Raw genomic sequence first — 56077 nt, forward strand, 5'->3', positions numbered from 1 at the left:
CTCGGCGCGGCCCGTCCCGCCGCCGCGGCCGCCCGCCCCGCCGCCAGCACGGTCCAGGAAGACACCGAGCAGCTCGCCATGAGCACCCTGTCCTTCCAGGAATACGTGCGTGAACGCATGCTGCGCCGCCGCCACGAAGCCCTGAACGGCCAGGCCCAGGGGCTGGCGGGCGACGAAGCCCTGCCCGCCGCGCCGCTGGCCATGCCGATCGCCGAACGCGTGGAACGCATGGAGCGCTCGGTCGCCCCCGCCCTCTCCGGCAACCCGCGGCCCGCCGCTGCCGCAGCACCCGCCGCCGCACCCCGGGTGCAGCACGCCTTCCCGGCCGTCGCCGCGGCAGCCGCTGCCGCCGCGCCGCAGCGCCGCGCCGCCCCCGCTCCTGCCGCCGGCAAGGGCGTGGTCGACGAACTGCAATCGATGCGAGAGCTGATCGAGGACCGCTTCAACACCCTGGCCTGGCTGGGCCAGGCCAAGCAGGACCCGATCCAGTCCAACCTGATGCTGAAGCTGATCCGCGGCGGCTACTCCCCCGCCCTGGCCCGCGCCGTGCTGGAACGCCTGCCGCAGGAAGCCAATGCCGGCGAAGCCGTGCGCTGGCTGATCGATGTGCTGCAGCGCAACCTGCGCACTGCCCCCGGCAACCTGCCGCTGGCCGAAGAAGGCGGCGTGTTCGCCCTGGTCGGCTCCACCGGCGTCGGCAAGACCACCACCGCCGCCAAGCTGGCCGCCCAGTGCGCCCGCCAGTACGGCCCGCAGAGCGTCGGCCTGATCACCCTGGACACCTACCGCGTCGCCGCCCACGAGCAGCTGCGCGCCTACGGCCGCATGCTCGGCGTCGTGGCCCATCTGGCGCACGACCGTGCCGCGCTGCAGGACCTGCTGGGCCTCCTGGCCAACAAGAAGATGGTGCTGATCGACACCACCGGCGTCGCCCCGCGCGATCCGCGCAAGCGCGACATGCTCGACGTGCTCGACCTGCCCGGCGTGCAGCGCCTCTTGGTGCTCAACGCCGGCAACCACGGCGACACCATGGACGAGGTCGTCACCTCCTTCAAGAGCACCGGCGCGCAGCAGGCCATCCTCTCCAAGACCGACGAAGCCGTGAAGATGGGCCCCGCCGTCGACGCCCTGATCCGCCACCAGCTCGTGCTGCGCGGCGTGACCAACGGCCAGCGTGTGCCCGAGGACTGGGAAGAAGCCGACGCCGGCCGCCTGGTGCGCGCCTCGATGCGCTCGCCCGCCAAATCCGCCTTCGACCCCAAGGCCGCCGACCTGAGCTTCTTCTTCTCGTCGGACGTCTCCGGCGCGCAGGCCGCCTTCGGCCAGGGCAAGGGGAGCCTGCTCGATGCTTGAGTCCTGCCATGACCAGGGCGCCGGCCTGCGCCTGCAGATGCCCCAGACCTGCCCCCGCCTGGCCGCCCTGATCGGCCACGGCGATACCGACACCGAATTGCCGCTGCTCTGGCAGCTGTGCGACGCCCTGCAGTCGCTGGGCTACCGCGTGGCGGTGCTCGACGCCTCGCGCGCCGAGAGCTTCGACACACCCGGCCTGCAGGGCCTGCTCGACGGCAGCCTGTCGGCCGACGACGAGCTGGACCCGAGCGGCTCTTTCGCGGCTGTCGAGCTGTCGATCTTTCCCGCGCACCGCGGCCTGGCCAGCCTGGTCGGCCTCGACGGCGTACCGGATTTCGGTGCCAGCGCACGCCTCGGCCGCGCCCTGCACAGCTACGACATCGCGGTGCTCTATGGATCCGCCGCGCAACTGGCCGAATGGGCCGGCCACTGCGCCATCGCCCCGGTGCTGCCGGCCGCGCCGCGCAAGTCCAGCCTGCTGGCGGTCGGCAAGGCGGTGAAGACCCTGGCGGACGCGGGTGTTTTGCCCACGCTGGCCTCGGTCGTCACCCGCCCCGGCATCGCCACCGCAGGCGTGGCGCAGGCCGCGCGCGAGAACCTCGCCCGCTGCGCCGCCTACTGGCTGGGTCGTGAAATCGATGTCCTGCGGGTGCGCTCCGCGCCCGAGGGCGAGCCCGCATCCACCGAAGTCCATCGTCTTGCCTTGCGGCTGATCGAAGGCGCGGCTACCCTTGCCACGGTGGCGACACCGCTGGCGCCCGCGCCCGATGCCGCCGCATTCGTCCGCCACGGACGCACCGCACGGAGCCACTGATGTACACCGCCAAAGGCCAGCTCGACCGCGAAGCGATGCTGAAGCAGTACGTACCCCTGGTACGGCGGCTGGCGCACCACATGATCGCCAAGCTGCCGCCCAATGTGGAGATCGACGACCTGATCCAGGTCGGCATGATGGGCCTGGCCGAGGCCTTGTCGCGCTACCAGGTCACCCAGGGCGTGCAGTTCGAGACCTTCGCCACCCAGCGCATCCGCGGGGCGATGATCGACGAACTGCGCGAGGGCGACTGGATGAGCCGGGGCTCGCGCAAGAGCCAGAAGGACATCGAGCATGCGCTGCACCGGCTGGAGCAGAAGCTGGGGCGGGCGCCGCTCGAATCGGAGATCGCTTCCGAGATGGGCATGGAGCTCGATGAGTACCAGAGCATGCTGGCCAAGGTTCGCGGCACGCAGCTTGTCTATATCGAGGACATGTCTTCCAGCGAGGACGATGACGGGTTCCTGGATCGGTTTCCGGATGATCCGGATGTGGATCCCATGCAGCAGCTTCGGGATCAGCGGCTGCGGCAGGCTCTTGTGGAAGCCATCAAGGTTTTGCCTGAGCGGGAGCAGTACATCATGAGTATGTATTACGAGAATGACATGAATCTCAAGGAGATTGCTGCTGTTTTGGGGATTACTGAGTCTCGGGTTTGTCAGCTGCATAGCCAATCTATTGCGCGGCTGCGGTCTAAGATGCGGCATCACTGATTTTTTGTTTATCTGCCATTAGGCCGGTGACTTGACGGGGTTAATCGTCGGTCGCTGGCTTTTTTTATTTTCTTCTACTCCTACGGAGGGTGGAGGTGGGGCTCGCGTCGCCCCACACCCCGGTAACTTTCTTTCCATTGAAAGAAAGTCACCAAAGAAAAATTAGAAAGCGGGATCGGGGACGGGCTTTCGCCCGGGTCGGGCCATTGTTTCGCTGCGCTTCACTCGGCTCTCGGCATGGCGAAGTGGGCTCAGCAACTGGAACGGATGCTCGAGGATCGGGCCGCTCGTTCGCCAAAAGCTTCACGCACTGACGCGGTTGGTGGGCGCTTGTTTTGGCGCACTGGCGGTTTCCAGGGGATCTGGACGCGGCGCTTGATCGAACTTGTCGGTTGGCTGAGCGTGAAGCTTTTGGCGAACGAGCGTCCCGATCCTCGAGCACTGGCAATCGTTGCTGAGATCAAATCGCCATGCGGAGAGCCGAGTGAAGCGAAGCGGAACAAAGGCCCGACCCGGGCGAAAGCCCGTCCCCGATCCCGCATTGAATTTTTCTTTGGTGACTTTCTTTCAATGGAAAGAAAGTTACCGCCGGTCTGGGCGGCGCAAGCCCCAGTCCCTCCCTACGCGCAGTAGAAGAAGTAAATCAAGAAGCGCAAAGAGCGAGTCAAAAAAACCGCGACCCAAACCGCGAAGCAGCCCCAGCCCGAGAAGCAGCCTTGCTATAAGTAGCCTGATCCCCGGCGGCAGAGGGAATAAGAGAAGCCACAGCCCGATCGACCCCCGCCGACCGCCGCGCCAAATTCTCCCGACAAGCCGCAAACCGCTTCCCCGCGGCCAGCAAACGACGCTGCAACACAGGCCCCCCGGCCCGCACAGCAGCCACAGGCACCGGCAACAACCCGGAAACCTCGGCAGACGCATCCCGCAAAAGAGAAGAGGCCAGCAACAGCGCATCGCCGTCGCCATGAATCAAGGCCTCGGTCACGGCATCGAGCCGAGATTCAAGTCGCCCCAGGCGGGTGTCGATATCAGACCAGGTAGCGGTTCCGGCTTGCATGGCGGCACTCACTCGGAAAAGGCAGCAGACAGGGAAATCAGCCGACCTGTCCCTTGCGCAGCACCTGCTGCGCGTTCGACAAAAGCTTGTCGGCGATCGCTTCCGCATCGACCGTGAACGTGCCGTTCGCGATCGCCTCCTTCATCTTCGACACCTTCTCGGCATCGAAGGAGCCGCTGGCGCTGGAGGTTTCCAGCGAACGCGTCAGGGAGGACACGGTCACCGACACGCCGGACTGCTTGACGGCAGCCGGGTCGGGTGTGGTGGTCGCCGCGGTCTTGGCTGCAGTGGCTGCAGCCGAAGACGCGACAGCGGCCGTCTTCGCCACGGGGGTGGCGATTTCGGGAATGTCGGGGGTTTGGCCAATCTTCATCACGCTCTCCAGGGCCTCGGTAGCAAGGCCTCGTAGGAAGGTCTTCGGCGTTTTCTCGGCAGACTTTAATCTGTTTCATTTTTTTATCTTCGATCCGGGAAAAAACCAGGCCTTGTGTTGCGGCTAAAGCGCCACAAAGCGTGAATGCAGAAGCGGTCGCCACGCGAGTAAGCACTCAGATCGCCACACGCACGGTGCGCGAATCGACCACGGTGCCGGTCATGAAGCGGCCGCCCTCCATGCGCACCCGCACCGGCTGGCCGACGATGCCGGCGCCCACGGCCTGGCCGTCGGATGTCACGGCGAAACCCGGGCCCTCGGCCACCACACGGACGTTGGTGCCCGCTTCGAAAACCTGCGGCGGCCGCACCATGGACTGGCGCAGGGCCTGGCCGGCGTTGAGGTTGCGGGTGACCGTGCTGCCCAGCCACTGCGCCTGGTCGCCCAGCACGGCGGCGGGCTCCTCGGCCCAGTCGACCTCGGCCTGCATCGCATCGGAGGCGGCCAGCGTGGCGCCGGCCATCACCGGACCGCGCACCACCCAGGCCGGGCCGAAGGCCTTCACCTGCACCGGCATGAAGACGTTCCAGCGCACCGGGCCGTCCACGCAGCGCAGGCCGACCCGGCTCTTGCCCCACAGCCGCATGTTGGCGGGCATATAGGGCTCGACCTTGTTGCAGGCCGCCAGGCGCAGGCGGCTGTCGAGCGGGCCCACGCTCACTTCCATGCGCAGCGGCATGTTCATGCTCTGCGCGCCCCGGGCCACTTCGCCGTCGAGGAACTCGCGGCTGGAAGATTCCAGGGCGGAGGTCGAGGCCTCGGCCATGCCCTGCGGAACGTTCTGGGCCAGCGCGGGCAGCGCCGCGGCGGCCAGGGCCAGGGCGATCAGGCGGTGGGGGACATCGTGGAAGGACATGGTGCGGGCTCCGTTGCGGCAGGACAGGCGGGCACATCAGGCATGGCCCCGAGAACGCACTGTAGGCACAGCCCTCCCCCGGCAAGACAGGAAGAGAGGCGGCTTTCCCCGCTTCATCGCGCTTTAGTCCGGCACCCCGAATTTCACAATCGCTTCCGACGGCAAACCTCCAAGCGCCACCTCCACACACCAACCGAACCGGGTCACCCGCCATGCTCGAAACGCTCACCAACCAGCTGGACTTCCAATCGAAGGCCCTGGTGCTGCGCGCCGAACGCCAGCGTGTATTGGCCAGCAACATCGCCAACGCCGACACGCCGGGCTACGCGGCCCGCGACATGGACTTCGCCAGCAACCTGCGCGCCGCCACCGGTGAGTTCACCGGCGGCAGCGGCCAGCGCCTGCCGATGACCGCGTCGAGCGGCAGCGCCATCGGCAGCGTCGGCGGCATGCCCACCATCGGCCTGGCCACCGGCGACCTCGGCCGCGGCGGCTTCATGCCGGTCTCCACCGTCGGCCGCCTGCCGGGCGGCAGCGGCGCCGGCGAACTCGGCTATGCGGTGCAGACCCAGCCTTCGATGGACGGCAACAGCGTGGACCTCGACCGCGAACGCGCCACCTTCGCCGACAACGCGGTGCACTACGAAGCCACGCTGCGATTCATCAATGGCCAGGCCAAGACGCTGCTCACAGCGATCCAGGGCCAGTGAGCAACACCACCCGAAGGGCCTGAACCATGTCCATGTTCTCCATCTTCAACGTCTCCGGCAGCGCGGTCAGCGCGCAGTCGCAGCGGCTCAACGCGGTGGCCTCCAACCTGGCCAACGTGGAAGCCGTGGCCGGCCCGGACGGCAAGGCCTACAAGGCCCGCCAGGTGGTGTTCCAGACCGTGCCCATGGGCGACGAGGGCACGGCCGGCGTGAAGGTGGTCCAGGTCACCGAAAGCCAGGCCGAAGGCCGCAAGGTGATGGACCCCAGCAACCCCTCGGCCGACGCCGAAGGCTATGTGACGCATTCCAACGTGAACGCGGTCGAGGAGATGGTCAACATGATCTCCGCCTCCCGCGCCTACCAAAACAACATCGAGGTGATGAACACCGCCAAGACCCTGATGTTGAAGACGCTGCAGATGGGCCAGTAAGCGCCCCATCCCCTCTTTTCCCACCGAACCGGAAAAAACCGCCATGGCCTCCACCACCGACGCACTGTCCTCGACCACCGCCTACCAGCCCACGTCGTCGCTGACCAGCACCACCAGCACCTCGTCCTCGGGCAGCACCACCGGCACCACCAGTGCCAAGGACCAGGAGGACCGTTTCCTGAAGCTGCTGGTCGCCCAGCTGAACAACCAGGATCCGATGAACCCGATGGACAACGCCCAGATGACGACGCAGATCGCCCAGATCAACACCGTCTCCGGCATCGAGAAGTTGAACACCACCGTGACCGACCTGGCCACCCAGATGGCCGCCATGCAGGGCATCCAGGCCAGCGCGCTGATCGGCCACGACGTGCTGGCCTCCGGCAACACCGTGTCGGTGGACAGCAGCACCAACAAGGGCAGCGGCACCTTCACCCTCGACGGCTCGGCCAGCGACGTGAGCGTCAAGGTCAGCACCGCCGGCGGCGTCACCGTCGGCACGCTCAACCTCGGCTCCATGGCCGCCGGCCAGCACGACTTCGACTTCAACTCCACCGGCTACAGCAGCGCCGACGGCCTGAAGTTCACCGTCACCGCGGCCAACGGCTCGGCCTCGGTCGGCTCCACCACCATGGTCAAGGGCAACGTCGCCTCCATCGGTTCGGACACCACCGGCGCGCTGACCCTGAAGTTCAAGGACGGCAATACCGCCGCCTACACCTCCGTCAAGTCGATCCTCTGATCGGCTCCAACCGCCCCTCACCCCCGCTTTCCGCCCCCGCGCTAAGGAGCAAGCAACATGGCATTCCAACAAGGTCTCTCGGGTCTCAACGCTGCCAGCAAGAGCCTCGACGTCATCGGCAACAACATCGCCAACGTCAACACCACCGGCATGAAGGCTTCGCGCGCGGAGTTCTCGGACCTGTACGCCTCCAACCTGGGCAGCGGCGGTGCGGCCTCCATTCCCGGCATCGGCGTGATGACCGCGGCCATCTCGCAGCAGTTCAGCCAGGGCAACCTGACCACCACCGGCAACGACCTGGACCTGGCCATCAACGGCGCCGGCTTCTACCAGGTGCAGCTGCCCAGCGGCGAGATCGCCTACACCCGCAACGGCACCTTCAAGCTCGACAACAGCGGCAACATCGTCACCAACGCCGGCGCCAAGCTGCAGGGCAACATCTTCGACCCGCTGACCGGCGCGGTCACCAAGGGCAACCTCACCCTGCCCACCGGCAAGGGCGTGGCCGGCCACCAGACCTCGGCCATCACCGCCACCGCCAACCTCGACACCACCGCCGTCGCCTACAACTCGGTCACGCCCAACATCCCGCTGAGCACCTACGGCACCTCGATCACCGCCTACGACTCGCAGGGCGCGGCGGTGCCGATCGGCATGTATTTCCAGAAGACCGCGTCCAACACCTGGAACGTGTATGCCGACTATCCGCAGGGCGGCGCCACCGGCACCACCACCGGCACGCCGGTCGGCACCGTGACCTTCGACGCCAACGGCGTGATCTCCTCCGGCACCCCGCTGACCCTGACCGGCGTGCAGGTCTCCGGCGCCGCAACGCCTGCCTTCAACGTGACCGTCAACCTCGACGGCCTGACGCAGAACGCCTCCAGCTTCTATGTCTCCAGCCTCAAGCAGGACGGCTACGCCCCGGGCGAGCTGACCGGCATGTCCTTCGCCGAGGACGGCACGCTGACCGCGCGCTACTCCAACGGCCAGACCCAGTCCACCGGCCAGATCGTGCTGGCCAACTTCCGCAACGTGCAGGGCCTGGAGCCCACCAGCGGCGACTACTGGAAGGAGACCATCTCCTCCGGCGCGCCGATCAAGAACGTGCCGGGCTCGGGCAACTTCGGCAAGATCAATTCGGGCACGCTGGAAGACTCCAACGTCGACCTGACCGCCGAGCTGGTCAACATGATGACCGCGCAGCGCGCCTACCAGGCCAACGCGCAGACCATCAAGACGCAGGACCAGATCATGTCCACCCTGGTCAACCTCCGCTGATCGCGGGCCCCAAGAACAGGACTGAGTGATGGATCGGCTCGTCTACACCTCGATGACCGGCGCGGCCGCCGCGGCGGACCGCCAGTCGGTGCTGGCCAACAACCTGGCCAACGTCTCCACCAATGGCTTTCGCCAGGAGCTGCACGCCTTCCGCGCGGTGCCGATCAAGGGCGACGGCGCCAGCACCCGTGTGTTCGCGGCCGAAACCGCCAGCACCCACGACGACACGCCGGGCACCATCACCTTCACCGACCGCAACCTCGATGCCATGCCGCAGGGCAACGCCTATTTCGCGGTGCAGGGCCTGGACGGCACCGAGGCCTATTCGCGCAACGGCGGCTTCCAGGTGAATTCCAACGGCACCCTGGTCAACAGCGTCGGCCTGCAGGTGCTGTCGGCCGACGGCGCACCCATCGACATCCCGCAGAACGCCCAGGTCGCCCTCGGCGCCGACGGCACCATCACCGCCAAGATCGACGGCCAGGCGATCAACACCGTGGGCCGGCTCAAGCTGGTCACCCCCACCCAGGACCAGCCGCTCAAGCGCAGCGCCGACGGCCTGTTCCGCAGCGCGGCCGGCGACCAGATGGCCACCGATCCCAACGCCCGGGTACAGACCGGCGCGCTCGAAGGCTCCAACGTCAACGCGGTCAGCACCATGGTCGCCATGATCGAAGCGGCCCGGCAGTTCGAGCAGAACACCAAGCTCATGCAGTCCGCGGAGCAGAACGACAAGACCGCCAGCCAGCTGCTGTCGATGAACTAAGGAAACGACCATGATCAATTCGCTCTGGATCTCCAAGACCGGCATGGAAGCCCAGCAGACCCAGCTGGACGTCATCTCCCACAACCTGGCCAACGTCTCCACCAACGGCTTCAAGCGCGCCAACGCCGTCTTCGAAGACCTGATGTACCAGAACCTGCGCCAGGTCGGCTCCAACACCAGCGAGCAGAACCAGCTGCCCACCGGCCTGCAGCTCGGCCTGGGCGTGCGCACAGTGGCCACCTCGCGCTCCTTCGCGCAGGGCAGCCTGCAGCAGACCAGCAACACGCTGGACGTGGCCATCAAGGGCAACGGCTTCTTCCAGGTCACCCAGCCCGACGGCACCCTGGCCTATACCCGCGACGGCTCATTCCAGGTCAACTCCTCGGGCCAGCTGGTCACCAACAACGGCCTGCCGATCGCCAACGGCGTGACCATCCCGGCCAATGCGCAGAGCGTCAGCATCGCCGCCGACGGCACGGTGAGCGTGGTGCTGCCCACCACCGCCACGCCGCAGCAGGTCGGCACCATCGCCCTGGTCAACTTCATCAACCCGGCAGGCCTGGAGCCGCGCGGCCAGAACCTGTTCACCGAAACCGCCGCCTCCGGCACGCCGCAGACCGGCACCGCCGGCACCAACGGCCTGGGCACCGTCATGCAGGGTTTCGTGGAAACCTCCAACGTCAACGTGGTGCAGGAGCTGATCGGCATGATCCAGACCCAGCGCGCCTACGAGATGAACAGCAAGGCCGTGCAGACATCCGACCAGATGCTGCAGAAGCTCGCCCAGCTGTGATGGAAAGGAGCCCCCAGATGAAACCGGTTGCCCGCTCTTTCCTGTTCGCCCTGATGCCGCTGGCCACCCTGCTCACCGGCTGCGAGACCATGCAGCCCAAGGTGGAGATGCCCGTCACCGCCGCGCCGCAGCTGGTCTACCCGATCCGCGAGCCGGTCTCGGCCACCGGCGGCCTGTTCAGCACCGCCACCTACCGCCAGGCCTTCGAGGACCGGCGTGCCCGCCTGGTGGGCGACAACGTCACGATCAACATCGTGGAGAACGTCAGCGCCAGCCAGACCTCGACTTCCACCGTGGACCGCAACGGCACCGTCAAGGGCGGCATCACCGCCCTGCCCTTCTTCGGCGCCTCCTCGCTGGCCGCCAAGACCACCGTGGCCGCGGCCGATGCCAACACCTTCTCCGGCAAGGGCGGCACGCAGAGCGCCAACACTTTCTCCGGCGCCATCACCGCGACGGTGGTGCAGGTATTGCCCAACGGCCACCTGGTCGTGACAGGCGAAAAGCAGATCGGCGTCAACGAGAACGTGGACACCCTGCGCTTCTCCGGCACCATCGATCCGCGGGCCATCCAGGCCGGCAGCACCATCGCCTCCACCCAGGTGGCGAACGTGCGCATCGAGTCGCGCGGCAAGGGCCAGGCCGGCGAAGCCCAGCAAATGGGGTGGCTTTCCCGGGTCTTTTTGAACGTTCTACCTTTCTGAGGCGCGGGAGAATTCCTCCCATGCCCTCCCTCCTCCGCCCCCGTCTTCTCGCCCGCTTCGCCGTCCTCCTGGGCGCCGCCTGCGGCCTGCTGCTCGGCCAGGCGCCCGCCCAGGCGATGCGGATCAAGGAAATCGCGGCGGTGCAGGGAGTGCGCACCAACCAGCTGACCGGCTACGGCCTGGTCATCGGCCTGGACGGCACGGGTGACCAGACCACCCAGATGCCGCTCACCACCCAGAGCCTGACCAACTACATGCAGCAGCTCGGCATCACCCTGCCGGCCGCCACCGCCTCCCAGCTGCAGCTCAAGAACGTCGCCGCGGTGATCGTCACCGCCCAGCTCCCCGCCTTCGCCCAGCCGGGCCAGATGATCGACGTGACCGTGTCCTCGGTCGGCAACGCCAAGTCGATCAAGGGCGGCACCCTCATCACCACCCCGCTGCGCGGCGTGGACGGCGAGATCTACGCCCTGGCCCAGGGCAACGTCGCCGTGGCCGGCGCCGGCGCCGCGGCCAACGGCAGCAAGGTGCAGATCAACGCGCTCAGCTCGGGCCGGGTGCCCCAGGGCGGCCAGGTCGAACGCGCCATTCCCACGCCGCTGCAGGAAGGCGATTCGATCAAGCTCGATTTGAACTCCTTCGACTTCCAGACCGCCCGCCGCGTGGCCGAAGCCATCAACCGCCGCCTGGGCAGCGGCCTGGCCCGCGCCCTGGACGGCCGCACGGTGCAGGTCACCGCGCCCACCGATGCGAATGCCCGGGTCAGCTTCCTCGCCGACCTGGAAGAGATTCCGCTGGAGATGACCGCGCCGGCCGCCAAGGTCGTCATCAACGCCCGCACCGGCTCCATCGTGCTCAACCAGTCGGTCACGCTCGGCCCCTGCGCCATCGCCCACGGCAATCTGTCGATCACCATCAGCACCACGCCGGTGGTCAGCCAGCCGGGTGCCTTCAGCGGCGGCCAGACCGCCGTCACGCAGAAGAGCGACATCTCGATCAAGCAGGAACCCGGCATCCTGATGCAGGTGCCCGCATCGCCCCAGCTGGCCGACGTGGTGCGTGCGCTCAATGCGCTGGGCGCCACGCCGCAGGACCTGCTGGCGATCCTCCAGGCGATCAAGGCCGCCGGCGCGCTCAACGCCGAGCTCGAAGTGATCTGACGACAGGGGCAGCAAGACCATGGCGCTTTCCTCCACCTCCTCCATCTCGTACAGCGGCAGCTCCTCGCCCAGCGAGGCGCTGGCCGCCGACGGCAAGTCGCTCAACGCCCTGAAGCTGGCCGCCGGCAACAAGAGCGATCCCAAGGCGATCAAGGAATCCGCCAAGCAGTTCGAATCGATGTTCATGCGCGAGCTGGTGAAAAGCATGCGCGAGGCGACGATGAAGTCCGGCATGAGCGACAGCGAGGGCGAGAAGCTCGGCACCGACCTGCTCGACCAGCAGTTCGCGGTGCAGATGTCCGGCCAGCCCGGCGGCCTCTCGGCCATGATCGAGAAGCAGCTCTCGGCCCAGCAGGGCATCAAGAGCGAGACGCTGCCCGCCTCCACCATTTCGCTCGGCGCCCTCAACAGCGGCAAGAGCGTGCAGTCCAGCGCCCCGATCAAGACCGGCAGCACGCAGGGCGACTTCGTGGCCAAGCTGGGCGACGCCGCCGCCACCGTCAGCCAGGAAAGCGGCATCCCCGCCAGCTTCATGCTCGGCCAGGCCGGCCACGAGACCGGCTGGGGCCGGCACATGATCAAGAACAAGGACGGCAGCAGCGCCAACAACCTGTTCGGCGTGAAGGCCGGCGGCGACTGGACCGGCAAGGTCGCCGAAGTCACCACCACCGAATACATCAACGGCCAGCCGCGCAAGGTCACGGCCAAGTTCCGCTCCTACGATTCGCCGGAAGACTCGCTGCGCGACTACGCCAAGCTGATCAACGAGAACCCGCGCTACGCCAACGCCCGGCAGAAGACCGACTCGGCCCATGCCTACGCCACCGAACTCAAGCGCGCCGGCTATGCCACCGACCCGGCCTACGCCAGCAAGCTGAGCCGCGCCATCGCCAGCGCCGCCCACTGGCAGCAGCGCGCAGTGGTGGCGGAGGCTAAAACCTCATGAGCCTGCTCAACGTCTCCGCCCGGGCGCTGTCGGCCAACTCGACGGCGCTGCAGACCATCGGGCACAACATCTCCAACGTCAACACGCCTGGTTATTCCAAGCAGACGGTGCAGCTGGAGTCGGCCGGCGGCCAGTACACCGGCGCGGGCTATATCGGCCGCGGCGTGTCGGTCGCCACCATCACCCGCGCGCACGACCAGTTCCTGACCAAGCAGGCCACGCTGGCCTCGTCCGTGGCGGCATCGGACTCGGTGCGTTCGGCCAGCCTGCTGCAGCTCGAAGACGTCTTCCCCGGCGGCAAGACCGGCCTGGGCGCGTCGGTCACCGACATGCTCAACGCCTTCACCGACGTGTCGGCCGCGCCCACCGACCTGACCGCCCGCTCGGTGGTGCTGACCCGCGCCAACGAAATGGCCGGCCGCTTCAACACCGCCGCCTCGCAGCTCGACGACCTGCAGACCACCACGCAGCAGAAGCTCAGCGACGACGTCACCGCCGTCAACGGCCTGGTCACCCGCATCGCCGCGGTCAACAACCAGATCGCCGCGGCCTTCGGCAGCTCGCAGCAGCCCAACGACCTGCTCGACCAGCGCGACACCCTGATCAAGGACCTGAACAAATACGTGCAGACCAACCAGATCGACAACGGCGACGGCTCCACCAACGTCTTCCTGGGCAGCCAGGCCCTGGTGCTGGGCACCAGCACCGCCAAGGTCGCCCTGGTGCCGGACCCGAACGGCGACCCCTCGGTGATGAAGCTCTCGGTGGGCCGTGCCGGCGTCACCGCCACCACACTGGAAGAGAGCCAGCTCGGCGGCGGCGAGATGGCCGGCCTGCTGCGCTTCAACAACACCGACCTGGCCGAAGGCCGCAACCTGCTGGGCCGCATCGCGCTGACCACCACCACCACCGTCAACGACCAGCACAAGCTGGGCCTGGACCTCAACGGCAATGCCGGCGGCGACCTGCTCAGCCCGATCACCATTCCGCCCGGCTTCTCCGCCTCCTACAACACCGGCACCGCCACCGTGCAGGCTTCGGTGGCCGACGTGAGCAAGCTGGCGGTGTCGGACTACCGCGTGATCATGAATTCGGGCAGCACCGGCTCGATCACCCGCATCTCCGACGGCCAGATCACCAACTTCGACCTGTCCTCGGGCGCACCGACGGTGGACGGCCTGTCCTTCGCCATCGGTGCCGGCGCCAACAGCGGCGACACCTTCACCGTCAAGCCCTTCGCCAGCGCCGCCGCGCAGATGGCCACCGTGTTCTCCTCGCCCAGCCAGCTGGCCGTGACCAGCCCGGTGGTGGCCACCGCCGCGGCCGACAACGAAGGCTCGGTCACCATCCAGGGCCTGCTGGCCACCTCGCAGAACGCCGCCCTGAAGAGCGACGCCATCATCACCTTCGACTCGCCCACCAGCTACACCGTGACCGTGCCGCCCGGCACCGCCAGCGCCAGCCAGGCCTTCACCAGCGGCCAGACCATCAGCCTCAACGGCTGGGAACTGACCCTGAAGGGCGTGCCCAAGGCCGGCGACGTGGTGATGGTGCAGGGCAACGACGCCAGCATCGGCACCCCGATGCGCGCCGCCGGCACCTGGCCGACCACCTACACCGCCACGCCCGTCAGCACCGTCGGCGGGCCGGTCACCACCACCGCCGGCAATGCCGATGCGATGGCCGCCCTGCGCGACAAGACGGTGTATGACGGCTCGCCGCTGTCGGACGGCTATGCCGCGCTGATGTCGGAGGTCGGCACCCGCGTGCAGAGCGCCCAGTTCACCGCCAGCGTCTCGGCCAACATCTCGACCAGCCTGGACAACAGCGCCTCCTCGGTCAGCGGCGTCAACCTCGACGAGGAGGCCGCCAAGCTGCTGCAGTTCCAGCAGGCCTACCAGGCCTCGGCCAAGATGATCCAGGTCGCGCAGACGCTTTTCGATTCCGTCATCGGCGCGATGCGCTAACAGGACAAGGACACCGAGCCATGAGCACCTCCCGCATCGGCACCGCCAGCGCCTACGCCGGCGCCGTCCAGAACCTGTCGGACCGCCAGCAAGCCCTGGTGACCCTGCAGCAGAACATGACCTCGGGCAAGCGCATCAACCGCACCAGCGACGACCCGACCTCCGCCGCCCAGGCCGAACGCGCCAACACCCGCATCGACCGCATCGCCGCCGACCAGCGCCTGCTGGCCTCGCAGCGCGACACCATCTCCACCGCCGAGTCCACGCTCGGCAGCAGCATCGACGCGCTGCAGAGCTTTCGCGAGCTGGTGGTCAGCGCCGGCAGCGGCACGCTCACCCCGGCCGACCGCGGCTACATCGCCCAGCAGCTCACCAGCCTGCGCGACGAGATCTTCGCCAACTCCAACAAGTCCGACAGCAACGGCACGCCGCTGTTCAGCGGCCTGGGCAGCGCCGACCAGCCCTTCACCAACACCCAGCAGGTGAACTTCGCCGGCCTCTCGGGCCAGCGCACCGGCGGCGCCACCACCGTGGCGCCCACGCTGGACGGCCAGGCCACCTTCATGAACGTGCCCACCGGCAACGGCACCTTCACCTTGGCCACCGGCACCGCCAACACCGGCACCGTGTCGGTGGACGCCGGCAGCGTGCAGAACCCCAGCGCCATCACCGGCCACAACTACACCATCGGCTTCGCGGTCGATGCCACCACCGGCGTCAAGAGCTACACCGTCACCGACACCACCGCCGGCACCACCGCCGCCACCGGCACCTACAAGGAGAGCGGCAGCATCTCCTTCGACGGCATGACGATGACGATGAAAGGCACGCCCGCCGACGGCGACACCGTGGCCATCGCCCCCAGCACCCGCAGCGACCTGTTCGCCACGCTGGACCAGGCCATCTCCAGCATCAAGAACGCCACCAGCAACAGCGGCGCCCTGCCCACGCAGATCGCCCAGTCGCTGGTGCAGATCGATTCCGGCCTGTCGCGCCTGCAGTCCTCGCGCAGCCTGGCCGGCGACATCCTCAACCAGGCCGACCGCATCAAGACCAGCCAGGACACCCGCAGCGACCAGCTCACCGCCGAGAAATCCAACGCCGAGGACCTCGATATGATCAAGGCGGTTTCCGAGTTCTCGACCCAGCAGACCGGCTACCAGGCCGCGCTGAGTTCCTACGCGCAGATCCAGAAGCTCTCGCTGTTCACCTATATCAGCTGACACAGCCTTCTTCGCGTCGCACGCGCCGTACTCGGGACCGCTTTTTTCGCGGGGCAGCCGCCCCGCCCGGTCCAGATCCTCCCAGGCGCATGACGGCTTCTGTCCTCGACTGCATATCGCTTTCCTACCAGACCCTGTGGGGCCGGCAGCGCTCGCTCGTCGGCATCGCGGTCTTCGTCGCGCCCCTGCCCGAGCCGCCGCTGCCCGGCCCGATCGACGCACAGGAGTTGCTCGAAGCCCTGGGTGACCGCCTGCCCGCCGACGGCCCGCCGCTGTTCCTGGTGCCGCAGTCGCAAGGCCTGCTGCTCGACCTGCTGGCGGTGATCGACCCGCCCGCACCGCCCGGCGCGCCGGGCCCGCGCTTCGCCACCCGCACCCTGGCCGCGCCCACACTGGTGGTGCCCGACTTCCTGCTGCAGGCCAGCAGCCTGGCCGCCAACGGCATCCGCCTGGCCCGCCAGCGCGGCCTGCGGCTGGTGTGGCGCGGCAGCGCCGACGCGCCGCCGCCGCCCGAGCTGCGCGACAACTTCCACCGCTACTGGCTCGACCTGCCCGCGCCCTGGGCCGCCGCCGCGCTGAAGGACGCCACCCGCAAGGCCAGCGTCGGCCAGCAGATCGGCCCCGGCCGCCTGCCGCCCGGCCACATCTACGGCGGCATCGAGAGCCGGGTGCTGATGGAGTATTGCCTGGACCGCTGCAAGGCCCTGGCGCTGGCCGGCTGGCCGGCCGAGGACGTGGTCTACAGCCTGCGCCACCAGGCGATGCAGCCCTCGCACGCGGTCGTCATGGCCGCGCTCAAGGCCCTGGAGGGCGACCGCTCGGCCGAGGTGGTGCAGCGCACGCTGAGCGAGGATCCGCTGCTGGTCTACCGCTTCCTGATCTACGCCAACTCGCCGGCCCTGGGCCTGCGCGCGCCGATCGAATCCATCCGCCACGGCATGATGATGCTGGGCATAGACACCATCCGCAGCTGGCTCGGCCAGCAGGTGCCGTTTGCCAGCCGCGAGACGGCGCTGCGCCCGGTCAACGCCCAGCTGGTGCTGCGCGCCCGGCTGATGGAGAACCTGCTCGACGCCGGCATCGAAGAGGCCCTGCGGCGCGAGGTCTCGCTCTGCGGCCTGTTCTCGGGCCTGGACCTGCTGCTGAACGAACCCGCCGGCGTGCTGCTGCCCCGCATCCGCCTGTCGCGCCGGGTGCAGGACGCCGTGATCCAGCACGACGGCCCCTACGGCCCGAGCCTGGCCGTGACCCTGGCGCTGGAAAAGGACGACCCGCTGGCGGTGCAGGCCTTGTGCGCCACGCACGAGATGGAGCCGGGTCGGGTGAACCGCGCGCTGCTCGATGTGCTGGGCGACATCGATGTGGATGGGCCGACGATCTAGCCCGGGGACGCGAACGCTTCAGCCATCCATTCGATGAACACCCGCAGCCGCGCCGAAGGATGGCGCGAGCGCGGATACAGCACCGACACCGGCATGGTCGGCGGCCGCAGCGCGGGCAGCAGTTCGACCAGGGCGCCGCTCTGCAGTTCGGCCTCGCGGCTGTAGCGCGGCGCCTGGATCAGGCCCAGGCCGGCGCGCGAGGCGGCGGCATAAGTCTCCACGCCGTTGACCGCCAGCACGCTGGGCAGGGTCAGCTCGCGCGGCCGGCCGTCCACCAGGAAGACCAGCGGCATCACGCCGCCGGTGGCGGAAGACCGGAAACCCACCATGCGATGGCCCCGCGCCAGATCGTCCAGCGAGGCCGGCGTGCCATGCCGCGCCAGGTAGGCGGGCGAGGCGCAGGTGACTTCCGGCAGTTCCGCGAGGCGGCGCGCCACCAGTTCGCTGTCGGCCAGCTTGCCGGCGCGCAGCACGCAGTCCATGCCCTCGCGCACCAGGTCGGAATAACGGTCGCTCTCGCTGAACTGCAGCTCGATGCCGGGATAGGCGGCCATGAAGTCCGGCAGGCGCGGCAGCAGGAAATGGCTGGCCAGCGTGCCCTGCACGCCCACATGCAGCAGGCCGTGCGGCCGGGCGCCGGCGAAGCTGTTGTCGGCCTCCTCCAGGTCGGCGATCAGGCGGATGCAGCGCTGGTAGTAGGCCTCGCCGTCCAGCGTGGGACTGACATGGCGGGTGGTGCGCTGCAGCAGGCGCACGCCCAGGCGTGCCTCCAGCGACTTGACCGCATCGGTCGCGGAGGAACGTGGCAGGCCCAGGTCCTCGGCTGCCTGGGTGAAGCTGCGGCACTCCACGATGCGGGTGAAGACACGCATGGTGTCGAAGCGGTCCATTGTTCGATTTTCCCGGATAGTGATGGCGGTATGGTTAGGATTATTTTCCAGCCGCGTACAGCTATCGTGGCAGCCATGTCGCCGATGTCCGGCGGACGTATTTGCACAGGAGTCCCTCATGACCGCAGCCACCCACATCTCCAACTCCAAGGTCGCCCTGGTGACCGGCGCATCGCGCGGCATCGGCGCGGCGATCGCCGAGCGGCTGGCGAGCGACGGCTTCGCCGTCATCGTCAACTACGCGGGCAGTGAAGGCGCTGCCCGCGAAGTGGTCGGGCGCATCGAAGCCGCTGGCGGCCGGGCCCTGGCCGTGCGTGCCGACGTGGCGGACGCGGCCTCGGTGCGCGCCATGTTCGAAGCCGCCGAATCCGCCTTCGGCGGCGTGGACGTGCTGGTCAACAACGCCGGGGTGATGAGCCTGTCGACCATCGCCCAGAGCGAGGACGAGGCCTTCGACCACATGGTCTCGATCAACCTCAAGGGCAGCTTCAACACCCTGCGCGAAGCCGCCCGCCGGCTGCGCGACGGAGGCCGGGTGATCAACCTCTCCACCACCGTGCTGGCCCTGCTGCAGCCCACCTACGGCATCTATGCCGCCACCAAGGCCGGCGTGGAGGCCCTGACCAGCATCCTGGCCAAGGAGATGCGCGGCCGCGGCATCACCGTCAACGCCGTGGCGCCGGGACCCACGGCGACCGACCTGTTCCTCAACGGCAAGCCGCCGGAGCTGGTCGAACGCATGGCCAAGGCCGCGCCGCTGGAGCGCCTGGGCCAGCCCGAGGACATCGCCGCCGCCGTGGCCTTCCTGGCCGGCCCGGACGGTGCGTGGATCAACGGGCAGACCCTGCGCGCCAACGGCGGCCTGGCCTGACGGCAGCGGGAGCGCCCCGGCCGCTATAAGCTCGGCGCTCCCATGCGAATCCACGAACTGAAACAGCGGCTGCAGTTGGCCGGCGCCGGCCCCAGCCACGAACAACGCATCCTGCGCAGCTGGTGCCATGCGCTGCCGCGCAATGCCGGCAAACGCAGCCCCGAGACCTTCTTTCCCTCGGCGCTGATGGCCGCCCTGCCGGCCATCGAGGCCGAACTGGCCGGGCTGGCGCGCATCACCGCCGTGCATCCCGGCGAGGACGGTTCCGAGCGCCTGCTGGTCACCCTGGCCGATGGCCAGACGGTGGAGAGCGTGCTGCTGCCGCGTGAGGGGCTGTGTGTGTCTTCGCAGGTCGGATGCGCCGTGGGCTGCCGCTTTTGCATGACCGGCCGCGACGGCCTGCTGCGCCAGGTGGGCAGCGCCGAGATCGTCGCCCAGGTGGCGCTGGCGCGGGCCCGGCGGCCGGTGCGCAAGGTGGTCTTCATGGGCATGGGCGAGCCGGCCCACAACCTCGACAACGTGCTCGAAGCGATCGAATTGCTGGGCACGATCGGCAACATCGGGCACAAGAACCTGGTGTTCTCGACCGTGGGCGGTCCGCGGGCCTTCGAGCGGCTGCATCGGTCGGCGGTCAAGCCTGCGCTTGCGCTGTCGCTGCACACCACCCGGCTCGAGCTGCGTCGCCAGTTGCTGCCGCGTGCGCCGGACATGACTCCCGAGGAACTGGTCGAGGCCAGCGAACGTTATGCCCGCGCCACCGGCTACCCGGTGCAGTACCAGTGGGCCCTGCTCGAAGGCGTGAACGACGGCGACGAGGAGATCGAAGGCCTGGTGCGCCTGCTCGCGGGCAAGTACGGCGTGCTCAACCTGATCCCCTTCAACGCGGTCGATGGCGCCGACTACCAGCGCCCCACGCAAGAGCGCTGCGAACACCTGGCGCGCGAGTTGCACCGGCGCGGCATCCTGACCAAGCTGCGCTGGTCGGCCGGGCAGGATGTGGAAGGTGGCTGCGGGCAACTGCGGGCTCGGGCGGGGCTGGCGCAGATGGTGTCGCAGCCGGTCCGCGGGCAGGTCAGCGCAAAAGAAAAATAGGCCAAAAGGCCAAAACTGAAAAAAAAACCTGGCTCAGTGAAAAAAAAAACTGGGTCTCTGGCTCCCCAAAAAACTTTTTAAGCGGTCGCAGGAAACTTCACCGGCGCTTTGGCACGCGCCTTGCATCTCATCTTGTACACATGTTCGTATTCTTCAAGATGGTGCAAACGAATGCCGACTGCCCAGCCCTCATCGCTGACCCCGTCCGCCAACGCACCGGCCCGCCCGGAAAACGCCTGGATCGCGCCCTGGCCCGCCCCGCTGGCCGGCACTGACGGCGGCCCGCTCGCCGGCCTGCGTTTCGCCGCCAAGGACAACATCGCCGTCGCCGGCGTGCCCACCACCGCCGCCTGCCCGGCTTTCTCCTTCACGCCGGCGGAGCACGCCAATCCGGTGCGGCGTGCGCTGGATGCGGGCGCGCTGCTGCTGGGCAAGACCAACCTCGACCAGTTCGCTTGCGGCCTCAACGGCACCCGCTCGCCCTATGGCGCGGTGCCCAATGCTTTCGACGCGGCCTATGTCAGCGGCGGCTCCAGCTCGGGCTCCGCCTATGTGGTGGCCACGGGGCAGGCCGACTTCTCCTTCGGCACCGACACGGCCGGCTCGGGCCGGGTGCCGGCGGGGTTGAACAACATCGTGGGATTAAAGCCCTCCAAAGGCCTGATCGGCGCGGGCGGCGTGGTGCCGGCGGCGCAGAGCCAGGACTGCGTTTCCATCTTCGCCACCACCGTGGCGACCGCCGTGAAGGTGCTCGAAACCGTGATGGGCGCGGATCCGGCCGACCCCTACTCCCGCATTCCGGACATGGCCCGCGAGCCGCTGCCCGCCGCCTTCCGTTTCGGCGTGCCGGCACAGCTCGAATTCTTCGGCGACAGTGCATCGGAGGCCGCCTTCTACGACGCCCTCGCCGGCCTGGCCGCGCTGGGCGGCACCGCCGTGCCGATCGACTACGCGCCCCTGGCCGAAGCCGCCGCCCTGCTCTACGACAGCGCCCTGGTCGCTGAACGCTACGCCGCCGTGCGCGACTTCTTCGACGCCCATCCGGACGAGGTGATCGAGCCGGTGCGCGGCATCCTGGCCGCCGGCAAGGGCTACACCGCCGCCGACGTCTTCCAGGCCCAGCACCGCCTGCAGGCCCTGGCCGCGCAGGCCGCGACGATCTGGCCCGGCATCGACCTCCTGTGCGTGCCCACCGCCCCCTGCCACTGCACCATCGCGGCGATGCGCGCCGAACCGGTGCAGCGCAACCGCGAACTCGGCTACTACACCAACTTCGTCAACCTGCTCGACTACGCCGCCCTGTCGGTGCCCGCCAGCATCCGGCCGGACGGCCTGCCCTTCGGCATCACCCTGATCGGCCCCTGCGGCAGCGACTGGCAGCTGGCCGAGCTGGGCCAACGCTTCCATCACGCCACCGGGCTGACCCAGGGTGCCACCGCACAAGTGCTGCCCGCGCCGGTGCCGATCGCCCCGCTGCAGCCCGGGCCGTCCACCCACCTGGCGCTGGCCGTCGTGGGCGCGCATCTGTCGGGCCTGCCGCTCAACGGCCAGCTGACCGAACGCGGCGCGCGGCTGGCCGAGGCCACGCAGACCGCACCGCACTACCGCCTCTACGCCCTGCCCGACACCACGCCGCCCAAACCGGGGCTGGGCCGGGTCGCGCCGGGCGAGGACGGCGCCTCCATCGCCGTCGAGGTCTGGCATCTGCCCCTGGCCCAGGTCGGCAGCTTCCTCGCCCTGGTGCCGCCGCCGCTGGGCCTGGGCAGCGTGGAGCTGGCCGATGGCCGCTGGGTGCACGGCTTCATCTGCGAGGGCCATGCCCTGCGGGATGCCCGCGACGTCACCGCATTCGGCGGCTGGCGCGCCTTCGTCGCCTCCCGCACGACGCCGCCCGCGGCCTGAGCACGGTTTTTGCGCTTTCTTTTTCGATCCCCTTGTTGAGGAGTTCCCGATGCAGCCATCCACCACCCCCCGCCGCCGCGTCCTGCAAATCGGCGCCACCGCCCTGGGCGCCCTGGCCGCGCCGGCCATCGTGCGGGCGCAGTCCACGCCGAAGATCCGCATCGGCTTCTGGCCCGTTGCGGCCGGCCTGCCTTTCTTTGCGGCGGTCGACAAGGGCTATTTCAAGGAAGCCGGCCTGGACGTGGAGCCGCTGAAGTTCGCCGGCGCCCAGCAGGTGATGGAGGCCATGCTCTCCGGCCGCTCCGACGGCAGCGCCAACGGCACCGGCTCGGCCAACCTGGCCATCGGCGAGATCGCCCAGCCCGGCCTGTTCAAGATCTTCTGCACCAACCCGAGCAACGCGAAGAACGTGCTCGACGAGTTCATCACCGCCAAGGACAGCCCCTACAAGACGGTCGCCGACCTCAAGGGCAAGAAGGTCGCCTCCGGCCCCGGCATCCAGAACGTGACCCTGTGCAAGACCATGCTGGAGCGCGCCGGCGCCACCGGCGCCACGGTGAGCGAGCTGCCCATCGGCCAGCATGTGGCCGCGCTGGTCGCCGGCCAGGTCGATGCCTGCTACACCCTGGAGCCCACCGGCACCGTCGGCCGCATGAACGGCACCACCCGGGTGATCGAAGCCGGTGTCGTCGCCAAATACATCCTGGGCGATGCGATGGCGCCCTGGCACGGCGGCGCGGCCAGCCTGACCAGCGAGTTCATCAAGAAGAACCCCGAGGCCGCCAAGAAATTCATCGCCGCCTATGCCCGCGGCGTGGAGCTGGTGCGCAGCAAGCCCGAGGATGCGCGCCAGTACATGAAGGGCTACACGGCCATCGAGGGCCCGCTCACCGCCGAGGTGCCGCTGGCCGCCTACATGCTCTACAACGAGTTCAAGCCGGCCGACCTGGCCTACTTCCAGAAGTTCTACGACCTGTTCACCGAGAAGGGCATCTTCGACAAGAAGGTCGTCGTGGACAGCCTGATCTACAAGGGCTGACCATGGCCGACGCCGCCACCACCAAAGCCGCACCGGCCGCCTGGACGCCGCCGGCCGCCAACGCCACGGCCTTCGTGCCCAAACGGCCCCTGTGGGACCGCCTGCTGCCCTTCATCGGCCCGGTCGTGCTGTTCATCCTCTGGGACCTGGTGGTGCGGCTGGGCTTCATCAAGCCGATCCTGCTGCCCACGCCGCTCGATACCCTGGTCGCCCTGGTCACCGGCCTGGCCGGCGGGCCGCTGCTGACCGACTTCGCGGTGACCGTCTGGCGCACGCTGCAGGCCTTCGTCATCGCCGCGGTGGTGGGCGTGCCGCTGGGCGTGCTGCTGGGCAGCAACGAGCGGGTCTACCGCAGCGTGGAGTTCCTGGTGGACTTTTTCCGCTCCACGCCCTCGTCGGCGCTGATCCCGCTGTTCCTGCTGATCTTCGGCGTGTCGGACATCAACAAGGTGGCCATCGCCGCCTTCGGCGCCTTCCTGATCGTGATCTTCAACAGCGCCTACGGCGTCATCAATGCCCGCAAGCAGCGGGTGATGGCCGCCAAGGTGATGGGCGCCTCGCGCTGGCAGGTGTTCAAGGACGTGCTGATCTGGGAGAGCCTGCAGCCCAGCTTCGTCGGCCTGCGCTCGGCCGTGTCGATGGCGCTGGTGATCGTCATCGTGGCCGAGATGTTCATCGGCTCGGACGCGGGCCTCGGCCACCGCATCATCGATGCGCAGCAGGTGCTCAACGTCAAGAGCATGTATGCGGCGATCCTGTCGGCGGGCGCTCTCGGCTACGCTCTCAACATCCTGTTCTTAATCGCCGAACGCAAGATCGTTCACTGGAGTGGTCGATGAGCACCGTGATCAACGGCCCGGTCTATGCCGACGTGCCGCCACCCGTCTTCTCGCCCGGCCCGGCCGGCACCCACGTCACCATCCGGGGGCTGACCAAGTACTTCGCCGGCTGGCCGCTGTACGAGAACTTCGACCTCGACATTCCCAAGCACAAGATCGTGTCGGTCTTCGGGCCCAACGGCTGCGGCAAGTCCACGCTGATCAACATGATCGCCGGCCTGATCCCGATCGACAGCGGCGAGATCCTGTTCGACGGCAAGTCGCTGAAGGACACCAAGATCGGCTACGTCTTCCAGAACTACCGCGAGGCGATGTTCCCGTGGATGCGCACCATCGACAACATCGCCTATCCGCTCAAGCTCGAAGGCCGCAGCAAGGCGGAAGTCGACCGGCGCATGGCCGAACTCGTCGCCTCCTTCGACGTGAAGTTCGACCTGAACCGTTTCCCCTACGAACTCTCCGGCGGCCAGCAGCAGACGGCCTCCATCATGCGGGCCCTGGCGCCCAACCCGGAGGTGCTCTTCCTCGACGAGCCCTTCTCCGCACTGGACTTCGAGATGACCCTCTTCATCCGCGAAAAGCTGCAGGAGGTCTTCATGCAGACCGGCACCACCATGCTGCTGGTCTCGCACGACCTGGAAGAGGCCGTGTACCTGGCCGACGAAGTGCTGCTGCTGACCAAGCGCCCCACCCGCGTGGCCGAGATCCTGCGCTACGGCGACCCGCGCCCGCGCACGGTGGAGACCCTCAGCCAGCCGAGCTTCGTGGCGATGAAAAAGCACAGCCTGGAGATCTTCCAGCGCGAGGTGCGGCGATGAGCGGCCCGCTCCCCGACAAGGCCGCGCAGGAGCGCTATGTGGACGCCACCGCCGCGCTCATCGGCCTGCCGCTGGCGGCGGACCACCGCCCCGGCGTGCTCGGCTTCTTCGCCCTGGCCGCCTCCATGGCCGCGGCCATCGAGGCGGTGCCGCTGACGCCGCACGACGACTCGCCGATGCGTTTCGAACCCGTTTCCCCGCGCGAGGCCGCATGACCCAGGCCACCGAACTCCTGCTGGGCGACGCGGCCGGCATGGCCGCCGCGGTGCGTGCCGGACAGATCAGCGCCACCGCCCTGGTCCAGGCCAGCCTGGACCGCATCGCCGCCACCGACGGCAGCGTCAACGCCTTCACCGCCCTGGTGCAGGAACGGGCGCTGACCCGCGCCTGGATGCTCGACCATGCGGGCGCGAGCCAGAAGGCCAAGCCCCTGTTCGGCGTGCCCTTCGCGGTGAAGAACCTGTTCGACGTCGAAGGCATGCCCACGCTGGCCGGCTCGAAGATCGAACGCGCCAGTCCGCCGGCCGGGCAGGATGCCCTGCTGGTCAGGCGCCTGGAGGATGCCGGCGCGGTGCTGGTCGGCGCCCTCAACATGGACGAGTACGCCTACGGCTTCACCACCGAGAACAGCCACGAAGGCCCGGTGCACAACCCGCACGACCTGGCACGCATCGCGGGCGGCTCCTCCGGCGGCTCGGCGGCGGCGGTGGCGGCCGGCCAGGTGCCGCTGACACTCGGCTCGGACACCAACGGCTCGATCCGTGTGCCCGCATCGCTGTGCGGCATCTTCGGCCTGAAGCCCACCTTCGGCCGGCTGCCACGTACGCGCACCTACCCCTTCGTCTCCAGCCTGGACCACCTGGGCCCCTTCGCCCGCAGCACCCGCGACCTGGCCCTGGCCTACGACGCGATGCAGGGCCACGACGCGGGCGACCCCGGCTGCGCCAGGCGCGAGGCCCAGCCCGTCTCCGCCCTGCTGGATGCGGGCACCACCGGCCTGCGCATCGGCATCCTCGGCGGCTGGTTCCAGGACCGCGCCGGACCCGAGGCCCGCGCCGCCGTCGCCCGGGTCGCCGAGGCACTGGGCGCGCGCGAGACGGTCGAGCTGCCGCTGGTGGAAGCCGGCCGCGCCGCCGCCTTCCTCATCACCAATGCGGAAGGCGCCGCGCTGCACCTGGACGACCTGCGCCAGCGCGCCGCCGATTTCGAACCCCTGTCGCGCGACCGCTTCCTGGCCGGCGCCCTGCTGCCCGCCGCCTGGATCGCCCGCGCCCAGCGGGTGCGCCAGCAATATGCCGAGGCCGCCGCCCGGGTCTTCGAACGCTTCGACATCCTGCTCGCGCCCTCCACACCCTGCCCGGCCACCACCATCGGCCAGGAGTTCTTCGACATCGGCGGCCAGCCGCTGCAGGTGCGGCCCAATATGGGGCTGCTGACCCAGCCGATCTCCTGCATCGGCCTGCCGGTCTGCTCGGTGCCGGTGTGGGGCGCGCACGAACGCCTGCCCATCGGTGTGCAACTGATCGCCGCGCCCTGGCGCGAAGACCTGGCGCTGCGTGTCTCCGCCTTCCTGGAGGAGGCCGGCACGGTCTATGCACCGGTGGCGCCCCTGTGATGTTGCAAAGGCCTTCCATGGAAACCCAGATCAATCTGCCCGAGGTGCTGGCCGAGGTCACCGACGCCTTCTACCGCTACGAGGACGCGCTGGTGCACAACAAGGTCGAGGTGCTCGACGAACTGTTCTGGGACAGCGTGCACACCCTGCGCTACGGCGCCACCGAGAACCTCTACGGCTACGCGCAGATCCAGGCCTTCCGCGCCGCCCGGCCCTCGGCCGGCCTGGCGCGCGAGCTGCTGCAGGTGGTGATCACCAGCTACGGCCAGGACTTCGCCACCGCCAACTGCGAGTTCCAGCGCATCGGCAGCAGCAGCACCGGCCGCCAGAGCCAGACCTGGATGCGCACCGCGCAGGGCTGGCGGGTGGTCGCCGCCCATGTCAGCCCGCTGGGCTGACCCTGAAGCACCCGACGAGGCCCGCATGACCACCATCGAAGACGCCCAACCCTTCGCCTTCCGCTTCGACCCGGCGCACACCGCCCTGGTCATCATCGACATGCAGCGCGACTTCATCGAGCCCGGCGGTTTCGGCGAGACCCTGGGCAACGACGTCTCCCTGCTCGAAGCCATCGTGCCCGCCTGCCGCTCGGTGCTGCTGGCCTGGCGCGCGGCCGGCGGCCTGGTGGTGCACACCCGCGAATCGCATGCGGCGGACCTGTCGGACTGCCCGCCCGCCAAGCTCAACCGCGGCGAGCCGCGCCTGCGCATCGGCGACGCCGGTCCCATGGGCCGCATCCTGATCGCCGGCGAGCCGGGCAACCAGATCATCCGGGCGCTGGCGCCCGTGCCGGGCGAATGGGTGATCGACAAGCCCGGCAAGGGCGCCTTCTACGCCACCGGCCTGCACGAGCGGCTGCAGATCCGCGGCGTGCGCCAGCTGATCTTCATGGGCGTGACCGCCGAGGTCTGCGTGCAGACCAGCATGCGCGAGGCCAACGACCGGGGCTACGACTGCCTGCTGCTGGAAGACTGCACCGAGAGTTATTTCCCCGCCTTCAAGGCCGCCACGCTGGAGATGGTGCGGGCCCAGGGCGGCATCGTGGGCTGGACGGCCGGCAGCGAATCGCTCTTGACCGCCCTGGCAGGCGGGACAAGCTGAGCGACTACCATTTCCCGGTGCCCGCCTCCTCTCCCGTGACACCCGCTGCGCCCAAGGCCGAGACGGCCGCGTTTCGTTCGCGGGCGGACGATACCTACGCGCTGCTCAAGCGCGACATCGCCGAATTCCGGCTGTTGCCGGGCGACCGGTTCACCGAGGGCGAGGTCAGCGAGCGGCTGGGCGTCTCGCGCACGCCTGTGCGGCAGGCGCTGTTCCGGCTGCAGCAGGAGGGTTTCGTCGAGGTGCTGTTCCGCGCCGGCTGGCGGGTGCTGCCCTTCGACTTCGACGAGTTCGAGCAGCTCTACGACCTGCGGCTGGTGCTGGAGACCACGGCCGTGGCCCGGCTCTGCGAGGATGCCCCTCGGGTCGACCATGCCCGGCTGCAGGCCCTGGCCGCGATCTGGCTGGTGCCGGTGGAAGCGCGCAGCACCGATACCGCGCAGGTGTCGGGCTGGGACGAGGAGTTCCACTGCGAGCTGGTGGCGGCCGCGGGCAACGGGCCGATGACGCGGGTGCATCGGGACATCACCGACCGCATCCGCATCATCCGGCGGCTGGACTTCACCCAGCAGCCGCGCATCACGGCCACCTACGACGAGCATGCGCAGATCCTTCATGCGATCCTGGCGCGGCGCGGCAAGCAGGCGGCGCTGCTGCTGCGCAGTCATATCGAAACCAGCCAGGCGGAGGTGCGCAAGATCACGCTGCACCAGGTTTATCTGGCTCGCCAAGGAGGACGGACTTGAAGATTCTTTTGATGTTGCTGGTGGTGGGGGCTCTGGGGGGCTGTACGGCTACCGGGTCTTCGTCGTCGCGGGGGGCGTCTTCGGGGGTGGTGGGGGTCGGGTTGAGGTGTTTGGGGATATTGATGCGGGGGTGGGGCGGGTTTCTCGCTGATCTGGTTTGAATCTTTTTTGGGGTTCTGTTTCCCCGTTGGGGGGCGGTTCTCCTGCGGAGGGCGGAGCTGGGGCTGCGCGCCCCAGACCGCGCTCACTTTCTTTGCTTCGCCAAAGAAAGTAAGCAAAGAAAGGCGACCCGACACCCGAGGCCCTTCGGGCACCGCTGCGGTACTCGCAAAGGCGGGTCCACGACAACTCGCCTTCGGCTCAAACAGGTCGTGGCCCTGATCCGCCTTTGCTCCGTTCCTCGCTCTCGGGCTCACGGGACCCGGATACGGGGACAGCGGCTGCTTCGCAGCGCAACGGGCCGTCGCTGCGCTCGGCCCACGCTGAAATGCGGCCGATGCCAAAGGGCGGGTATTCAATCAGAGGCCGAGCGAAGCGACGGCCCGTCGCCCTGCGAAGCAGTGGCTGCCCCCGCTCCCCGGGTCCCGTCTGCGGGTGAGTGAGGAGCGCAGCAAAAGCGGATCAGGGCCACGACCTGTTTGAGCGAAGCGAGTTGTCGTGGACCCCGCTTTTGCGAGCACCGCAGCGTGCCCCCTCCGAAGGAGGGGGACTCCCGCAGCCGGGTCGCCTTTCTTTGCTTACTTTCTTTGGCGAAGCAAAGAAAGTGAGCGCGGTCTGGGCGCGCAGCCCCAGCCCCGCCCTCCGCAGAGGAGAACCACCCCTCCGCCAGGAGACAAACAACATCAATGCGGCACCCGCTGCACATGCCCCTCCCCCTCTCCAGCCCCCGCACCGCCCGAGTCCCACAGGCCACAACCCCACCCACCATCCAGAAGATCCCCCCAATCCCCAACACAGCCCCCGCAGCACCAAACACGATAGGCACAGCCACACTGGAAGCATTGATGAACATCAGCCGCAAGCCCAGCGCCTCCCCCTGCCGGGAAGGCGGCGTGATGTGGTGCAGCATGCTCATCACCATCGGCTGCACAGCCCCCAGCGCAAAGCCCAGCAGCACGGAACACAGCCCCATCAGCAGCGCAGTAGGCAACAGCGGATACACAGCGAACAGCACCGCGGTGCTGAGGGTGGACACGGTGATCACATCCCGCTCATCCCGCCCCGCCGTCAACACCGGCAGCACGATGCGGATCGCAGCAGCCGCGATGGCGAACGCCCCCAGGATGGTCCCGATGGTCGAAGCACCCAGCCCCCGCTCGTGGCCCAGCAGGGGCACGACGAAGGCATGCACATCCCAGCTCGAAGACTGCAGCCAGTTGCAGAACAGCAGCCGCCGGAACATCGGCGCGCGCAGCAGGTCGATCGCCCGGTTGGGCTTGCCCTCGGCATCCACCGACGGCGGCTCGCTGGCCAGCTCGGTCACATCCCGCGCCAGGTACCAGGCCAGCAGCGGCAGCAGCGCCATCACCACGAAACAGATGCGGAAACCCCAGAGGTCGCTGGGTGTGGCCCCCGCATGGTCGATCAGCATGCCGGCGCAGAAAGGGCCGATGAAGTTGCCCACCGCCGGCGCGATGGCCAGCCAGCTGAAGGCCTGCTTGAGCTGCGCCGCACCGGTGGCCGCGCGGCCGACATGGCGCTGCAGCGCGATCACGACCACGCCGGTGCCGCCGCCGGTCAGCAAGGCCGCCACGCAGAACGCGGGAAACACCGGCAGCAGCGCCGCCAGGCCCGCGCCGGCGCAGGAGGCGATGGCCGCCAGGGTGACCGGCAGGCGCACGCCGTGCCGGTCGGCGAAGCGGCCGGCGGGCAGCGCCAGGAAGACCTGGGTCAGCGCGAACAGGGCTACCAGGATGCCGACCGAGGCGGCGCTGTAGCCCTGCTGCAGCGCCAGCAGCGGCACCGCCAGGCGCGTGCCCGCCATGGTCGAATGGATGAAGACCTGGATCGGGATGACACGCGCTAGTTGGGAGCTCATGGAATTGGTTTGTCTCTGATTTTTTTGGGGAGAAGTCTCGGCGCGAAGGTGGCGGGCTCAGCCGCTCAGGGGCGGCAGTCCGCTGTGCTCCGGCGGGCCGGTGGGCAGAAGGTCCGGGTCCGGCAGCGCGCCTTCGAGTGCGTTCTGCGAAAAGCTTTTGGTCGGCTTCACGCCCAGTTCCCGCAGGCGTTCGGCCTGGGCGATGGCATTGCCGCGTCCGGCCTTCAGGCGCTTGAAGGCTTCGCCGTAGGACTTCTGCGCCCGGTCCAGCGACTTGCCGATCTCCTCCAGGTCGCCGACGAAGGCGGACAGCTTGTCGTACAGGTCGGCGCCGCGCCGGGCGATTTCCTGGGCATTGCGGTTCTGCTGCTCCTGGCGCCAGAGGTGGGCCACGGTGCGCACCACGAAGAGCAGGGTCGAGGGGCTGACCAGCAGGACGTTGCGTTTCCAGGCGTCCATGAAGAGCTGCTCGTCCGCGCCCACGGCCAGCATGAAGGCGGGCTCGATCGGCACGAACATCAGCACGAAGTCGAGCGTCTTCAGGCTGTAGAGCTGCTGGTAGTTGCGCGCGGCCAGGCCCTCGATGTGGGCGCGCACCGAGGCCAGGTGGCGGCGCTGGGCGATGGCGCGGGCCTCGTCGGTCTCGGCGGCCACGCATTCCTCGTAGGCGAGGAGCGAGACCTTGGCATCGACCACCAGCTTGCGCTCTTCGGGCAGGTGGATGATGACGTCGGGCTGGGCCCGGCTGCCGTCCTCGCGGGTGTGGTTCTGCTGCACGTGGTATTCGATGCCGCGGCGCAGGCCGGAGGCTTCGAGCACCCGCTCCAGGATCAGCTCGCCCCAGTTGCCCTGGGCCTTGTTGCTGCCCTTCAAGGCATTGGTGAGGCTGCGCGCCTCTTCGCCGAGCAGCTTGTTCAGGTCCATCAGCTGGCCGACCTGCTGCGACAGGGCCGAGCGCTGCTTGCCTTCGGCATCGTAGAACTGCTCGACCTTGCCCTGGAAGTCCGCCAGGCGCAGGCGCAGCGGGTCGAGCAGGTGGCCCAGGCTGGCCTGGTTCTGCTCGGCGAAGCGTTTGCTCTTTTCTTCGAGGATGTCGTTGGCCAGGGTCTTGAACTGGTTGGAGAGCTCCTCGCGGGTCTGCTGCAGCAGCTCGATCTTCTCGGCCGACTGCTGGCGTTCGGCGCTCAGCTGGGTCTGCACGGCGGCCAGGCGGGCCTTGGCCATCGAGAGCTCGGCGCCCAGGCCATCGGCGCGGACCTGCGCCTCGGCCAGGCCGCGGGCGCGTTCGGTCAGGGTGGCGAGTTCGGCCCGGCTTTCGGCGCGGGCCTCGGCCAGCACCTGGCGGCGTGCCAGCCACCAGCCGGCGCCCAGGCCCAGCAGCAGGGCCAGGCAGGCGATGAGGGCCGTCAGCGCCGCACTCATGGGTGTCGTTTCATTCTTCTAGAACCAGACCAGGGTGATGAGCGCGAACAGCGGCAGCAGCACCGCGCAGGACCAGGCCATGTAGCCGAAGAAGCCCGGCATGGCCACGCCCTGGTGTTCGGCGATGGCCTTGACCATCAGGTTGGGCGCATTGCCGATGTAGCTGAGCGCCCCCATGAACACGGCGCCGGTGGAGATGGCGGCCAGCACCGGCGCCAGGGCGGTCATCAGCGCCTGCGGATCGCCGCCCGCGGTGTGGAAGAACACCAGGTAGGTGGGTGCGTTGTCCAGGAAGGCGCTGAGCAGGCCGGTGATCCAGAAGTACATCGCGGGCGCCGGTGTGCCGTCCGCCCGGGTGACCGCCGCCACCACCGCGCCGAAGGGGCCGTTCGCGCCGGCCTGCAGCATGGCGATGACCGGTGCGATGGTCAGGAAGATGCCGGCGAAGAGCTTGGCCACCTCGGCCATGGGCGCCCAGGCGAAGCCGTTGTCGTGGTGCACCTGCTTCGGGGTGACCGCCAGCGAGATCAGGGTGACAGCCACCAGGCCCAGGTCGCGCAGCGCCGCCGCCAGGCTGACCGGCGTGCCGAGGATGTCGAACACCGGCGAGCCCTTCCAGAAGCCGCTCATCAGCACCAGGCCGACGATGGCCAGCAGCAGCGGCAGGTTCACCAGGCCTTCGAAGCGCAGGCGGGGGGTGTCGGCCGTGGGATCGCGCGGCCGCACGCCGTCGCGCCGCCAGAACCAGCGGTCCACCAGGAAGAAGACGGCCAGCAGCGCCAGCACCAGGAACAAGGTCTCGGTGAGGATGTGGCGCAGCATCCAGAAGAAGTCCACGCCCTGCAGAAAGCCCAGGAACAGCGGCGGATCGCCCAGCGGCGTGAGTGCGCCGCCGGCATTGGCGACGATGAAGATGAAGAAGATCACCACATGGGCCTGGCGCGCGCGGTCGTCGTTGGCGCGCAGCAGCGGGCGCAGCAGCAGCATCGCGGCGCCGGTGGTGCCCATCAGGCTGGCCAGCGCGGCGCCGATCGCCAGCAGACCGGTGTTGAGCGCCGCGCTTCCGTGCAGGTTGCCACGTACGAAGATGCCGCCGGCCACGGTGTAGAGCGCGGTCAGCAGCACGATGAAGGGCAGGTACTCGGCCAGCAGGGCATGCACCACGGTCTGCGCGATGGCGCCACCGCCGAAGACCAGGGCGCAGGGCACGGCGAACAGCAGGGCCCAGGCCGCGGCGATCTTGCCGAAGTGGTGGTGCCAGAAGGCCGGCGCGATCAGCGGCAGCAGGGCGATCGACAACAACAGGCCGGCGAAGGGCAAGGCCCAGAGCGGCGAGAGGGCGGCACCGTCGAGGGCTGCGGCCTGGCTGCTGGTGGGCAGCAGCGCCGCCAGGACGGCGGCCGGCCAAAGGGCGCGGGAAAGGGAACTTGTTGGCATAGGCCGATCCGGGCGCGGAGCCAGCCGGATCAATCGGAGAGGTCAGCGGGCAATTTTCGCATCTCCCGCGCAGATGCCGGCATGGGTATTCCGGCTTGCGCCCAGCGCCTGGCGTATTCCAGCGCGACGACGAAGGTGTTCTCCTGCACCTGCAGCGTGCTGGCCAGGTCGCGGCCGTAGCCGCCGGCCATGGCGAAGGCCAGCGGCAGCCGGCGCTGCCAGGCCCAGTCGAAGACCCGGCGGTCGCGCGCCTCCATGCCGTCGAAGCTGAGCTTGAGCCGGCCCAGGCGGTCGCCTTCGTGCGGATCGGCGCCGGCCAGGTAGAAGATGAAATCGGGCTCGAAGCGGTCCTGCAGGCTGGCCAGGGCCTGCTCCAGGGCGGCGAGGTAGTCGCTGTCGCCGCAGCCGTCGGGCAGGTCGATGTCGAGGTCGCCCGGCTCTTTCTGGAAAGGGAAGTTCTTCTCGCCGTGCAGCGACAGGGTGAAGACATCCGGGTCGCCGCGGAAGATGGCCGCTGTGCCGTTGCCTTGGTGCACATCGCAATCGATCACCGCCACCCGCAGCGCCCGGCGCGAGCCGCGTGCGTGTTCGGCCTGCAGCAGCCGGGCGGCGACGGCCACGTCGTTGAAGACGCAGAAGCCGCTGCCCGCGGCACGCCCCGCATGGTGGGTGCCGCCGGCCAGGTTGGCGGCGATGCCGTGCGTCAGCGCACGGTGGGCGGCGGCGATGGTGGCGCCCACCGAATGGCGGGCGCGCTCGGCCATGGCGACCGACCAGGGAAAGCCGATCTCGCGCTGGATCTGCGGCGCCAGGCTGCCGTCGGCCACGGCGCGGATATAGCCGGGTGTGTGCACCAGCGCCAGCTCGCCGTCGCTGGCGGCGGGGGCGGGCTGGATGTCCACCGCCGGCAGCTTCTCGCGCAGGCGGTCGCGCAGCGCGCCGTACTTGGCCATGGGGAAGCGATGGCCGGCGGGCAGCGGCAGGACGAAGCGGTCGGCGTAATAGGCGTGCATGCGGCGAAGCTCGGATTCTCGCGGCTTGCCGATACCGCAGTGTTCCAGCCCGGTTTCCAGCCTTGCGTAGAAAAATGTTGCACTGCAGCATATTGCTTGCTTTTGGTGCGCGAACTCGTATACTTGGCCGTGTTGCAGTGCAACATAGAGCGCCACCGTTTCTCGTGGGCTGATTGCGCCCACCTATCCAATCCGTAGGAGATCACCCATGAACGCCACCCCCGAACAGATCGCCGCTGCCAGCAAGGCCAACGTCGAAACCATCTTCAATCTGACCAGCAAGGCCTTCGAAGGCCTGGAACAGCTGATCAACCTGAACCTCACCGCCTCGCGCGCCGCGCTGGCCGATGCAGCCGCCCACACCCAGGCCCTGCTGAGCGCCAAGGATGCGCAGGAAATGCTGGCCCTGCAGGCCAGCGCCCTGCAGCCGATCGCCGAGAAGACCGCCGCCTACAGCCGCCACCTGTACGACATCGCGTCGGCTGCCGGTGCCGAAGTGGGCAAGACGGTGGAAACCAAGTCCGCCGAAGCGCAGAAGACGATTTCCAGCCTGGTCGATGCCGCATCGCGCAACGCACCCGCCGGTTCCGAGACCGCCGTGGCCGTGATGAAGAGCGCCGTGGCCGCCGCCAACAACGTCGCCGACAGCCTGCAGAAGGCCGCCCGCCAGGCCTCCGACATGATGGAAGCCAACGTCAACACGCTGTCCGCCCAGGCTGCCAGCGCCGCCCGCACCGCCAGCTCGGCGACCACCGCCGCCGCACGCAAGCGCGCCTGAGCCACCCCGCTCCTCCCTGAAAACGCCCGGCGCTGCCGGGCGTTTTTTCGTTTCCGCTGCGGCGGTGTCCACCCGCATAATTGACGTTTACGTTAACGGCAGAACAGGAGACAGACATGGACATCGCGGGCAAGGTATTCATCGTCACCGGAGGCGCCTCGGGCCTGGGCGAAGGCACGGCGCGCATGCTGGCCGCCGCCGGTGCGCAGGTGGTGGTGGCCGACCTCCAGCAGGACAAGGGCCAGGCCCTGGCGCAGGAGATCGGCGGCGTCTTCGTGCGCTGCGACGTGACGCAGGACAGCGACGGCCGCGCCGCCGTCGCGCGGGCCACCGCCCTGGGCGGCCTGTACGGCCTGGTCAATTGCGCGGGCATCGCGCCGGCCTCGAAGACGGTCGGTAAGAACGGCGCGCATGCACTCGACCTGTTCACCCGCACCATCACCATCAACCTGATCGGCAGCTTCAACATGATCCGGCTGGCGGCCGAGGCCATGGCGCAGAACGAGCGCCTGCCCACCGGCGAGCGCGGCGCCATCGTCTCGACCGCCTCGGTGGCAGCCTACGACGGGCAGATCGGCCAGGCGGCCTATGCCGCCTCCAAGGGCGGCGTGGTCGGCATGACGCTGCCGATCGCCCGCGACCTGGCGAGCCTGGGCATCCGCAACATGACGATCGCGCCGGGCATCTTCGCCACGCCCATGGTCTTCGGCATGCCGCAGGAGGTGCAGGATGCGCTGGGCGCCAGCGTGCCCTTCCCCTCGCGCCTGGGCACGCCGCAGGACTACGCCAAGCTGGTGCGCCACATCCTGGAAAACGAGATGCTCAACGGCGAGGTGATCCGGCTCGACGGCGCCATCCGCATGGCGCCGCGCTGAGAAAGGCAGCCGCTACAGGTCCTGGAAGCGGCGTGACACCGCCGCCACCAGCGCCGCCTTGGCCGCCGTGCGCGACTGCACCAGGCCGATCTCGCGGCCGCCCGCCGCGGGCGGCAGCGCGATCACCCGCAGCGCCGGGTTGCGCGCCCAGGCCGCCTCGCGCAGGCAGGGCAGCACCGCCACCCCCAGGCCCGAGGCCACCAGTTCCACGATGCCCTCGATCGAGTTCAGCTCCAGGAACTCCCGCGGCCGCGCCCGCAGCTTGCGCAGCGTGCGCTCCACCAGCTGCCCGGTGTGCTCGGAGGGGTCGAAGCGGATGAAGGGTTGCTCCTCGATCAGCGCCCTGACCGGCTTGGCCGCCAGCCCGGCGGGCGCCAGCAGCACCATGGGCTCTTCATAAAGGGAGGTCCATGCCAGGGCCGCACGGTTCTGCGCCGCCGGGCCGACCACGATGGCCGCGTCCAGCGTGCCGGCCTCCACCTGGGCCACCAGTTCCTGCGACTTGGCGGCCGACACATGCAGGTCCAGCGCCGCATGCCGGCTCTTCAGGTCGACCGTGGCCTGCACCAGCCGGCGCAGCGCCGACACCACCGTGCCCAGCTTCACCGTGCCGGCCATGGCCAGCGGCGTGGCCGGCTGGCGCAGCGCCTGGTCGTAGAGCTCGACCATCTGGCGGGCCACCGGCAGGAATTCGCGGCCGTCGCCGTTGAGCGCCACCGTCCGGCCGCGGCGGTCGAAGAGCGGGCGGCGCAGATCCTCTTCCAGCGAGCGGATCTGCAGCCCGACCGCCGACTGCGTGAGCGCCACCCGCTGCCCGGCCGCGGTGAAGGAGCCGTCGGAGACGACGGCGAGAAAGGTTTTCAGAACTCGCAGGCTGGGCATGGCGGGCAAAAAAGAAGCGGACTTGCAGAAGGGAATCTCGCAAGATTCACGCCGAAACGGCCCGGATGCCAGAGTTTTTCTTCTGAGCCAGCGCAGAAATTCCCGCTTTCCCTCGGGCGCGAGGCATTTCAATAATGAGGCGCCCCCCGTCCGACATCCCAACCAGCCGCCGCCCATGCCATCGCCCGCCTCTTCCCGTTTTCCGCGCCGCCTGCTGCCGGCCCTCGCCTGCGCCGTCCTGGCCCTTGCCGCCGGCGCCGCCCGCTCGGCGGAGGCCTGGCCGACCCAGCCCTTTCGCATCATCGTGGGCTTCGCCCCCGGCGGCGCCAACGACCTGCTGGCGCGCATTCTGGCGCGCGAGCTGCAGCAGTCGCTCGGCCAGCCCTTCGTGGTCGACAACCGCGCCGGCGCCGGCGGCCTGATCGCCGACGAGGTGGTGGCCAAGGCCAAACCCGACGGCTACACCCTGCTGCTGGGTTCGGTGGGCGGCAACACCGTCGCGCCCATCCTGGCCAAGAAGCTCAGCTTCGATCCACGCAAGGACCTGGCGCCGGTCACGCTGGTGGCCGAGTCGGGCAATGCACTGCTGGTCAATGCCAAGCTGCCCTACCGCAGCGTGAAGGAGGTGATCGCCGCCGCGAAGAAGGATCCCGGCACCATCAACTATGGGTCCTCCGGCACCGGCTCCAGCCTGCACCTGGCCGGCGCCCTGTTCGCCCGGCAGGCGGGCGTGGAGATGGTCCACATCCCGTACAAGGGCAATTCGCAGGCGCTGACCGATGTGGCGGCCGGGCAGATCCAGACGGTGTTCTCGGGCATACCGCCGGCCATCGCCTCGCAGCGCACCGGCGCCACCCGCATCCTGGCGGTGACGACACAGAAGCGCGTCAAGTCGCTGCCGGACGTGCCGACCATCGCCGAGGCCGGCGTGCCGGGCTACGAGTTCTCCTCCTGGTACGGCCTGTTCACCACCGGCGGCACGCCGCCCGCCGTGGTGGAGCGCATCGCCCGCGAGGTGCAGGCCATCATCGCCCGGCCGGATGTGGCGGCGCAGTTCACCGCCCAGGGCGTGGAGCCGGCGACCAACAGCCCGCAGGTGTTCAGCAGCTTCATCGACCATGAACTCACCCGCTGGTCGCGCGAGATCAAGGCCATGAACATCACCCTGGATTGAAACCCCGGCCCGCCCGCCTTCATCTTCCGAGACAACCCCCATGCAGTTCGACCACACCAACCCCTACCCCAGCGCCCGCATTCCCGTCTTTGCACGCAATGTGGTCTCCACCTCCCATCCGCTGGCCTCGCAGGCCGGGCTGCGCATGCTGTGGAAGGGCGGCAATGCGGTGGATGCGGCCATCGCCACCGCCGCGGCCATGACCGTCCTGGAGCCGGTGAGCAACGGCCTGGGCTCGGATGCCTTCTGCATCCTCTGGGACGGCCAGAAGCTGCACGGCCTGAATGCCTCCGGCCGCGCGCCGCAGGCCTGGACACCCGAATACTTCCGCTCGCGCCACGGCGAGGCCAGCCGCACGCCGCCGCGCCGCGGTGCGGACTCGATCACCGTGCCGGGCGCCGTCAGCGCCTGGGTGGCGCTGAGCGAGCGTTTCGGCCGCCTGCCCTTCGCCGACCTGATGGAGCCGGCCGCCGAGATCGCCCAGCGCGGCTACCTGGTGCCGCCGGTGGTCGCGCAGAAGTGGAAGGCCGCCGCCAAGGAGCTCGGCGGCCAGCCCGGCTATGCCGACAGCTTCCTGCCGCGCGGAAGGGCGCCGGAGGTGGGCGAGTTGTTCCAGTTCCCGGCCGCCGCGCGGGCGCTGCGCGAGATCGGCCGCACGCGCGGCGAATCCTTCTACCGCGGCGAGATCGCCGAGGCGATCGCCAGCTTCATCCGCCAGCACGGCGGCAGCATGCAAGCCGCGGACCTCGCCGCCCACCAGCCGGAATGGGTGGAGCCGCTGGCGCGCGACTACCGCGGCTACACGCTGCACGAGATCCCGCCCAACGGCCAGGGCATCGCAGCGCAAATCGCCCTGGGTATCCTGGAGAAATTCGATATCGCCGGTTACGGCGCCGACTCTGTCGATACCCAGCACCTGCAGATCGAAGCCATGAAGCTGGCCTTCGCCGATGTCTATCGATATGTCGCCGAAGGCTCCAGCATGCGCATCACGCCCGAGCAGATGCTGGACGACGGCTACCTGGCCGAACGCGCCCGCCTGATCGATCCGCGCCGCGCCCAGGACTTCCAGGCCGGCAACCCGGTGCGCGGCGGCACCATCTACCTCACCGCTGCCGACGAGGACGGCATGATGGTCAGCTTCATCCAGAGCAACTTCCAGGGATTCGGCTCGGGCCTGGTCGAACCGACCTTCGGCATCAGCCTGCAGAACCGCGGTTTCGGCTTCAGCCTGGATGAAGGCAGCCCGAATCTGGTGGCGCCGGGCAAACGTCCCTTCCACACCATCATCCCGGCCTTCCTCACGCAGAATGGCCAGCCGGTGATGAGTTTCGGCGTCATGGGCGGCAACATGCAGCCCCAGGGCCATATGCAGACCCTCGTGCGCATGATCGACTTCCGCCAGAACCCGCAAGCCGCCTGTGATGCGCCGCGCTGGCGCTACAACGCCGGACTGGAGATCAATGTGGAGGCGGCGATGGACCCCGCCGTCGTGCAAGGCCTGATAGCCCGCGGCCACCGCGCCGGGGTGATCAACGATTCGTACCAGGATTTCGGCGCCGGGCAGTTCATCTGGTCCATGGGCTCACCCAAGGAGCATGGCTACCTGGCTGCCAGCGACCCGCGCCGCGACGGCCTGGCGGCCGGTTTCTGAACCGGCAGGGGTTCTTAGTAGGTCGAGCCGTATTTGAGGTTCAGGCCCCGCTCCATGCGGGCACAAACATCTGACAATTCACGTCGCTCGGCCGGGTTTGGGTCTTTTTTGTCAATCGATTTCCAACAATTTGCGACGATCAAGCGGTCGGATTCGAGGCTCCGGCCCGCTCCGTTGCCTGACGCGAGGTTGTAGGAAAGAGCAAACAAAACGATCGCTCCGACCACCAGGACCGGCTGCGGAATGCGGCCAGGGGCGACCGGCTGAGGTGTGAATGGCGTGTGCATGGTGAACTTTGTCTCCAAAGAAACAGCAAACGTACCGGGGAGTAACTACATGTTTTGTAGGACGTTTTCCCATGGACCTTGCTGAAGCATCAATCGCGAGATGACACCATTCCAGACGTGACTGCCACAGAAAAAGTGAGAAAGAGTCATATCCCTGGCTGGTAGAGGTCATGGAGCAGGAAATCAGGCCGCAAAGGCCCTCCTTGATCGCCTGCTCAATTTTTAGGCACATCGGTAAAGTCCGGCTTGCACGCTTGTTGCAAATAAAGCCTCATGACCTACACCGAAACCTCCTCCAGTCCTACACCGACCGCCGCGTTGGACGCCAAGGCGCCGGCTCCCGTTACCCCTGACTCCACGCAGGGCAAATCCACACGCACCTGGCTCGCCGCCAGCGTCGCCGCAGCCACCGCGACCCTTGAAGCCTGTGGCGGTGGCGGGGAAGAGTCGGCCGCAGCGGCCTCCTCTTTCTCCACCACACCTGCCATCTCGGCCCAGGCCTCCATCAGTGCCGCCGGCAAGGCTGCCATCGCCTCCAACACGCTCGCTGGCGGCAGTGCCGGCCCTCTCGCACTTCCGCATACCTGGGAGGTGCCAGCCAACGATGCCGAGGCCGCACGATTCCTGCTGCAGGCTCAGTTCAGCGCCAGCGATGCCGAAATCGCCGCCGTCAAGGACATGGGCTATGCCGGCTGGCTGGCTGCCCAGTTCAATGTGCCTGCCAGCACCACCGCCTGGGACTGGTTGGAGCAGCGCGGCTACGGCGTGCTCGACAGCAACAACTTCCATTTCACGCCCTACCAGACCGACTTCGCCGTCTGGTACCAGCTGATCAAGTCGCCCGACGGCGTACGCAAACGCGTGGCCTTGGCACTGTCCGAGATTTTCTCGGTGTCCACCAACGGCGTCGATTACTTCTGGCTGTCGCACATCATGGCCAGCTGGTGGGACACGCTGTCGGCGGGCGCGCTCGGCAACTTCCGTACCCTGCTGGAGAACGTGACCCTGCATCCGGCCATGGGCATGTACCTCAACAGCCGCGGCAGCCAGAAGGAAAGCACCGCCGGCCGCCAGCCCGACGAGAACTTCGCCCGCGAACTGATGCAGCTGATGACCATCGGCCTGGTGAAGCTCAATGCCAACGGCACGCCGGTGGTGTCCGGTGGCGTGCCGGTCGAAACCTATACCCAGAACGACGTCATCAATCTTGCGCGGGTCTTCACCGGCTACAACTTCGACACGACGGGCAACGTGCCGACCCCGTTCAACGGCCTGCAGGTGCCATCCAAGGACTTCACTCGCCGCCCGATGTCGCTCAGCGCCAGCCTGCACTCCACCCTGGAAGTGAATTTCCTGGGCACCAAGATCCCCGCCGGTACCAGCGGCGAAGCCGCCCGCAAGATCGCGCTCGACACCCTGTTCAACCATCCCAATGTCGGCCCTTTCATCGCCCGCCAGCTGATCCAGCGCCTGGTCAACAGCAATCCGAGCGATGCCTTCGTCGCCCGCGTGGCCTCCACCTTCAACAACAACGGAAAGGGCGTGCGCGGCGACATCGCGGCCACCGTGGCCTGCCTGCTGCTCGACTCCGAATCGCGCGGTCCCAGCGGCACCACCAGCACGGCCTACGGCAAACTGCGCGAGCCCATGATCCGCATGGTGCAGTGGGCCCGCAGCTTCGGCCTGAATTCGGCCTGCGGCAGCTGGAAGATCTTCGACCAGTCCCTGAGCACCCAGCTCGGCCAGAGCCCGCTGCGCTCGCCCTCGATCTTCAACTTCTTCCGTCCCGGCTACACCCCGCCGGGCACCTCGATCGCCGCCGCCGGCAAGGTGGCGCCGGAGTTCCAGATCGTCAACGAGTCCACCGTCAGCGCCTACATCAACTACATGATGAACGTGGTGCGCAACGGCTTCTACATCAACGCACCCGATCTGCCGCAGATCACCAGCAATGCGAAGAACGGCTTCGACATCGCCGCCACCTACGCCCAGGAGCTGCCCCTGGCTGCCGACGCGGCGGCCCTGGTGGCAAGGCTCAACCTGGTGCTCGCGGCGGGCCAGTTGTCCAAGGCCACGGTGACGCTCATCGTCAATGCGCTCAACGCCACCCCGGTCACCGCTGCCAGCAACGACGCCGTCAAGCTCAACCGCATCGCCGCAGGCGTGCTGATGGTGATGTCCTCTTCCGAATACCTGGTGCAGAAATGATGAAAAAGCTTTTTTCCTCCGAACAAGGCGCCGCCGATGAAAGCCGCCGCGCATTCCTGCGCCGTTCCGGCCAGCTGGCCCTGACCGGCACGGCCCTGCCCTTCGCGCTCAACATGGCCGCCATCGGCGAGGCCGCCGCCTTCGAAGCGTCGGACTACAAGGCGCTGGTCTGCGTCTACATGGCCGGCGGCAACGACTACGCCAACACCGTGGTCACCTACGACGACCCGAGCTACGCCAAGTACTACGCCATTCGCAGCGCCGGCGACATCGCCCTGAGCAAGGCATCGCTGGCGCCCACGCTGCTGACGCCGGCCACGCCGCTGCCCGATGGCCGCCAGTACGCGCTCAATCCGGCGATGACCGGCCTGGCCGCGCTCTTCAACAGCGGCAAGGCCGCCGTGCAGCTCAACGTCGGCCCGCTGGTGGTGCCGCTGACGCGCACGCAGTACGCCAGCGGCGGCTATCCGCTGCCGTCCAAGCTGATGTCGCACAACGACCAGGCTTCTGTCTGGCAATCGCTGGCCGCCGAAGGCGCCAACAGCGGTTGGGGCGGACGCATGGGCGATCTGGCCCTGGCGGGCAACGGCAATTCCAACTTCACCTGCATCTCGGCCGCCGGCAATGCGGTGTTCGTCTCCGGGCAGACCGCGCTGCAGTACCAGATCAGCACCGGCGGCGCCGTCGCGGTCAATGCCATCAAGAACAATGTCTACGGCTCCAGCGCGGTCAAGGCCGCCATGGCCACGCTGATCACCCAGCCGCGTGCCCACCTGATGGAGAACGAATACAACAAGGTCACCGCCCGCTCGATCAACCTGGAATCCATGGTCACCGCCGGCATCGGCTCGACCAGCTCGGTCACCACCGCCTTTCCCGCCGGCAACGCACTGGCCGACCAGCTCAAGATCGTGGCGCGGCTGATCGCGGCGCGCAACACGCTGGGCTCGCCCAAGCGCCAGGTGTTCTTCGTGTCGATCGGCGGCTTCGACCTGCACGACAACTTCAAGGCTCAGCACCCGGCCATGATGGCCAAGCTCAGCGAGGCGATGACCGCCTTCTACAACGCCACCGTGGAACTCGGCGTGGCCTCGCAGGTCACCAGCTTCACCGCGTCGGACTTCGGCCGCACGCTGGCCGTCAACGGCAACGGCTCGGACCACGGCTGGGGCAGCCACCACATCGTGGTGGGCGGCGCGGTCAAGGGCAGTGCCTTCTACGGCAGTGCGCCGCCGGTGAGCGTGGGCAACACCACCGCGCCGGAAGACCAGTGGCATATCGGCCAGGGCCGGCTGCTGCCCTCGACCTCGGTCGACCAGTACGCCGCCACCCTGGCGAGCTGGTTCGGCGTGGCCGACGGCGAACTCAACGCCGTGCTGCCCAATCTGCACAACTTCGGCAGCGAAGCGGGACGGCCGGACTACCCGCGCAACATGGGCTTCATGAACGCCTGAGAAAGCGCCCCTGCGGCTCTACCGTCCGGGGCGGCCCGGCGCCTACTGGCCCAGCGGATGGCCGAAGCGGATCTGGTTCGTCCCGGTGACCTGTATCCAGGTGCCGCCCAGCGGCTGCTCCTGCAGGCCGGGCTTGCTGTAGTCGCAGACACCGCTCGGGAACACGGCACGCAGGCTGGCCAGGTCGGCATCGCGGGTGCTGCCGGTCCAGCCCGGATTGCGGGTGGCGTAGCCGGCGTAGTCGGCGGCGGTCACCGGTCGGAACTGGCACTGCATCGAGCGCGACTGCAGCGGCTCCCCCGCCTCGAAGCGCGGGAACGAGGACGCCGGGAACATGGCGTTGCAGCGCGAAGGCGTGGCGCCGGTTCCCACCGTGCCGGCCGGCGAACCATTGCCGTTGCCATTGATGAACACCGTGTTGAAGCCACCGAAGGTCTGCGGCTCGGCGATGAAGTCGTCGGCCGCGCCGGGCGTGGTGGCGCCGTAGCAGCCATCCACCATCGCGGCCGGCTTGTTCTTCACCACCTTGCGGGCCAGGGTGTCGGCGCTGCGGTCGGCCGCCAGCGCGGTCAGCCACTGGTCCATGCCCAGGAAGGCCTTCTGCATGACGATCACCGTGCGCCCCGTCTTCGCCGGCCGCGGCGCCTGGACGGGCGTGAGGTGGTTGGCGTTCGGGTCCTGCGTGAACGCGGCCACGTTGGCCATGCCGTTCCACATCACATGGTTGTCGTACTTGCCGGTGGCCGCGGCGATGCGGGCGCGCAGGATGTAGTGGAAGAACTTCAGATGCATGTCGCCGGCGCCGGTGAACTCATTGTTCAGGCCGTCGAGGTCGAGCACCGCGGTGCTCGCCATGCCGGCCCCGCCGTACATGATCATGCCGGTCTGGTAGGCATTGCGCAGGGCTTCCGGATCGGGCTGCATGCGGGAGGTGCGCAGGTTGCCGTCGGCGTCCTGTCCGCCGATGTTCTGGTTCAGGTGGATGAACTGCGCCATCGTGATCTGGCCGGTGTTGAGTGCGTTCAGGCCGAACTGCACGCCGGCGTTGCCGATGTAGGTGCGGCCGTAGCCGGTGGCGGGATCGACGCCGAGCACGTTCTTGTTGTGGTCGGTGACGTTGGGCCGCAGGCCGTTCGGCCTGGCGGGCAGCAGGCTCACGGCCGGCGCCGGCAGCACGCCCATCGGTGCGCTGGTCACCACGCCGGCCGGGCTGTATTTCTCGTTCGCGCCGATCACCGCGTTGAAGACGGCGCTGTTGCCGGTGCCGGCCATCACGTTGTCGCGGTCGCCCTGGTTGGCCGGGCGCAGCACGTTGTCGGTGCGCGCGGCCCAGAAGCTCGCCTGCTGGCGGATGCTGTGATAGGTCGAGTAGCCCGATGCGGCAGCGAGCTCCGCGTTGGTCCAGGTCGGCAGCGTCGCATTGGCGGCGCGGGCCGCGGCGGTGGCGTTGTCGTAGGTCGGGTCGTAGACGCTGTTGGGCAGCGGCGAGAAGGTGCCGTTCTGGGTGGTGCCGCCCTTGGTGTAGTTGAGCTGGTAGTTGTAGAAGAGCCGGCCTTCCATGCTCTGCGGGCCGGAGTTGTCCGGGAAGCCGTTGAGCATGACGATGCCGTCGAGCAGGCCCGGATAGGTGTCGGCGATCATGCTCTGCTGCATGGCCGAGCCGGAGTTGCCCCAGCCCATGGTGTAGAGCAGCGGGCCGTTGGCCTTGATGAAGCGTTCCTTCACCATCATCATCGTCTCGGCCGAGATGATGTGGTTGCAGTTCTGGCCGAAGTAGTTGAGGGTGGAATTGGCCACCGCGAAACCCTTGCTCAGCGGCAGGTCGTTGAGCGCATTGAAGTCGCCCGACGCGCCGTTCGAGGAGTTGTTGGAGCCGCCCACCGGCCCCATCGAAGTGCCCTGCACATACCAGCCGCCGCCGCAGCTCTGGCCGAAGGGATAGACCAGCCGGCCGTTGAAGCCGCTCGGCGGTTTCAGCGCGCTGGGATTGGGATTGCCGACCGGGTCTCCCAGTACCGCCGTCTGGTAGATGCCACGGTTGATCACGCCGGTCTCGATGCGCACGATGTAGGGCACCGTGCGGCCGTCGAGCAGCGTGGTCTGCTCCACCACCGTGGGCGGATTGGCCGGGTCGTACTTCTGCCAGACCGCGGTGCCGGCCCGGGTCTTGTCGTGGTAGACCCAGTCGACCCGGGTCGGGGCCGCGCAGTTGGGATCGGTGTTCGGGGCGCTGGTCAGCGTGGGGCCGCCGGGGTAGACGGTGAAGGCATCGGTCTGGCAGTGCAGATTGCCTTCCTGCGGCGCATACAGGATCGGGCCCTGCACCGGGTAGGCGGTGAGTTTCAGGCTGCCGCGCACCTTGGTGTCGTCGCTGGCGTCGCGCACTTCGATGGTGTTGTCGCCCTGCTGCAGGCCGGTGAGCAGCGCCAGGGAGGCATTGCCTGAGGCGGCCTTCTGGAACTGGGCCGTGACGTCAGCGCCGTTGAGCCGCACCTTCACGCCGGCGACTGCCGCGCCATCGGCGCTGGTGAGCTGCACCAGGGTGTCGCTGCCGCTCGTCATTTTCTCGGGGGAAGACAGGCTTTGCACCGTGATCGCCGGCGGCGTGACGGGACCGGAACCGGTGGCGGGCGCCACCGTGGTGTTACCGCCGCCGCAGCCGGCGAGCCCGGCGATGCCGAGGGCGAGTGCGCCGTACAGCAGCCCGTGACTTTCTTGCGGCCGTGGCGTCCGGGCCATTCCCATGCTCTTTCTGGTTTTCATTGCTTGTCTCCTTCGTCGTTGGAATTTTTTTGCATCGGAATACCACCATATTCCGATATACGGAATATGGTTTACATACTCGACAAAGTCTAAGAGCCAGCCTGATACGAGTAAATGCTGAATAGGGAATCTCCGGATCAGGCATACCCGGGGTAAGCGCGGATGGTTTCAGCAAATTTCCACCCCTAATATTCCGCATATCGGAATATGGAGAAACGCCATGGGGAGAAGACGAGTCGGCACGGCCACCGCGGCCGAAGTGCCGGGAGCGAATAGCGATGCAGCACAAGACCCTCGCTTCATCACCGCGCTGGCGCGCGGGATCGAACTGCTGCGCGCCTTCAAGCCACAGGACCACTGGCTGAGCCACCGCGAATTGGTGGCGCGAACCGCCCTGCCACCCGCCACGGTTTCGCGCCTGACCTTCACCCTGACGGCGCTCGGCTACCTGCGGCATCGCCCGGAAGCCGGCGAATACGCGCTGAGCCCGGCAGTACTGGGACTGGGCTTCTCGATGCTCAGCAATTTCGACATCGCCCGCATCGCCCGGCCGACGCTGCAGGCCCTGGCCGAAAAATGCCAGGCCGCCGTGTCGATGGGCGTGCGGCACGAGCTGGAAATGGTCTATGTGGCGCACTGCCGCAGCACCCAGCGGCTGCTGCTGGGCCTGGACGTGGGCGCGCGCCTGCCCTTCGCCCGCACCTCGATGGGCCAGGCCGTGCTGTTCAGTGCACAAGCGGCCGAACGCGAACTCCTGTTTCGCCGCATCGAAGCGGCCGAAGGCGATGCCTGGCCCTTGGTGCAAAAACGCCTGGCGCGTGCACAGAAGCAGTTCCACACACGCGGCTTCGTCACGAGCGAAAAGGAATGGGATCCGGCCATCTCGGCCGCTGCCGTGCCAGTGGACCTGGGCGACGGCCGGACCCTGCTCGGCCTGTCGGTGGGCGGACCCGCGACCTGGCTGCAGGGCAGTTTTCTGCACGACGAGGTGGGGCCGATGCTGGTGCAGGCCGCCGCCAGCATCGTGTCCGCCATCCAGGCCGCGGACTGGAAGGATTGAAGACGCCAGGCCCCAACGACAAAGGGCTGCAACCTTGCGATTGCAGCCCTTCGAATTCACTGAAGAATTTGGCGGAGTGGACGGGACTCGAACCCGCGACCCCCGGCGTGACAGGCCGGTATTCTAACCAACTGAACTACCACTCCGCAGTGGTTGTAGCTTCGTTCAACTGCCTTTCGGCAACCGAACCAAGTGCCACGAACTTGGCGACTCTACGGGGATTCGAACCCCGGTAACCACCGTGAAAGGGTGGTGTCCTAGGCCTCTAGACGATAGAGTCAAAACCTTGGAACAAACCGACAGCAACATCTAAACAGGTGGTGGAGGTAAACGGGATCGAACCGATGACCTCTTGCATGCCATGCAAGCGCTCTCCCAGCTGAGCTATACCCCCCACTGTTTTCACACACCGCCTTCTGCTTTCGCTTCGTCGTTGTGTTCAACTGCTGAGCCTCGAATTATGTCAGCATTTTTGGTGTTTTGCCAAGCGTGCTGAAAAAATTTTGCGATCCGTCAGTTCGATGACCGCATCCAGCGATGGTGTGTGAGCGGTTCCCATCAGCAGAACCCGCACCGGCATTGCGAGTTGCGGCATCTTCATGCCGTGGGCGGCCAGGGTTTCCTTGATGGCCGCGGCGATGGCAGGCTTGTTCCACTCGGCCGATGCCAGCTTCTCGCCCAGCGTGGCGAGCGCGGGGAACACCGCCGGCACCACGTGCTGCGCGTATTCCGCCTCGGAGGCCTGGACCTCTTCAACGTAGAACTTCTCCGCCCAGTCGGCCAGGGCGACGATGGTGTCGCAGCGGTCCTTGAACAGGCCGCAGATGCGGGCCAGGCGGTCGTCGGCCGAGATGTCGCGCTTGAGCAGCTGCACGGCGACCAGCGCCGCCAGGCTCTCGTCGGCCATGGCCTTGAGATGCTGGGCGTTCACCCAGCGCAGCTTGGCTTCGTCGTACTGGGCGGCGCTGCGGCCCAGGTGGTCCAGGTTGAACCATTCCAGGAACTGCGCGCGGCTGAAGATCTCGTCGTCGCCGTGGCTCCAGCCCAGGCGGGCCAGGTAGTTCACCATGGCGTCGGGCAGGAAGCCTTCGTCGCGGTAGGCGGTGACGGGCTTGGCGCCGTTGCGCTTGCTCATCTTCTCGCCCTGCTCGTTGAGCACGGTGGGCAGGTGGGCGTAGACCGGCGGCTCCTTGCCGAGCGCACGGAAGATGTTGATCTGCCGCGGCGTGTTGTTGACGTGGTCGTCGCCACGGATCACGTGGGTGATGTCCATGTCGATGTCGTCGACCACCACGCAGAAGTTGTACGTGGGCGTGCCGTCGGGCCGGGCGATGACCAGGTCGTCCAGCTCTTCGTTGGCGATCTCGATGCGGCCCTTGACCTTGTCGTCCCAGGCCACCACGCCGCCTTGCGGATTGAGGAAGCGCAGCACCGGCTTCACGCCTTCGGGCACCGGCGGCAGCACCTTGCCCGGCTCGGGCCGCCAGGTGCCGTCGTAGCGCGGCTTTTCCTTGGCCAGGGTCTGGCGCTCGCGCAGGGCGTCGAGCTCGGCGATGGACATGTAGCAGGGATAGACATGGCCGGCTGCCTGCAGGTCGGCCAGCACCGCCTTGTAGCGGTCCATGCGCTGCATTTGGTAGAACGGGCCTTCGTCGTAGTCCAGGCCCAGCCATTCCATGCCTTCAAGGATGACGTCGACCGAGGCCTGGGTGGAGCGCTCCACGTCGGTGTCTTCCACGCGCAGGATGAACTTGCCGCCGGTGGAGCGGGCGAAGGCCCAGGGATACAGCGCGGAGCGGATGTTGCCCAGGTGGATGAAGCCGGTGGGCGACGGTGCGAATCGGGTACGGGTGCTCATGTAGCGGGCTTGTTTCGGGCTGACTCAGGCGTCTTGGGTGTTCGGCAGGGCCAGGCGCGAGTTGTCTTCCTCGGCGAAGGGCTCTTCCTGGCCGACACGGGCCTCGTTGATCTTCACGATGTCGTCGGCGCTGATGTCGCCGGTGACATAGATGCCGTCGAAGCAGGAGGCATCGAAGCCGTCGAGCTTGCGGTTGAGCGAGCCGATGGCCTGCTTCATGCCTTCGACGTCCTGGTAGATCAGCGCGTCGCAGCCGATGACCTGGCGCACTTCCTCGATGGTGCGGTTGGCGGCCACGAGTTCGGTGCTGGTGGGCATGTCGATGCCGTACACATTGGGATAGCGCACCGGCGGCGCGGCGCTGGCCAGGTAGACCTTGCGGGCGCCGGCGTCGCGCGCCATCTGCACGATCTCGCGGCTGGTGGTGCCGCGCACGATGGAGTCGTCCACCAGCAGCACGTTGCGGCCCTTGAATTCGCTGCCGATCACGTTGAGCTTCTGGCGCACCGACTTCTTGCGCACGCCCTGGCCGGGCATGATGAAGGTGCGGCCGACGTAGCGGTTCTTGACGAAGCCTTCGCGGTACGGGATGCCCAGCAGGTGCGCCAGCTGGGTGGCGCTGGGGCGGCTGGATTCGGGGATGGGGATGACCACGTCGATCTCGTTGGGCGGCACGGTGGAGACCACCCGCTTGGCCAGCGCCTCGCCCAGGTTGAGCCGGGCCTGGTAGACCGAGACGCCGTCCAGCACCGAGTCCGGACGCGCCAGGTAGACGAATTCGAAGATGCAGGGATGCAGCTTGGGGTTTTCCGCGCACTGGCGGGCATGCAGCTCGCCGCGCACGTCGATGAAGACCGCCTCGCCCGGATCGACGTTGCGCTCGAACACGAAGCCGGAGCCTTCCAGCGCCACGGATTCGCTGGCGACCATCCAGGAGCCGTCGGCCGAGCGGCCCAGGCACAGGGGCCGGATGCCGTGCGGGTCGCGGAAGGCCAGCAGGCCGTGGCCGGCGATCATGGAGATCACCGCATAGGAGCCCTTGACGCGCTTGTGCACCGCACGCACGGCCGCGAACACCTCTTCGGGCTGCAGCGGCACACCGCGGGTGGAGCGCTCCAGCTCGTGGGCGAACACGTTGAGCAGCACTTCGGAGTCGCTCTCGGTGTTGGTGTGGCGGTGGTCGGTCAGGAACAGCTCGCTGCGCTGCTCCTTGGCGTTGGTCAGGTTGCCGTTGTGCACCAGCACCAGGCCGAAGGGCGCGTTGACGTAGAAGGGCTGGGCCTCTTCCTCGCTGTAGGCGTTGCCGGCGGTGGGATAACGCACCTGGCCCAGGCCGACCGTGCCCGGCAGGCCGCGCATGTTGCGGGTGCGGAACACATCGCGCACCATGCCCTTGGCCTTGTGCATGAAGAACTTGCGTTCGAGCTGGGTGACGATGCCCGCGGCGTCCTGGCCACGGTGCTGCAGCAGGAGCAGCGCGTCATAGATCAGCTGATTCACGGGGGCGTTGCTGACGACGCCGACGATTCCACACATGGGATTACCTCAGGGAAAAAATCTACCGAATGCCTGCGGCAGCACCGGCTTCAGGGCCGAGAGTGCCGCACGCAGGAGAGGCGCCGCCTGAGACGTGCGCCAGCCGTCCTGCTCGTGCAGCGACGTTGTCTCCACCACCACCGCCAATGCCAGAAGCACCAGCAGACCGCGCACCAGGCCGAAAACGCCGCCCAGCGTGCGATCGACCGGCCGCAGTCCTACGCTGCCGATCAATTTACGAACCAGCGATGCCATCAGGCCCCAGCCGAATGCCACCGCGATGAAAGTCACCACGAACCCGGCGCCGTATCGCGCCGCCTCGCCGCTGTCGCCCATCGGCAGCCAGGCACCGACCGCGTCGGCCCACCACTGCGCGGCGACGAAGGCCACCACCCAGCCCAGCAGCGACAGCACCTCGAACACCAGACCGCGCCACAGGCCGATCAGGAAGGAGGCGGCCAGCAGCGCGGCCAGGACCCAGTCGACGGCGCTCACCGCCTCAGTTCCCCGTCCTCACAAGGTGAGGATGCTGGCCGGCAAATCCAGGCCCTTGACCTTGGCCGCCGCCCGGTCGGCCTCGGCCTTGTTGGCGAAGGGGCCGACCCGCACGCGGATGCGTACGCCGTCCTTGGTATTGACCGACTGCACATAGGTCTGCAGGCCGCCACGGGTCAGCTTGGCGCGGGCTTCCTGTGCCTTGGCGGCATCGCCGAAGGCGCCGACCTGGACCACGAAACGGGCGTCGGCATTGGCTGCGGCTGGCGGCGCGGCCACAGGCGCGGCAGCCGTGGCCACCGGCTTGCCGTCGAGCAGCGCCCGGGCACGGGCGGCGTCGTCGTCGCGGGCGACCACGGCGGGCGCTGCAGGTTTGGCAGGCGCGGCGGCCTCACGGTGCGGCTCGACCGGCTTGGCCGGCGGACGCAGGGGAATCGGGGTGACGGCGGCGGGTTTTTCAGGCTTTTCCGCCTTTTCCGGCCGGGCGGGTACGCTGGCCACGATCTCTTCGCCCTTGTCCAGCGAGTCGGCCGTGCTGGCATTGCCGGCCGGGGCCTTGGTGGCTGGCGCGTTCACGGCCGGCGCGGCGGCCGCGGCGGGCTTGGCCGGCGCCGCTGCGGGAGCGGACGCCGGGGGCGACGCGGATGCGACCGCGGCGGCAACGCTCTGGCCCCGCTCGGGAATGACGATGGGGATATCCACCGGGATCGGCCGGGGCTGCGTATCGAACAGCAGCGGAAAGCCCACGATGCCGGCCACCAGCAGCACCGCCGCGCCGATCAGGCGGTGGCGGGCGCGCCGACGCAGCGCATCGACACTTTCGGTGGACACCGCGCGGCGCTGGCGTGCGCTGCGCTTGCCGTCGTCCTGCGCAGCGCGGCCGGGCCAGCGGAGATTGAATAAAGCCATGGTTTCCTAGACGTGCTTCGCATGCAGGCGAGGAACGCCGTTTTGCAGCACGCCGCCGACGGTGTAGAACGATCCGAAGACGACGATTCTATCCGCCGGGTCCGCAGCGGCCACCGCGGCGTCCAGCGCCGCCTGGGGGGATCCGAAGGACACGGCCGGCACTTCGCGGCGGCCGCCGGCGGCCATCTGCAGTGCATTCCACTTGGCGCTGAGGTGGGCGGCGGTTTCGGCGCGCGGTGTCGGCAGGTCGCAGAAATACCAGCGATCCACCAGTTTGCCGATGCGCGCCAGCATCGGCGTGAGTTCCTTGTCCGCCATGGCGCCGAAGACGGCATGGGTGGTCGGATGGAAACCCATGGCATCCAGGTTGGCGGCGAGCGCGGCGATGGAATGCGGGTTGTGCGCCACGTCCAGCACCAGCGTGGGCTGGCCGGGCACGATCTGGAAGCGGCCGGGCAACTCCGCGCGGGCCAGGCCGACCCGCACGGCCTGCGCGGGCACCGGCAGCCGGTCGCGCAGGGCATCGAGCGCCGCCAGCACACCGGCCGCATTGACCAGTTGATTGGCGCCGCGCAGCGCCGGATAGGCCAGCCCCGCATACCGCCGGCCGCGGCCGGCCCAGTTCCACTGCTGGCGGTCGCCGGAGAGATTGAAGTCGCGGCCGGACAGCCACAGGTCGGCGCCGATCTCCTCGGCATAGGCGATGACGCTGGCCGGCGGCGCCGGGTCGCTGACGATCGCCGGACGGCCGGGCCGCATGATGCCGGCCTTTTCGCGGCCGATCGCATCGCGGGTGTGGCCCAGGAATTCGGTGTGGTCGATGTCGATGCTGGTGATGATGGCGCAGTCGGTGTCGATCACGTTGGTGGCATCGAGCCGGCCGCCCAGGCCCACTTCCAGCACCGCCAGGTCCAGGCCCGACTGCGACATCAGGCGCAGGATGGCCAGCGTGGTGAATTCGAAGTACGTCAGTTCGACGACGGCGCCGCCGCGGGTGCGGGCTTCTTCCACCGCTGCGAAATGCGGCAGCAGGGCATCGGCGGCCACGATGTCGCCGCCGATGCGGCAACGCTCCTCGAAATGCACCAGGTGCGGCGAGCTGTAGACGCCGGTGCGCCAGCCGGCCTGCAGGGCGATCGATTCGAGCATCGCGCAGGTCGAACCCTTGCCATTGGTGCCGGCGACGGTGACCACCGGGCAGGAGAAGCGCAGGTCGAGCCGCCCGACGAGTTCGCGTACGCGCTCCAGGCCGAGTGCGATGGTCTTGGGGTGGAGGCGCTCGCAGTGCGCGAGCCAGTCGGCGAGTGTGTTCATCAGGGGCGGGATTGTCGCGTAGCTGGCGCGGCGGCCGTCCGGCAGGAGAAAATCCCCCCATGACGACGATTTACGGCATTCCCAATTGCGACACGGTCAAAAAGGCCCGCAGCTGGCTCGGCGAGCACCTTCAGGACGCCCGTTTCCACGATTTCCGCAAGGACGGCCTGACGGCCGAGCAGGTGGCGCGCTGGTACGCAGCGGTCGGCGACAAACTCCTCAACCGCAAGGGCACGACCTGGCGCGGGCTCGACGCGGCGGCGCAGGCCTCGGCCGCCGATGCTGCTGGCGCGCAGGCGCTGGCCCTGGCGCATCCGGCGCTGATCAAGCGGCCGGTGATGGAGTGGCCGGACGGTGCGGTCACCGTCGGCTTCGATGCCGCCGACTGGGCGTCCCGCATCCCTTGAGGGACAACTGCTTACAGCGTTTTACCTGTCGTCCGGCACGTGGAACCCGGGGACACTTCTAGACTCAGACACAAAGGTGGCGCACCCTCCCCGCGCGCCGAGGACACAGTCATGAAAAAAGCTCTTGTATTTTCGATGCTCGCCGCCGCAGCGGTGTCCGCCATGGCGCAGTCGGCGCCGGCGGGCGATTCGTCGGGCATGGGCCGTGTCGTGCGCACGGCTCCCGTGGTGCAGCAGGTGCCCGGCAGCCAGGGCAAGCCGGAAAACCGCCTGGTCGGCTACGACGTGACCTACGAATACGGCGGCCACCAGTACACCACCCGCATGGCTAGCGATCCCGGCAGCTATGTCCAGGTGGAAGGCAACGGGCAGAGCCAGCCGCAGCAGGCGCTCGCGCAGCCGTCGCCGTCCTACTCGCAACCGGGCGTGGTGGAGCAGGGCGTGGTGGTCGGCGCCGGTGAGAGCTACGCGGCGGCGCCCGTCGTGTACGCGCCGGCCTATGCACCGGCTTATGCCCCGGTCTACGCGCCAGCGCCGATCTATGCAGCGCCCTACCCCTATTACGGCGGCTACGGCTACGGCGGCGTTCCCCTCAGCCTCTCGCTGGGTTTCGGTTTCGGCCGGGGTTATGGTGGGCACGGACACGGTCGCTGGCGTTGAGCCAGGATACGGCGCCTGCCGAGCCAGACGAAAAAAATGGAGCCTCCTGGCTCCATTTTTCATGGCTGAACGAGGACGGGCTTATCAGGTATCCGTCTTCAGCAGCGCGCCCTTGAAGACGATAGGCCCGGTCGGCCCGCCGCCCGCGGGTGCACCGCCCTTGGGTTCGAGGGTGATGGCCAGCGCGGGCGACGGCGCCACATCGCCCTCGGCGGCCGTCAAGCGGGCCACCGCGGCGCCCTGCCCCATCAGGCCCAGCGAGCGGGGCGCCTGGCCAGGCGGCAATGCCCACAGTTCCAGCGACTTGTCCGTGCCTTCCTGGTAGTCGCCCACACGCTTGAGCGTCAGGGCGCGCTTGGCCGGATCGAAGGTGACCAGCACCGAACCGGCCTGCTTGTCGTCCTGCAGCACGGCCACGTATTCGATGCGCGGCTGCGCGGCCAATTGCGCCGTCAGCTGCGTGCCTTGCTCCTTGGCTTGCGCCAGGGCGACTTCACGCTGGCCCAGTTGCTGGTCGAGGCGCACGCCCACCACGACGGCAGCGACCGCCGCCAGCCCACCGACCAGGGCCGCGCCGCGCCACAGGCCGAGCGCACGACGCAGGCCCTGCAACAGATCGGTCGCGGTCGCCGTGGCGCTCGCAGCCGCGGCAGCCGCCACCGGCCGGCGCAGCGCCGGCAGCATGTTCTCGATGCGCTGCCAGACCTGCGGGCTCGGCAGCAAGCCGGGCTGCAGCTCGGTGAAGGCGGCGAAGGTTTCCTGCCACAGCAGCGCGCGCGAACGCACGCCGGGGTTCTCGCGCGCCATGCCTTCGAAGCGGCGCCGGGCGCCACCGCGCAGCGTGCCCAGGGCATAGGAAGCGGCGATCTGGTCGAGCAGATCGGGGTGTCTCAGCAAATTCATGATGCAAACCTTCCCAGGCATTCACGCAGTTGGTTCAGGCCGCGACGTATCCAGGTCTTGACCGTGCCCAGCGGAAGTTTCAATTGTTCGGCCAGCTCGCTGTGGCTGAGTTCGCGCAGATAGGCCAGGCTGACCACCTCGCGCTGCTTGTTCTCCAGGCGCGACAGGCACTGGCGCAGCGCCGTCGCCTGCTGGCTGGCGTCGGCCATGTCGACCGGGTCGCCGCCATCGCCGGCCAGGGTGTCCTGCAGGTATTCGTCGAGCTCCACCCCGGCATCGGCGCGTTCGCTGTTGCGCCGGCGCAGGAAGTCCAGCGAACGGCTGCGCACGATCACGCCCATCCAGGCCATCGGCGGACTGATGCCGGCGCGGTAATCGCCGGCGATGCGCCAGATGTTGAGATAGGCCTCCTGCAGCGCATCCTCGGCCCACTCCCGGTTGCCGGTGACGCGCAGCGCCAGCCCGAACATGCGCGGGGAGGTGAGTCCGTAGAGCTCTTTCAGGGCGCCGGCGGAGCCGGCGTCCTGCAAGGCGATGCGAGCCATCAGGTCCATGAGGTGTTGGTCATTGCGGTCGGTCGGCATGCCGCGGATTGTGCTGCCATAACCTTCTTACGCAAGCCGCGGCGGCCCGGATGCGCCATCCCCATAAAATCACGGGTTTTGTCTCCAGCCGGCAAGGACTTCTTCTCCATGACCACCGAAAC

Annotated in this window: 53 protein-coding genes, 3 tRNA genes and 1 pseudogene (2 of these 57 running past the window's edge); 36 read left to right on the plus strand and 21 right to left on the minus strand. The window is 68.1% G+C overall.

The window, feature by feature from the left end:
* The 3 genes in view from flhF to GT347_RS08205 are tightly spaced (each overlapping or abutting the next) and all read left to right on the plus strand, a layout consistent with a single transcriptional unit that may run on beyond the window.
* Positions 1-1353 carry the 3' portion of a flagellar biosynthesis protein FlhF gene (flhF, locus tag GT347_RS08195; protein WP_160551493.1) on the plus strand. Its footprint begins 291 nt before the window's first position, so the window shows 1353 of its 1644 coding nt (coding positions 292-1644); the start codon falls outside the window, past its left edge; it ends in the stop codon at positions 1351-1353.
* Positions 1346-2167 (plus strand): hypothetical protein, encoded by an 822-nt coding sequence (locus GT347_RS08200; RefSeq protein ID WP_160551494.1) that lies wholly within the window; start codon positions 1346-1348, stop codon positions 2165-2167. Before flhF ends, GT347_RS08200 begins: the two co-directional genes overlap by 8 nt.
* Entirely contained in the window at positions 2167-2880 is a 714-nt protein-coding gene (locus GT347_RS08205) for an RNA polymerase sigma factor FliA (RefSeq protein ID WP_160551495.1), read from the plus strand. The genes GT347_RS08200 and GT347_RS08205 overlap by 1 nt, the downstream gene beginning before the upstream one ends.
* A 664-nt stretch (positions 2881-3544) precedes the next feature.
* On the opposite strand, the gene GT347_RS08210 is transcribed toward GT347_RS08205, so the two are convergent.
* From GT347_RS08210 to flgA, 3 genes are all read right to left on the minus strand, one after another.
* Positions 3545-3937 (minus strand): hypothetical protein, encoded by a 393-nt coding sequence (locus tag GT347_RS08210; protein WP_160551496.1) that lies wholly within the window; start codon positions 3935-3937, stop codon positions 3545-3547.
* A gap of 37 nt (positions 3938-3974) precedes the next feature.
* The gene (gene flgM / locus GT347_RS08215) at positions 3975-4310 is read right to left on the minus strand and encodes a flagellar biosynthesis anti-sigma factor FlgM (protein ID WP_160555264.1); all 336 of its coding nucleotides are present in this window, start codon (positions 4308-4310) and stop codon (positions 3975-3977) included.
* A gap of 175 nt (positions 4311-4485) precedes the next feature.
* Positions 4486-5226 carry a flagellar basal body P-ring formation chaperone FlgA gene (gene flgA, locus GT347_RS08220; RefSeq protein ID WP_160551497.1) on the minus strand — a complete coding sequence of 247 codons (741 nt, stop codon included), beginning with the start codon at positions 5224-5226 and terminating at the stop codon, positions 4486-4488.
* 212 nt (positions 5227-5438) lie between these two features.
* On the opposite strand from flgA, the gene GT347_RS08225 reads away from it, so the two are divergent.
* The 12 genes from GT347_RS08225 to GT347_RS08280 all read left to right on the plus strand — a co-directional run bounded on the left by GT347_RS08225 (position 5439) and on the right by GT347_RS08280 (position 17331).
* Positions 5439-5936, plus strand: coding sequence for a flagellar basal body rod protein FlgB (locus tag GT347_RS08225; protein ID WP_160551498.1), 498 nt, complete (start codon positions 5439-5441; stop codon positions 5934-5936).
* A gap of 26 nt (positions 5937-5962) precedes the next feature.
* The gene (gene flgC, locus GT347_RS08230; protein ID WP_160551499.1) at positions 5963-6367 is read left to right on the plus strand and encodes a flagellar basal body rod protein FlgC; all 405 of its coding nucleotides are present in this window, start codon (positions 5963-5965) and stop codon (positions 6365-6367) included.
* A 43-nt stretch (positions 6368-6410) separates the two neighbouring features.
* Positions 6411-7109 carry a flagellar hook capping FlgD N-terminal domain-containing protein gene (locus GT347_RS08235; RefSeq protein WP_160551500.1) on the plus strand — a complete coding sequence of 233 codons (699 nt, stop codon included), beginning with the start codon at positions 6411-6413 and terminating at the stop codon, positions 7107-7109.
* Between the two features lie 57 nt (positions 7110-7166).
* On the plus strand, positions 7167-8390 hold the full coding sequence (gene flgE / locus GT347_RS08240; protein ID WP_160551501.1) for a flagellar hook protein FlgE: 1224 nt from the start codon (positions 7167-7169) through the stop codon (positions 8388-8390).
* Between the two features lie 28 nt (positions 8391-8418).
* Positions 8419-9156, plus strand: a complete 738-nt coding sequence (locus GT347_RS08245; protein WP_160551502.1) for a flagellar basal body rod protein FlgF — start codon at positions 8419-8421, stop codon at positions 9154-9156.
* Between the two features lie 10 nt (positions 9157-9166).
* Complete coding sequence (flgG, locus tag GT347_RS08250; protein WP_160551503.1) at positions 9167-9949, plus strand: flagellar basal-body rod protein FlgG; 783 nt, start codon at positions 9167-9169, stop codon at positions 9947-9949.
* 17 nt (positions 9950-9966) lie between these two features.
* Entirely contained in the window at positions 9967-10653 is a 687-nt protein-coding gene (locus GT347_RS08255) for a flagellar basal body L-ring protein FlgH (protein ID WP_160551504.1), read from the plus strand.
* 20 nt (positions 10654-10673) lie between these two features.
* A complete protein-coding gene (locus GT347_RS08260) occupies positions 10674-11813 on the plus strand; it encodes a flagellar basal body P-ring protein FlgI (protein ID WP_160551505.1) in 1140 nt (379 codons plus the stop codon).
* Between the two features lie 19 nt (positions 11814-11832).
* The gene (flgJ, locus tag GT347_RS08265) at positions 11833-12759 is read left to right on the plus strand and encodes a flagellar assembly peptidoglycan hydrolase FlgJ (protein ID WP_160551506.1); all 927 of its coding nucleotides are present in this window, start codon (positions 11833-11835) and stop codon (positions 12757-12759) included.
* The gene (flgK, locus tag GT347_RS08270) at positions 12756-14726 is read left to right on the plus strand and encodes a flagellar hook-associated protein FlgK (RefSeq protein ID WP_160551507.1); all 1971 of its coding nucleotides are present in this window, start codon (positions 12756-12758) and stop codon (positions 14724-14726) included. The genes flgJ and flgK overlap by 4 nt, the downstream gene beginning before the upstream one ends.
* Positions 14727-14746: 20 nt before the next feature.
* Entirely contained in the window at positions 14747-15949 is a 1203-nt protein-coding gene (flgL, locus tag GT347_RS08275) for a flagellar hook-associated protein FlgL (protein WP_160551508.1), read from the plus strand.
* A gap of 89 nt (positions 15950-16038) precedes the next feature.
* Positions 16039-17331, plus strand: a complete 1293-nt coding sequence (locus tag GT347_RS08280; RefSeq protein WP_160551509.1) for an HDOD domain-containing protein — start codon at positions 16039-16041, stop codon at positions 17329-17331.
* Here GT347_RS08280 and GT347_RS08285 read toward each other — a convergent pair.
* Positions 17328-18221, minus strand: a complete 894-nt coding sequence (locus tag GT347_RS08285; protein ID WP_160551510.1) for a LysR family transcriptional regulator — start codon at positions 18219-18221, stop codon at positions 17328-17330. The genes GT347_RS08280 and GT347_RS08285 overlap by 4 nt on opposite strands.
* Before the next feature lie 118 nt (positions 18222-18339).
* Between GT347_RS08285 and GT347_RS08290 the strand changes: the two genes are divergently transcribed.
* From GT347_RS08290 to GT347_RS08340, 11 genes are all read left to right on the plus strand, one after another.
* Complete coding sequence (locus GT347_RS08290) at positions 18340-19092, plus strand: SDR family oxidoreductase (RefSeq protein WP_160551511.1); 753 nt, start codon at positions 18340-18342, stop codon at positions 19090-19092.
* 42 nt (positions 19093-19134) lie between these two features.
* A complete protein-coding gene (locus GT347_RS08295; RefSeq protein ID WP_160551512.1) occupies positions 19135-20184 on the plus strand; it encodes an RNA methyltransferase in 1050 nt (349 codons plus the stop codon).
* 171 nt (positions 20185-20355) lie between these two features.
* Positions 20356-22086 (plus strand): allophanate hydrolase, encoded by a 1731-nt coding sequence (gene atzF, locus GT347_RS08300; RefSeq protein ID WP_160551513.1) that lies wholly within the window; start codon positions 20356-20358, stop codon positions 22084-22086.
* Between the two features lie 49 nt (positions 22087-22135).
* Complete coding sequence (locus tag GT347_RS08305; protein ID WP_160551514.1) at positions 22136-23125, plus strand: ABC transporter substrate-binding protein; 990 nt, start codon at positions 22136-22138, stop codon at positions 23123-23125.
* 2 nt (positions 23126-23127) lie between these two features.
* Positions 23128-23964, plus strand: coding sequence for an ABC transporter permease (locus GT347_RS08310; RefSeq protein ID WP_160551515.1), 837 nt, complete (start codon positions 23128-23130; stop codon positions 23962-23964).
* Positions 23961-24782, plus strand: a complete 822-nt coding sequence (locus tag GT347_RS08315) for an ABC transporter ATP-binding protein (protein WP_160551516.1) — start codon at positions 23961-23963, stop codon at positions 24780-24782. Before GT347_RS08310 ends, GT347_RS08315 begins: the two co-directional genes overlap by 4 nt.
* Positions 24779-24997: an AtzG-like protein gene (locus tag GT347_RS08320; protein WP_160551517.1), complete on the plus strand. Its 219-nt coding sequence runs from the start codon at positions 24779-24781 to the stop codon at positions 24995-24997. Before GT347_RS08315 ends, GT347_RS08320 begins: the two co-directional genes overlap by 4 nt.
* On the plus strand, positions 24994-26397 hold the full coding sequence (locus tag GT347_RS08325) for an AtzE family amidohydrolase (RefSeq protein WP_160551518.1): 1404 nt from the start codon (positions 24994-24996) through the stop codon (positions 26395-26397). Before GT347_RS08320 ends, GT347_RS08325 begins: the two co-directional genes overlap by 4 nt.
* A gap of 17 nt (positions 26398-26414) precedes the next feature.
* The gene (hpxZ, locus tag GT347_RS08330; RefSeq protein ID WP_160551519.1) at positions 26415-26795 is read left to right on the plus strand and encodes an oxalurate catabolism protein HpxZ; all 381 of its coding nucleotides are present in this window, start codon (positions 26415-26417) and stop codon (positions 26793-26795) included.
* A gap of 25 nt (positions 26796-26820) precedes the next feature.
* Positions 26821-27498: a cysteine hydrolase family protein gene (locus tag GT347_RS08335; RefSeq protein WP_160551520.1), complete on the plus strand. Its 678-nt coding sequence runs from the start codon at positions 26821-26823 to the stop codon at positions 27496-27498.
* 17 nt (positions 27499-27515) lie between these two features.
* On the plus strand, positions 27516-28244 hold the full coding sequence (locus GT347_RS08340; RefSeq protein ID WP_195812405.1) for a GntR family transcriptional regulator: 729 nt from the start codon (positions 27516-27518) through the stop codon (positions 28242-28244).
* Positions 28245-29121: 877 nt separating this feature from the next.
* Here the strand turns inward: GT347_RS08340 and GT347_RS08345 are convergent.
* From GT347_RS08345 to GT347_RS08360, 4 genes and pseudogenes are all read right to left on the minus strand, one after another.
* Positions 29122-30282: pseudogene (locus GT347_RS08345) on the minus strand (MFS transporter); the annotation flags it as partial.
* A 57-nt stretch (positions 30283-30339) separates the two neighbouring features.
* Positions 30340-31704 carry a DNA recombination protein RmuC gene (gene rmuC / locus GT347_RS08350; protein ID WP_160551522.1) on the minus strand — a complete coding sequence of 455 codons (1365 nt, stop codon included), beginning with the start codon at positions 31702-31704 and terminating at the stop codon, positions 30340-30342.
* Positions 31705-31722: 18 nt separating this feature from the next.
* On the minus strand, positions 31723-33141 hold the full coding sequence (locus GT347_RS08355; protein WP_160551523.1) for a sodium:proton antiporter: 1419 nt from the start codon (positions 33139-33141) through the stop codon (positions 31723-31725).
* A 29-nt stretch (positions 33142-33170) separates the two neighbouring features.
* Positions 33171-34154 carry a histone deacetylase family protein gene (locus tag GT347_RS08360; protein WP_160551524.1) on the minus strand — a complete coding sequence of 328 codons (984 nt, stop codon included), beginning with the start codon at positions 34152-34154 and terminating at the stop codon, positions 33171-33173.
* A gap of 208 nt (positions 34155-34362) precedes the next feature.
* Here GT347_RS08360 and GT347_RS08365 point away from each other — a divergent pair, with 208 nt between their 5' ends.
* On the plus strand, positions 34363-34932 hold the full coding sequence (locus GT347_RS08365; RefSeq protein WP_160551525.1) for a phasin family protein: 570 nt from the start codon (positions 34363-34365) through the stop codon (positions 34930-34932).
* A 116-nt stretch (positions 34933-35048) separates the two neighbouring features.
* On the plus strand, positions 35049-35807 hold the full coding sequence (locus tag GT347_RS08370) for a 3-hydroxyacyl-CoA dehydrogenase (RefSeq protein ID WP_160551526.1): 759 nt from the start codon (positions 35049-35051) through the stop codon (positions 35805-35807).
* Between the two features lie 12 nt (positions 35808-35819).
* On the opposite strand, the gene GT347_RS08375 is transcribed toward GT347_RS08370, so the two are convergent.
* A complete protein-coding gene (locus tag GT347_RS08375; protein ID WP_160551527.1) occupies positions 35820-36689 on the minus strand; it encodes a LysR family transcriptional regulator in 870 nt (289 codons plus the stop codon).
* Between the two features lie 175 nt (positions 36690-36864).
* On the opposite strand from GT347_RS08375, the gene GT347_RS08380 reads away from it, so the two are divergent.
* Positions 36865-37863 carry a tripartite tricarboxylate transporter substrate binding protein gene (locus tag GT347_RS08380; protein ID WP_160551528.1) on the plus strand — a complete coding sequence of 333 codons (999 nt, stop codon included), beginning with the start codon at positions 36865-36867 and terminating at the stop codon, positions 37861-37863.
* Between the two features lie 40 nt (positions 37864-37903).
* Entirely contained in the window at positions 37904-39517 is a 1614-nt protein-coding gene (locus GT347_RS08385; RefSeq protein ID WP_160551529.1) for a gamma-glutamyltransferase family protein, read from the plus strand.
* 14 nt (positions 39518-39531) lie between these two features.
* Here the strand turns inward: GT347_RS08385 and GT347_RS08390 are convergent, their stop codons facing one another.
* Positions 39532-39804: a hypothetical protein gene (locus GT347_RS08390; protein WP_160551530.1), complete on the minus strand. Its 273-nt coding sequence runs from the start codon at positions 39802-39804 to the stop codon at positions 39532-39534.
* 273 nt (positions 39805-40077) lie between these two features.
* Between GT347_RS08390 and GT347_RS08395 the strand changes: the two genes are divergently transcribed.
* Entirely contained in the window at positions 40078-42012 is a 1935-nt protein-coding gene (locus GT347_RS08395; protein WP_160551531.1) for a DUF1800 domain-containing protein, read from the plus strand.
* Entirely contained in the window at positions 42009-43466 is a 1458-nt protein-coding gene (locus GT347_RS08400) for a DUF1501 domain-containing protein (protein ID WP_229722797.1), read from the plus strand. The genes GT347_RS08395 and GT347_RS08400 overlap by 4 nt, the downstream gene beginning before the upstream one ends.
* A 42-nt stretch (positions 43467-43508) precedes the next feature.
* On the opposite strand, the gene GT347_RS08405 is transcribed toward GT347_RS08400, so the two are convergent.
* On the minus strand, positions 43509-46229 hold the full coding sequence (locus GT347_RS08405; protein ID WP_160551532.1) for a DUF6351 family protein: 2721 nt from the start codon (positions 46227-46229) through the stop codon (positions 43509-43511).
* A gap of 220 nt (positions 46230-46449) precedes the next feature.
* Between GT347_RS08405 and GT347_RS08410 the strand changes: the two genes are divergently transcribed.
* Complete coding sequence (locus tag GT347_RS08410; protein ID WP_160551533.1) at positions 46450-47289, plus strand: IclR family transcriptional regulator; 840 nt, start codon at positions 46450-46452, stop codon at positions 47287-47289.
* Positions 47290-47358: 69 nt separating this feature from the next.
* Here GT347_RS08410 and GT347_RS08415 read toward each other — a convergent pair.
* From GT347_RS08415 to folC, 8 genes are all read right to left on the minus strand, one after another.
* Positions 47359-47435, minus strand: a tRNA-Asp gene (locus GT347_RS08415).
* A gap of 58 nt (positions 47436-47493) precedes the next feature.
* A tRNA-Glu gene (locus GT347_RS08420) sits at positions 47494-47569 on the minus strand.
* Between the two features lie 38 nt (positions 47570-47607).
* Positions 47608-47683 (minus strand) — tRNA-Ala (locus GT347_RS08425).
* Between the two features lie 69 nt (positions 47684-47752).
* Positions 47753-49147: a glutamate--tRNA ligase gene (gene gltX / locus GT347_RS08430; protein ID WP_160551534.1), complete on the minus strand. Its 1395-nt coding sequence runs from the start codon at positions 49145-49147 to the stop codon at positions 47753-47755.
* A gap of 24 nt (positions 49148-49171) precedes the next feature.
* On the minus strand, positions 49172-50683 hold the full coding sequence (purF, locus tag GT347_RS08435; RefSeq protein ID WP_160551535.1) for an amidophosphoribosyltransferase: 1512 nt from the start codon (positions 50681-50683) through the stop codon (positions 49172-49174).
* A gap of 9 nt (positions 50684-50692) precedes the next feature.
* Positions 50693-51178 carry a CvpA family protein gene (locus GT347_RS08440; protein WP_160551536.1) on the minus strand — a complete coding sequence of 162 codons (486 nt, stop codon included), beginning with the start codon at positions 51176-51178 and terminating at the stop codon, positions 50693-50695.
* Positions 51179-51196: 18 nt separating this feature from the next.
* Positions 51197-52087: an SPOR domain-containing protein gene (locus GT347_RS08445; protein ID WP_160551537.1), complete on the minus strand. Its 891-nt coding sequence runs from the start codon at positions 52085-52087 to the stop codon at positions 51197-51199.
* A 6-nt stretch (positions 52088-52093) separates the two neighbouring features.
* Positions 52094-53401, minus strand: coding sequence for a bifunctional tetrahydrofolate synthase/dihydrofolate synthase (folC, locus tag GT347_RS08450; RefSeq protein ID WP_160551538.1), 1308 nt, complete (start codon positions 53399-53401; stop codon positions 52094-52096).
* A 59-nt stretch (positions 53402-53460) separates the two neighbouring features.
* Here folC and GT347_RS08455 point away from each other — a divergent pair, with 59 nt between their 5' ends.
* Positions 53461-53808 carry a Spx/MgsR family RNA polymerase-binding regulatory protein gene (locus GT347_RS08455; protein WP_160551539.1) on the plus strand — a complete coding sequence of 116 codons (348 nt, stop codon included), beginning with the start codon at positions 53461-53463 and terminating at the stop codon, positions 53806-53808.
* A 111-nt stretch (positions 53809-53919) separates the two neighbouring features.
* The gene (locus GT347_RS08460) at positions 53920-54468 is read left to right on the plus strand and encodes a hypothetical protein (RefSeq protein WP_160551540.1); all 549 of its coding nucleotides are present in this window, start codon (positions 53920-53922) and stop codon (positions 54466-54468) included.
* Between the two features lie 84 nt (positions 54469-54552).
* Here GT347_RS08460 and GT347_RS08465 read toward each other — a convergent pair whose 3' ends face one another.
* Together GT347_RS08465 and GT347_RS08470 are read right to left on the minus strand one after the other, a co-directional pair.
* Positions 54553-55371 carry an anti-sigma factor gene (locus tag GT347_RS08465; protein WP_160551541.1) on the minus strand — a complete coding sequence of 273 codons (819 nt, stop codon included), beginning with the start codon at positions 55369-55371 and terminating at the stop codon, positions 54553-54555.
* The gene (locus tag GT347_RS08470) at positions 55368-55955 is read right to left on the minus strand and encodes an RNA polymerase sigma factor (RefSeq protein ID WP_160551542.1); all 588 of its coding nucleotides are present in this window, start codon (positions 55953-55955) and stop codon (positions 55368-55370) included. Before GT347_RS08470 ends, GT347_RS08465 begins: the two co-directional genes overlap by 4 nt.
* 108 nt (positions 55956-56063) lie before the next feature.
* Between GT347_RS08470 and ppnP the strand changes: the two genes are divergently transcribed.
* A protein-coding gene (gene ppnP / locus GT347_RS08475) for a pyrimidine/purine nucleoside phosphorylase (RefSeq protein ID WP_160551543.1) crosses the window boundary here: on the plus strand, positions 56064-56077 show its start. 304 nt of this gene lie beyond the right edge of the window; only the first 14 of its 318 coding nucleotides appear in the window; its start codon is at positions 56064-56066; its stop codon lies beyond the right edge, outside the window.

The sequence above is a fragment of the Xylophilus rhododendri genome, from assembly GCF_009906855.1.
Taxonomy (GTDB): domain Bacteria; phylum Pseudomonadota; class Gammaproteobacteria; order Burkholderiales; family Burkholderiaceae_C; genus Xylophilus; species Xylophilus rhododendri.

Coding starts and splice junctions, on each gene's coding strand:
- GT347_RS08255 (WP_160551504.1), top strand. CDS start 9,967: ATGAAACCGGTTGCCCGCTCTTTCCTGTTCGCCCTGATGCCGCTGGCC.
- GT347_RS08385 (WP_160551529.1), top strand. CDS start 37,904: ATGCAGTTCGACCACACCAACCCCTACCCCAGCGCCCGCATTCCCGTC.
- GT347_RS08405 (WP_160551532.1), bottom strand. CDS start 46,229: ATGAAAACCAGAAAGAGCATGGGAATGGCCCGGACGCCACGGCCGCAA.
- GT347_RS08470 (WP_160551542.1), bottom strand. CDS start 55,955: ATGCCGACCGACCGCAATGACCAACACCTCATGGACCTGATGGCTCGC.
- GT347_RS08280 (WP_160551509.1), top strand. CDS start 16,039: ATGACGGCTTCTGTCCTCGACTGCATATCGCTTTCCTACCAGACCCTG.
- GT347_RS08455 (WP_160551539.1), top strand. CDS start 53,461: ATGACGACGATTTACGGCATTCCCAATTGCGACACGGTCAAAAAGGCC.
- GT347_RS08395 (WP_160551531.1), top strand. CDS start 40,078: ATGACCTACACCGAAACCTCCTCCAGTCCTACACCGACCGCCGCGTTG.
- GT347_RS08355 (WP_160551523.1), bottom strand. CDS start 33,141: ATGCCAACAAGTTCCCTTTCCCGCGCCCTTTGGCCGGCCGCCGTCCTG.
- atzF (WP_160551513.1), top strand. CDS start 20,356: ATGCCGACTGCCCAGCCCTCATCGCTGACCCCGTCCGCCAACGCACCG.
- gltX (WP_160551534.1), bottom strand. CDS start 49,147: ATGAGCACCCGTACCCGATTCGCACCGTCGCCCACCGGCTTCATCCAC.
- GT347_RS08410 (WP_160551533.1), top strand. CDS start 46,450: ATGGGGAGAAGACGAGTCGGCACGGCCACCGCGGCCGAAGTGCCGGGA.
- rmuC (WP_160551522.1), bottom strand. CDS start 31,704: ATGAGTGCGGCGCTGACGGCCCTCATCGCCTGCCTGGCCCTGCTGCTG.
- GT347_RS08460 (WP_160551540.1), top strand. CDS start 53,920: ATGAAAAAAGCTCTTGTATTTTCGATGCTCGCCGCCGCAGCGGTGTCC.
- GT347_RS08375 (WP_160551527.1), bottom strand. CDS start 36,689: ATGCCCAGCCTGCGAGTTCTGAAAACCTTTCTCGCCGTCGTCTCCGAC.
- GT347_RS08400 (WP_229722797.1), top strand. CDS start 42,009: ATGATGAAAAAGCTTTTTTCCTCCGAACAAGGCGCCGCCGATGAAAGC.
- folC (WP_160551538.1), bottom strand. CDS start 53,401: ATGAACACACTCGCCGACTGGCTCGCGCACTGCGAGCGCCTCCACCCC.
- GT347_RS08210 (WP_160551496.1), bottom strand. CDS start 3,937: ATGCAAGCCGGAACCGCTACCTGGTCTGATATCGACACCCGCCTGGGG.
- GT347_RS08235 (WP_160551500.1), top strand. CDS start 6,411: ATGGCCTCCACCACCGACGCACTGTCCTCGACCACCGCCTACCAGCCC.
- GT347_RS08200 (WP_160551494.1), top strand. CDS start 1,346: ATGCTTGAGTCCTGCCATGACCAGGGCGCCGGCCTGCGCCTGCAGATG.
- flgA (WP_160551497.1), bottom strand. CDS start 5,226: ATGTCCTTCCACGATGTCCCCCACCGCCTGATCGCCCTGGCCCTGGCC.
- flgG (WP_160551503.1), top strand. CDS start 9,167: ATGATCAATTCGCTCTGGATCTCCAAGACCGGCATGGAAGCCCAGCAG.
- GT347_RS08290 (WP_160551511.1), top strand. CDS start 18,340: ATGACCGCAGCCACCCACATCTCCAACTCCAAGGTCGCCCTGGTGACC.
- GT347_RS08445 (WP_160551537.1), bottom strand. CDS start 52,087: ATGGCTTTATTCAATCTCCGCTGGCCCGGCCGCGCTGCGCAGGACGAC.
- flgC (WP_160551499.1), top strand. CDS start 5,963: ATGTCCATGTTCTCCATCTTCAACGTCTCCGGCAGCGCGGTCAGCGCG.
- GT347_RS08310 (WP_160551515.1), top strand. CDS start 23,128: ATGGCCGACGCCGCCACCACCAAAGCCGCACCGGCCGCCTGGACGCCG.
- flgM (WP_160555264.1), bottom strand. CDS start 4,310: ATGAAGATTGGCCAAACCCCCGACATTCCCGAAATCGCCACCCCCGTG.
- GT347_RS08325 (WP_160551518.1), top strand. CDS start 24,994: ATGACCCAGGCCACCGAACTCCTGCTGGGCGACGCGGCCGGCATGGCC.
- GT347_RS08315 (WP_160551516.1), top strand. CDS start 23,961: ATGAGCACCGTGATCAACGGCCCGGTCTATGCCGACGTGCCGCCACCC.
- GT347_RS08465 (WP_160551541.1), bottom strand. CDS start 55,371: ATGAATTTGCTGAGACACCCCGATCTGCTCGACCAGATCGCCGCTTCC.
- GT347_RS08320 (WP_160551517.1), top strand. CDS start 24,779: ATGAGCGGCCCGCTCCCCGACAAGGCCGCGCAGGAGCGCTATGTGGAC.
- GT347_RS08390 (WP_160551530.1), bottom strand. CDS start 39,804: ATGCACACGCCATTCACACCTCAGCCGGTCGCCCCTGGCCGCATTCCG.
- GT347_RS08260 (WP_160551505.1), top strand. CDS start 10,674: ATGCCCTCCCTCCTCCGCCCCCGTCTTCTCGCCCGCTTCGCCGTCCTC.
- GT347_RS08295 (WP_160551512.1), top strand. CDS start 19,135: ATGCGAATCCACGAACTGAAACAGCGGCTGCAGTTGGCCGGCGCCGGC.
- GT347_RS08365 (WP_160551525.1), top strand. CDS start 34,363: ATGAACGCCACCCCCGAACAGATCGCCGCTGCCAGCAAGGCCAACGTC.
- flgE (WP_160551501.1), top strand. CDS start 7,167: ATGGCATTCCAACAAGGTCTCTCGGGTCTCAACGCTGCCAGCAAGAGC.
- GT347_RS08335 (WP_160551520.1), top strand. CDS start 26,821: ATGACCACCATCGAAGACGCCCAACCCTTCGCCTTCCGCTTCGACCCG.
- GT347_RS08225 (WP_160551498.1), top strand. CDS start 5,439: ATGCTCGAAACGCTCACCAACCAGCTGGACTTCCAATCGAAGGCCCTG.
- flgJ (WP_160551506.1), top strand. CDS start 11,833: ATGGCGCTTTCCTCCACCTCCTCCATCTCGTACAGCGGCAGCTCCTCG.
- GT347_RS08305 (WP_160551514.1), top strand. CDS start 22,136: ATGCAGCCATCCACCACCCCCCGCCGCCGCGTCCTGCAAATCGGCGCC.
- hpxZ (WP_160551519.1), top strand. CDS start 26,415: ATGGAAACCCAGATCAATCTGCCCGAGGTGCTGGCCGAGGTCACCGAC.
- GT347_RS08205 (WP_160551495.1), top strand. CDS start 2,167: ATGTACACCGCCAAAGGCCAGCTCGACCGCGAAGCGATGCTGAAGCAG.
- GT347_RS08285 (WP_160551510.1), bottom strand. CDS start 18,221: ATGGACCGCTTCGACACCATGCGTGTCTTCACCCGCATCGTGGAGTGC.
- GT347_RS08360 (WP_160551524.1), bottom strand. CDS start 34,154: ATGCACGCCTATTACGCCGACCGCTTCGTCCTGCCGCTGCCCGCCGGC.
- flgK (WP_160551507.1), top strand. CDS start 12,756: ATGAGCCTGCTCAACGTCTCCGCCCGGGCGCTGTCGGCCAACTCGACG.
- purF (WP_160551535.1), bottom strand. CDS start 50,683: ATGTGTGGAATCGTCGGCGTCGTCAGCAACGCCCCCGTGAATCAGCTG.
- GT347_RS08370 (WP_160551526.1), top strand. CDS start 35,049: ATGGACATCGCGGGCAAGGTATTCATCGTCACCGGAGGCGCCTCGGGC.
- GT347_RS08380 (WP_160551528.1), top strand. CDS start 36,865: ATGCCATCGCCCGCCTCTTCCCGTTTTCCGCGCCGCCTGCTGCCGGCC.
- GT347_RS08245 (WP_160551502.1), top strand. CDS start 8,419: ATGGATCGGCTCGTCTACACCTCGATGACCGGCGCGGCCGCCGCGGCG.
- flgL (WP_160551508.1), top strand. CDS start 14,747: ATGAGCACCTCCCGCATCGGCACCGCCAGCGCCTACGCCGGCGCCGTC.